Source organism: Corynebacterium sp. p3-SID1761 (assembly GCF_055862885.1).
This window is the reverse complement of record NZ_JBSQBJ010000003.1, coordinates 113,836-167,447: the sequence shown is the minus strand read 5'-3', so window position 1 is coordinate 167,447 and position 53,612 is coordinate 113,836. Positions and strand designations below refer to the sequence as shown.

General features: G+C 60.2%; 48 protein-coding genes (1 of these 48 running past the window's edge). 28 read left to right on the top strand and 20 right to left on the bottom strand.

Features of this window, described 5'->3' with window-relative positions; translation table 11 throughout:
- The coding region (locus tag ACWXWJ_RS03455) for a Rib/alpha-like domain-containing protein (RefSeq protein WP_473963558.1) at window positions 1-427 on the top strand (427 nt) is incomplete at its 5' end.
- 37 nt (window positions 428-464) lie between these two features.
- Here ACWXWJ_RS03455 and ACWXWJ_RS03450 read toward each other — a convergent pair.
- The gene (locus ACWXWJ_RS03450) at window positions 465-1,331 is read right to left on the bottom strand and encodes a hypothetical protein (RefSeq protein ID WP_473963557.1); all 867 of its coding nucleotides are present in this window, start codon (window positions 1,329-1,331) and stop codon (window positions 465-467) included.
- 141 nt (window positions 1,332-1,472) lie between these two features.
- Here ACWXWJ_RS03450 and ACWXWJ_RS03445 point away from each other — a divergent pair, with 141 nt between their 5' ends.
- Window positions 1,473-2,762 (top strand): adenylosuccinate synthase, encoded by a 1,290-nt coding sequence (locus ACWXWJ_RS03445; protein WP_293790671.1) that lies wholly within the window; start codon window positions 1,473-1,475, stop codon window positions 2,760-2,762.
- A gap of 51 nt (window positions 2,763-2,813) precedes the next feature.
- Here the strand turns inward: ACWXWJ_RS03445 and ACWXWJ_RS03440 are convergent, their stop codons facing one another.
- Window positions 2,814-3,245, bottom strand: a complete 432-nt coding sequence (locus tag ACWXWJ_RS03440) for a pyridoxamine 5'-phosphate oxidase family protein (protein WP_473963556.1) — start codon at window positions 3,243-3,245, stop codon at window positions 2,814-2,816.
- Between the two features lie 176 nt (window positions 3,246-3,421).
- Here ACWXWJ_RS03440 and nrdI point away from each other — a divergent pair, with 176 nt between their 5' ends.
- Together nrdI and nrdF are read left to right on the top strand one after the other, a co-directional pair.
- Window positions 3,422-3,913: a class Ib ribonucleoside-diphosphate reductase assembly flavoprotein NrdI gene (gene nrdI / locus ACWXWJ_RS03435; protein ID WP_473963555.1), complete on the top strand. Its 492-nt coding sequence runs from the start codon at window positions 3,422-3,424 to the stop codon at window positions 3,911-3,913.
- Complete coding sequence (gene nrdF, locus ACWXWJ_RS03430; protein ID WP_293790674.1) at window positions 3,910-4,926, top strand: class 1b ribonucleoside-diphosphate reductase subunit beta; 1,017 nt, start codon at window positions 3,910-3,912, stop codon at window positions 4,924-4,926. Before nrdI ends, nrdF begins: the two co-directional genes overlap by 4 nt.
- Window positions 4,927-5,025: 99 nt before the next feature.
- Here nrdF and ACWXWJ_RS03425 read toward each other — a convergent pair whose 3' ends face one another.
- Window positions 5,026-5,700, bottom strand: a complete 675-nt coding sequence (locus ACWXWJ_RS03425; RefSeq protein WP_473963554.1) for a TetR/AcrR family transcriptional regulator — start codon at window positions 5,698-5,700, stop codon at window positions 5,026-5,028.
- A gap of 65 nt (window positions 5,701-5,765) precedes the next feature.
- Between ACWXWJ_RS03425 and ACWXWJ_RS03420 the strand changes: the two genes are divergently transcribed.
- Window positions 5,766-6,890: a nucleoside hydrolase gene (locus tag ACWXWJ_RS03420; RefSeq protein ID WP_473963553.1), complete on the top strand. Its 1,125-nt coding sequence runs from the start codon at window positions 5,766-5,768 to the stop codon at window positions 6,888-6,890.
- A 193-nt stretch (window positions 6,891-7,083) separates the two neighbouring features.
- Here ACWXWJ_RS03420 and metE read toward each other — a convergent pair whose 3' ends face one another.
- The gene (metE, locus tag ACWXWJ_RS03415; RefSeq protein WP_473963552.1) at window positions 7,084-9,402 is read right to left on the bottom strand and encodes a 5-methyltetrahydropteroyltriglutamate--homocysteine S-methyltransferase; all 2,319 of its coding nucleotides are present in this window, start codon (window positions 9,400-9,402) and stop codon (window positions 7,084-7,086) included.
- A 409-nt stretch (window positions 9,403-9,811) separates the two neighbouring features.
- Here metE and ACWXWJ_RS03410 point away from each other — a divergent pair, with 409 nt between their 5' ends.
- Genes ACWXWJ_RS03410 through ACWXWJ_RS03400 form a run of 3 tightly spaced genes read left to right on the top strand, consistent with a single transcriptional unit; the run spans window position 9,812 to window position 12,467 of the window.
- A complete protein-coding gene (locus ACWXWJ_RS03410; RefSeq protein WP_448306944.1) occupies window positions 9,812-10,579 on the top strand; it encodes an ECF transporter S component in 768 nt (255 codons plus the stop codon).
- Complete coding sequence (locus ACWXWJ_RS03405; protein WP_293792224.1) at window positions 10,576-11,256, top strand: energy-coupling factor transporter transmembrane component T; 681 nt, start codon at window positions 10,576-10,578, stop codon at window positions 11,254-11,256. The genes ACWXWJ_RS03410 and ACWXWJ_RS03405 overlap by 4 nt, the downstream gene beginning before the upstream one ends.
- Before the next feature lie 47 nt (window positions 11,257-11,303).
- A complete protein-coding gene (locus tag ACWXWJ_RS03400) occupies window positions 11,304-12,467 on the top strand; it encodes an ATP-binding cassette domain-containing protein (RefSeq protein WP_473963551.1) in 1,164 nt (387 codons plus the stop codon).
- 16 nt (window positions 12,468-12,483) lie between these two features.
- On the opposite strand, the gene ACWXWJ_RS03395 is transcribed toward ACWXWJ_RS03400, so the two are convergent.
- Window positions 12,484-12,918, bottom strand: coding sequence for a Rieske (2Fe-2S) protein (locus ACWXWJ_RS03395; RefSeq protein WP_473963550.1), 435 nt, complete (start codon window positions 12,916-12,918; stop codon window positions 12,484-12,486).
- Between the two features lie 119 nt (window positions 12,919-13,037).
- On the opposite strand from ACWXWJ_RS03395, the gene purT reads away from it, so the two are divergent.
- Both purT and trhO read left to right on the top strand, forming a co-directional pair.
- Complete coding sequence (gene purT, locus ACWXWJ_RS03390) at window positions 13,038-14,273, top strand: formate-dependent phosphoribosylglycinamide formyltransferase (protein ID WP_473963549.1); 1,236 nt, start codon at window positions 13,038-13,040, stop codon at window positions 14,271-14,273.
- A gap of 16 nt (window positions 14,274-14,289) precedes the next feature.
- Window positions 14,290-15,219, top strand: a complete 930-nt coding sequence (gene trhO, locus ACWXWJ_RS03385; RefSeq protein WP_448306952.1) for an oxygen-dependent tRNA uridine(34) hydroxylase TrhO — start codon at window positions 14,290-14,292, stop codon at window positions 15,217-15,219.
- On the opposite strand, the gene ACWXWJ_RS03380 is transcribed toward trhO, so the two are convergent.
- A complete protein-coding gene (locus ACWXWJ_RS03380) occupies window positions 15,216-15,776 on the bottom strand; it encodes a GNAT family N-acetyltransferase (RefSeq protein WP_473963548.1) in 561 nt (186 codons plus the stop codon). The two genes, trhO and ACWXWJ_RS03380, sit on opposite strands and share 4 nt — an antisense overlap.
- A 49-nt stretch (window positions 15,777-15,825) precedes the next feature.
- Window positions 15,826-17,247 (bottom strand): FAD-dependent oxidoreductase, encoded by a 1,422-nt coding sequence (locus ACWXWJ_RS03375; RefSeq protein WP_473963547.1) that lies wholly within the window; start codon window positions 17,245-17,247, stop codon window positions 15,826-15,828.
- Window positions 17,248-17,576: 329 nt separating this feature from the next.
- On the opposite strand from ACWXWJ_RS03375, the gene ACWXWJ_RS03370 reads away from it, so the two are divergent.
- The 9 genes from ACWXWJ_RS03370 to ACWXWJ_RS03330 all read left to right on the top strand — a co-directional run bounded on the left by ACWXWJ_RS03370 (window position 17,577) and on the right by ACWXWJ_RS03330 (window position 27,329).
- A complete protein-coding gene (locus ACWXWJ_RS03370; protein ID WP_473963546.1) occupies window positions 17,577-19,283 on the top strand; it encodes a nitrite/sulfite reductase in 1,707 nt (568 codons plus the stop codon).
- A gap of 3 nt (window positions 19,284-19,286) precedes the next feature.
- On the top strand, window positions 19,287-19,496 hold the full coding sequence (locus ACWXWJ_RS03365) for a hypothetical protein (RefSeq protein ID WP_473963545.1): 210 nt from the start codon (window positions 19,287-19,289) through the stop codon (window positions 19,494-19,496).
- Window positions 19,497-19,738: 242 nt separating this feature from the next.
- Window positions 19,739-20,539, top strand: coding sequence for a phosphoadenylyl-sulfate reductase (locus ACWXWJ_RS03360; protein ID WP_473963544.1), 801 nt, complete (start codon window positions 19,739-19,741; stop codon window positions 20,537-20,539).
- Window positions 20,536-21,450: a sulfate adenylyltransferase subunit CysD gene (gene cysD / locus ACWXWJ_RS03355; RefSeq protein WP_473963543.1), complete on the top strand. Its 915-nt coding sequence runs from the start codon at window positions 20,536-20,538 to the stop codon at window positions 21,448-21,450. Before ACWXWJ_RS03360 ends, cysD begins: the two co-directional genes overlap by 4 nt.
- Complete coding sequence (locus ACWXWJ_RS03350) at window positions 21,450-22,709, top strand: sulfate adenylyltransferase subunit 1 (RefSeq protein WP_473963542.1); 1,260 nt, start codon at window positions 21,450-21,452, stop codon at window positions 22,707-22,709. Before cysD ends, ACWXWJ_RS03350 begins: the two co-directional genes overlap by 1 nt.
- A gap of 1 nt (window position 22,710) precedes the next feature.
- A complete protein-coding gene (locus ACWXWJ_RS03345) occupies window positions 22,711-23,469 on the top strand; it encodes a sirohydrochlorin chelatase (RefSeq protein WP_473963541.1) in 759 nt (252 codons plus the stop codon).
- A 9-nt stretch (window positions 23,470-23,478) separates the two neighbouring features.
- Window positions 23,479-24,501, top strand: a complete 1,023-nt coding sequence (locus ACWXWJ_RS03340; RefSeq protein WP_473963540.1) for a sulfite exporter TauE/SafE family protein — start codon at window positions 23,479-23,481, stop codon at window positions 24,499-24,501.
- A gap of 96 nt (window positions 24,502-24,597) precedes the next feature.
- Window positions 24,598-26,049: a phosphate acetyltransferase gene (pta, locus tag ACWXWJ_RS03335; RefSeq protein WP_473963539.1), complete on the top strand. Its 1,452-nt coding sequence runs from the start codon at window positions 24,598-24,600 to the stop codon at window positions 26,047-26,049.
- A 68-nt stretch (window positions 26,050-26,117) separates the two neighbouring features.
- Window positions 26,118-27,329, top strand: a complete 1,212-nt coding sequence (locus ACWXWJ_RS03330; RefSeq protein WP_473963538.1) for an acetate kinase — start codon at window positions 26,118-26,120, stop codon at window positions 27,327-27,329.
- 4 nt (window positions 27,330-27,333) lie between these two features.
- Here ACWXWJ_RS03330 and ACWXWJ_RS03325 read toward each other — a convergent pair whose 3' ends face one another.
- From ACWXWJ_RS03325 to ACWXWJ_RS03315, 3 genes are read right to left on the bottom strand one after another with little or no spacing between them, the layout of a single operon-like run.
- Window positions 27,334-29,862 carry a serine/threonine protein kinase gene (locus ACWXWJ_RS03325; RefSeq protein WP_473963537.1) on the bottom strand — a complete coding sequence of 843 codons (2,529 nt, stop codon included), beginning with the start codon at window positions 29,860-29,862 and terminating at the stop codon, window positions 27,334-27,336.
- A complete protein-coding gene (locus tag ACWXWJ_RS03320) occupies window positions 29,849-30,949 on the bottom strand; it encodes a transporter substrate-binding domain-containing protein (RefSeq protein WP_448306971.1) in 1,101 nt (366 codons plus the stop codon). Before ACWXWJ_RS03320 ends, ACWXWJ_RS03325 begins: the two co-directional genes overlap by 14 nt.
- Entirely contained in the window at window positions 30,949-32,349 is a 1,401-nt protein-coding gene (locus ACWXWJ_RS03315; protein WP_293792256.1) for a hypothetical protein, read from the bottom strand. The genes ACWXWJ_RS03320 and ACWXWJ_RS03315 overlap by 1 nt, the downstream gene beginning before the upstream one ends.
- Before the next feature lie 76 nt (window positions 32,350-32,425).
- Here ACWXWJ_RS03315 and ACWXWJ_RS03310 point away from each other — a divergent pair, with 76 nt between their 5' ends.
- The gene (locus tag ACWXWJ_RS03310; RefSeq protein ID WP_448306975.1) at window positions 32,426-33,496 is read left to right on the top strand and encodes an ABC transporter ATP-binding protein; all 1,071 of its coding nucleotides are present in this window, start codon (window positions 32,426-32,428) and stop codon (window positions 33,494-33,496) included.
- On the top strand, window positions 33,493-34,305 hold the full coding sequence (locus ACWXWJ_RS03305; protein ID WP_448306977.1) for an ABC transporter permease: 813 nt from the start codon (window positions 33,493-33,495) through the stop codon (window positions 34,303-34,305). The genes ACWXWJ_RS03310 and ACWXWJ_RS03305 overlap by 4 nt, the downstream gene beginning before the upstream one ends.
- Here ACWXWJ_RS03305 and ACWXWJ_RS03300 read toward each other — a convergent pair.
- From ACWXWJ_RS03300 to ACWXWJ_RS03280, 5 genes are all read right to left on the bottom strand, one after another.
- Window positions 34,302-34,844 (bottom strand): MarR family winged helix-turn-helix transcriptional regulator, encoded by a 543-nt coding sequence (locus ACWXWJ_RS03300; protein WP_293792260.1) that lies wholly within the window; start codon window positions 34,842-34,844, stop codon window positions 34,302-34,304. The genes ACWXWJ_RS03305 and ACWXWJ_RS03300 overlap by 4 nt on opposite strands.
- 104 nt (window positions 34,845-34,948) lie before the next feature.
- Window positions 34,949-36,460, bottom strand: a complete 1,512-nt coding sequence (gene cls, locus ACWXWJ_RS03295) for a cardiolipin synthase (RefSeq protein ID WP_473963536.1) — start codon at window positions 36,458-36,460, stop codon at window positions 34,949-34,951.
- A gap of 3 nt (window positions 36,461-36,463) precedes the next feature.
- Window positions 36,464-37,264, bottom strand: a complete 801-nt coding sequence (locus tag ACWXWJ_RS03290) for an exodeoxyribonuclease III (protein WP_473963535.1) — start codon at window positions 37,262-37,264, stop codon at window positions 36,464-36,466.
- A gap of 11 nt (window positions 37,265-37,275) precedes the next feature.
- On the bottom strand, window positions 37,276-38,310 hold the full coding sequence (locus tag ACWXWJ_RS03285) for an N-acetylglutamate synthase, CG3035 family (protein ID WP_473963534.1): 1,035 nt from the start codon (window positions 38,308-38,310) through the stop codon (window positions 37,276-37,278).
- Window positions 38,303-38,884: a peptide deformylase gene (locus ACWXWJ_RS03280; RefSeq protein WP_473963533.1), complete on the bottom strand. Its 582-nt coding sequence runs from the start codon at window positions 38,882-38,884 to the stop codon at window positions 38,303-38,305. Before ACWXWJ_RS03280 ends, ACWXWJ_RS03285 begins: the two co-directional genes overlap by 8 nt.
- Window positions 38,885-38,909: 25 nt before the next feature.
- On the opposite strand from ACWXWJ_RS03280, the gene ACWXWJ_RS03275 reads away from it, so the two are divergent.
- The 3 genes from ACWXWJ_RS03275 to ACWXWJ_RS03265 all read left to right on the top strand — a co-directional run bounded on the left by ACWXWJ_RS03275 (window position 38,910) and on the right by ACWXWJ_RS03265 (window position 41,148).
- Window positions 38,910-39,119, top strand: coding sequence for a DUF3263 domain-containing protein (locus ACWXWJ_RS03275; protein ID WP_448306987.1), 210 nt, complete (start codon window positions 38,910-38,912; stop codon window positions 39,117-39,119).
- Between the two features lie 87 nt (window positions 39,120-39,206).
- Entirely contained in the window at window positions 39,207-39,920 is a 714-nt protein-coding gene (locus ACWXWJ_RS03270; protein ID WP_473963532.1) for a LytR C-terminal domain-containing protein, read from the top strand.
- A 49-nt stretch (window positions 39,921-39,969) separates the two neighbouring features.
- Window positions 39,970-41,148 carry a glutamate--cysteine ligase gene (locus tag ACWXWJ_RS03265; RefSeq protein WP_473963531.1) on the top strand — a complete coding sequence of 393 codons (1,179 nt, stop codon included), beginning with the start codon at window positions 39,970-39,972 and terminating at the stop codon, window positions 41,146-41,148.
- 11 nt (window positions 41,149-41,159) lie between these two features.
- On the opposite strand, the gene ACWXWJ_RS03260 is transcribed toward ACWXWJ_RS03265, so the two are convergent.
- On the bottom strand, window positions 41,160-41,780 hold the full coding sequence (locus tag ACWXWJ_RS03260; RefSeq protein ID WP_448306990.1) for a hypothetical protein: 621 nt from the start codon (window positions 41,778-41,780) through the stop codon (window positions 41,160-41,162).
- A 130-nt stretch (window positions 41,781-41,910) separates the two neighbouring features.
- Entirely contained in the window at window positions 41,911-43,314 is a 1,404-nt protein-coding gene (locus tag ACWXWJ_RS03255) for a M20/M25/M40 family metallo-hydrolase (protein WP_473963530.1), read from the bottom strand.
- Between the two features lie 230 nt (window positions 43,315-43,544).
- Here ACWXWJ_RS03255 and groL point away from each other — a divergent pair, with 230 nt between their 5' ends.
- From groL to ppk2, 3 genes are all read left to right on the top strand, one after another.
- Window positions 43,545-45,188 carry a chaperonin GroEL gene (gene groL, locus ACWXWJ_RS03250; protein WP_293792275.1) on the top strand — a complete coding sequence of 548 codons (1,644 nt, stop codon included), beginning with the start codon at window positions 43,545-43,547 and terminating at the stop codon, window positions 45,186-45,188.
- Window positions 45,189-45,484: 296 nt separating this feature from the next.
- Window positions 45,485-45,610, top strand: coding sequence for a PorACj family cell wall channel-forming small protein (locus ACWXWJ_RS03245; protein WP_168163075.1), 126 nt, complete (start codon window positions 45,485-45,487; stop codon window positions 45,608-45,610).
- Window positions 45,611-45,782: 172 nt separating this feature from the next.
- On the top strand, window positions 45,783-46,673 hold the full coding sequence (ppk2, locus tag ACWXWJ_RS03240) for a polyphosphate kinase 2 (protein ID WP_005296894.1): 891 nt from the start codon (window positions 45,783-45,785) through the stop codon (window positions 46,671-46,673).
- On the opposite strand, the gene ACWXWJ_RS03235 is transcribed toward ppk2, so the two are convergent.
- The 3 genes from ACWXWJ_RS03235 to ACWXWJ_RS03225 are packed head-to-tail and all read right to left on the bottom strand — an operon-like array spanning window position 46,670 to window position 51,373.
- A complete protein-coding gene (locus ACWXWJ_RS03235) occupies window positions 46,670-50,575 on the bottom strand; it encodes a Pls/PosA family non-ribosomal peptide synthetase (protein WP_473963529.1) in 3,906 nt (1,301 codons plus the stop codon). The genes ppk2 and ACWXWJ_RS03235 overlap by 4 nt on opposite strands.
- Window positions 50,576-50,582: 7 nt before the next feature.
- The gene (locus ACWXWJ_RS03230) at window positions 50,583-51,029 is read right to left on the bottom strand and encodes a MarR family winged helix-turn-helix transcriptional regulator (protein ID WP_293791045.1); all 447 of its coding nucleotides are present in this window, start codon (window positions 51,027-51,029) and stop codon (window positions 50,583-50,585) included.
- 32 nt (window positions 51,030-51,061) lie between these two features.
- Window positions 51,062-51,373 carry a rhodanese-like domain-containing protein gene (locus ACWXWJ_RS03225; protein WP_293791046.1) on the bottom strand — a complete coding sequence of 104 codons (312 nt, stop codon included), beginning with the start codon at window positions 51,371-51,373 and terminating at the stop codon, window positions 51,062-51,064.
- Between the two features lie 102 nt (window positions 51,374-51,475).
- Between ACWXWJ_RS03225 and ACWXWJ_RS03220 the strand changes: the two genes are divergently transcribed.
- A protein-coding gene (locus ACWXWJ_RS03220) for an HAD-IC family P-type ATPase (RefSeq protein ID WP_473963528.1) crosses the window boundary here: on the top strand, window positions 51,476-53,612 show its 5' portion. Its footprint extends 275 nt past the window's final position; 2,137 of the gene's 2,412 nt are visible here — the first part of the coding sequence; its start codon is at window positions 51,476-51,478; its stop codon lies beyond the right edge, outside the window.

The window sequence follows — 53,612 nt, the reverse complement described above, 5'->3', positions numbered from 1 at the left end:
CGCCAACGAGATCCACAACCCGGAGTACACGGATACGACCGTCAAGCCGGGCGAAGAGGCAACCGTCCCGGCTCCGACCGATGTGGCCGACGGCACCAAGTTCACCGCCGGTGAAGGTGCTCCGGCATGGGCGACCGTCAACGAGGACGGCACCGTTAGCCTCAAGCCGGGTAAGGACGTTAAGCCGGGCGATTACACCATTCCGGTTCTTATCACCTACCCAGATGGAACCAAGGCCACCAAGCAGCTGAAGGTGACCATCAATGAAGACAAGCCCACTGGCAGCTCTGGCTCCAGCAGCTCTGACGGAGTTACTGGTTCCAGTGCCTTCGGCTACTTCATCGCCGCGCTGTTTGGCGTCCTTGCCATCGGTGCTGGGCTGACTGGCCTATACAACTGGGCCCGCGACCACGGCTACATTCGCTAGCCACAGTTCCTGAGGAATGGGGCGGGCTCCGGCCCGCCTATTGCCGCACGAACTGCCCGTCCCGCAGGTGGCGGTAAAACGTCACTGACTTAAGCGGACGAGGATGGCGCACGCCATCGCGCGTCACGTTCAAGTCCACACCACCAGCCTGCAAGGCTCGGCCCCGCAGTACCGTCGGAGAAACGGCACTGCGGGGCTTCTTCACTCGCCCAAACAAGCCCTTGCGCGGCAACGGCGGACGCTGCACCGCAGCCAACCCTGGAGCATCCGGAGTGGGCACCATCCGCACGCCGTTATTGAAGTCGCTTGTTCCAGCCTTGTCCTGCTCATACAGAACCTCGGAATCGACGATCACCTCGCCGATCATCTCGGCTTCCTTTTCAGCCTTGCCAGTCGAGTCAACGGGACCGGTCACCTCCGCGACCCCCAACGTCACCACGCCATGGTCGTCGCGGATCACCGGAGTCGGCACAGCCGGGGAAGCGAGCGCGAAGGTGAGATGTTGGGCGGGGGAGAAGGTGGCGTCCAACCCCCAAGAAAGAGCGACCGCAGAAGAACCGGTAGGGATAAAGCCAACCTCGACCCACAGGGCATCGATCCGCATCAACTTAGAAACCACAGCGGCGATGGCGGCATCGCTGCCCTGCACAATTACCCGCACCCGCTCGCTGACCTGGTGCGGGTCGGGCTGCGGGGTGCCCAAATGGGGTGCGTCTGGGCGTTGCATCAGCTCATCCAGCGACGGGGTGGAGCCCACTACAAAACGCTCCAGATCATCCAGAAAGCGCAACTCCTTGCGCGTGGGAATGGCGGATACATCGAGGCATTCCACGGCCTCGCCCGGCAGCACGGGATCGCGCAAGTGATCGCTGGCGGGAACATCGCAACGCAAGAAGAACAACATAGAAACCCACCATAGCGAGTGCCACAACCACCGGCGAAGTACTAGAATGGTGAAACGTCTAGGTGCCCCGTCCAACCGCCGGAGCGGGGCTACAACCGTGAGTACATCTGTACCAACCCAAGAGGACGTGTTTAAGTTTCCATGGCAGCGATCATCGTCGTAGGCGCCCAGTGGGGCGACGAAGGTAAGGGCAAAGCTACCGACATTCTGGGCGGAAAGGTCGATTATGTCGTCAAGCCCAACGGTGGCAACAACGCCGGACACACCGTCGTCGTTGGAGGCGAGAAATACGAGCTCAAGCTGCTGCCCGCAGGTGTGCTGTCCGAGAACGCAACCCCCATCATCGGCAATGGCTGCGTGGTGAACCTGGAGGCTCTGTTCGAGGAAATTGACGGCCTGGAGGCCCGCGGTGCGAACGCTTCCCGCCTGCGCGTGTCCGCTAATGCGCAGCTGGTGGCGCCGTACCACATTGCTATCGACCGCGTGGCCGAGCGCTTCTTGGGTAAGCGCGCCATCGGCACCACCGGTCGCGGTATCGGCCCGACCTATGCGGACAAGGTCTCCCGCGTGGGCATCCGCGCCCAGGACCTGCTGGACGAATCCATCCTGCGGCAAAAGATCGAATCCGCGCTGGATCAGAAGAACCAGATCCTCGTGAAGATCTACAACCGTCGCGCCGTGGATGTGGACGAAGTAGTGGAGTACTTCCTCTCCTACGCCGACCGCCTTAAGCCGATGCTGATCGATGCGACGACGGAGCTGAATAAGGCTCTTGACGCCGGTAAGTCCGTGCTGATGGAAGGCGGCCAGGCCACGATGCTAGACGTGGACCATGGCACGTATCCCTTTGTGACCTCCTCGAACCCCACGACCGGTGGCGCCTGCGTAGGCAGCGGCATTGGACCGACGCGCATCACGGCATCCCTGGGCATCATCAAGGCCTACACCACGCGCGTGGGTGCTGGTCCGTTCCCCACCGAGCTGTTCGACAAGTGGGGCGAGTTCCTACAGACCACCGGCGGCGAGGTTGGCGTGAACACCGGCCGTAAGCGCCGTTGTGGCTGGTACGACTCCGTGATCGCCCGCTACGCCTCCCGCGTCAATGGCTTTACCGACTACTTCCTGACGAAGCTGGACGTTCTGACCGGCATCGGCGAAATCCCGATCTGTGTGGCCTATGACGTAGACGGTGTGCGCCACGACGAGATGCCGATGACGCAGACCGAGTTCCACCACGCCACTCCGATCTACGAAACCATGCCTGCATGGGACGAGGACATTACGGAGTGCAAGACCTTCGAGGAACTACCGCAGAAGGCGCAGGATTACGTCAAACGCCTGGAGGAGCTCTCTGGTTGCCGCATTTCCTACATCGGCGTGGGGCCGGGCCGCGACCAGACCATCGTCATCAACGACGTAGCGGAAGGCTAAAGCCGGCGCGATCACTACCAGCTATCGGTAGTGGCGCAAAGGGCGCTGCGGTCAGTCTACGAATAGGGATTCATCATCGCTGGCGAGTAGCTGTCCGGCATTTTTGCCGAGCATGAGCGTGTAGATCTGCTCAATATGAATTAGCACCGCCATTTTCGGCGGATTGTGGCCCATTTCATCAGCGAACTTCACTGCTGCTTCCCAAACGGGCCCCTCGTGGAATAGCTCTGCAGAGCCGACAAATCGATACCCGTCTAGTTGGCCCCAATCTACTACCGCTACCGCGGCTTTCGACCCCGCACGAAGATTCTCGAGGTGCTGGCGCCCAGTGTTTTCGTTGTAGATCAGCGTCTCGTCATCCCAGACGCGCAGGCTGCGCTTCGGGCCGATATTCGGCAAGAGCATTTCGCCGTCGGTCACCGTTGCCAGATACGGCAATTGCGCACTGAGCATGTCTTTCATCTCTTGGGTGAGCTTCGCCATGGAAGTTTTCCTTTCTTAGTAGTCGAGCGTTGTACGCTGCATACTCTACACAAGAGTTCAATCGAGTGTTACTCTAAAGTTCAATAGATTGAACTTTATGTCTGAACCTTATGTCTCGTGCTCAAGGTGCCGTTTTCCAAGAGCAGCAGATTAAACAACTAGGAAGGAATACCCCTATGTCAACAACCGCGGCTACACAGCCGCGCATCGTCTACTTCTCCTCTGCCTCCGAAAACACTCGACGCTTCGTAGCCAAACTCGGTATCCCCGCCCAGCGCATTCCTTTGCGAAGAAAAGATCCCGAGCTGATCGTCAACGAACCCTATGTGTTAATCACCCCGACGTATGGCGGAGGTGATCAGCGGAAAGCCGTTCCCAAGCAAGTCATCAAATTCCTCAACAATCCGCACAATCGCGCGCTAATTCGGGGAGTAATTACCAGCGGAAATACGAACTTTGGCACTGCATACTGCTGCGCCGGATCAACGATTGCCGCCAAGTGCCACGTGCCGGAGCTTTACCGCTTCGAGCTTCTAGGCACGGCTCGCGACGTTGCCCGGGTACAACTAGGGCTCCGCAATTTCTGGAATCACATGCGCGGGGAGAACGGGCGTCAAGAACAAGACCCAAGTGAAAACCGATACAAAAACGCAGGAAGTGAAAATTGAGTTACCGTAAACGCTCCCAAACCCCACCACAATGGCTGCAGAACCCAAGCGTTCCTCTGCGGCCGGTGAATTGGAACCAGCTGGAAGATCCAAAGGACCTAGAGATCTGGCAGCGCCTGACCAGCAACTTCTGGTTGCCTGAAAAGGTGCCGCTATCCAATGACCTGTCCAAATGGAATGGCCTGACGGATGCCGAACGCGAGTTGACCACAAAGGTATTCACGGGACTGACGCTGCTAGATACAGTCCAAGCCACCGTCGGTGAGATCAGCCAGATCCCAGATTCCCGCACGGAGCACGAACAGGCCGTCTACGCGAACATTGCATTCATGCAAGCCGTGCACGCTCGCAGCTATAGCAGCGTTTTCAGCACTATGTGCAGCAGCGAGGAGATCGACCGTGCATACGCCTGGGCAGTGGACAATCCTGTACTCCAACGGCGGGCGACCGCAGTGATGCAGTACTACAACGGGCAGGATCCGCTAAAGCGCAAGGTCGCGGCCACGCTACTTTCTTCTCTATTGCTATACGCAGGGTTTTACCTGCCGTTGTGGTTTAGCTGTCGCGGCATTCTGATGAATACGGCGGATATGATCCGTCTGATCCTGCGCGACAAGGCGGTGCACGGCTACTACTCGGGTTATAAGTTTCAGCGCGGGTTGGAGGCTCACCCAGAACGCGCGCAGGAGCTCGAGGACTTCACGTTCTCCCTAGTGGAGGAGCTGCTTGCCTTAGAGAAAGAATACTCGGGGGATTTGTATGGCACAGCCTTGCCCAACCAAGCCTCGCTGATCGAAGGCGTGATGGCGTTCGTGCACTACAACGCAGACAAGGCACTGATGAACCTAGGCTACCCGCCACAGTATGAGGAAGAATCGGCAAAGACTGAGCCGGAGATTATCGCCGCGTTAGCGCCCGATTCTAACGAGACTCACGATTTCTTTAGCGGCTCGGGATCTTCCTACGTTATCGGTCGGGCGGAGTCCACAGTGGAAGACGACTGGGACTTCTAGAGGGCTATACGTTTGCAGGCGACCTATCTGGCTGCTTGAAGGTGCTCGATCGGGAGCCAACTGCTGTGCGCGGCATCTCGATCGATCAGGGCAGAGAGTTTAGTCTTCGGCGGAGTTAGCCTGATTCAGACCGACCATGCGGAGAGTCATCAGGTTGAGTGTTTTTGTGGCCCGCTCGATGATTTCCTCGCGGTTGTCATCCGTGACCTCGTAGAAGCCCTCCACGAAAGTGGCGTGGCAGAAGCGGGTGAACATGGCGGCAATGGCAGCAGCGGTGTACTCCACATCGTCCAGCGGCGGGATCATGTTCTTAGCGAGCAAGGCCTCCAAGAACCGGCGGTTACGGCCAACCATCTGCTTGGCAATCTGCATCTGTCGAACCGCGAGCTCTTTGCTGAACTGCGAAGACTGCGCCACCAGGTTCATGGCACCCGCGTTGTGTGCGTAAAAGCGCACGAACTCCTTGTTGGAGCCCTCGATCGTAGCGCGGGCGTCATCAGTGCTCAGCAAGCTATCGTCCAGGGTGGGAGTCATGTCCTTCTCGACGCTGGCCAGCACGTTCATCAGCAGATCTTGGCGATCTTCGAAGTAGGTATACAGGGTACCGACCGAACAGCCGGCCACCTCTGCGATCTTCGTGAGCTTAGTGTGGTGATATCCGTCGCTGGTGAACACCTTGCGGGCGGCGTCCAGGATAGCGGCGCGGCGGGCCGCAGCCTTCGGGGAGCGGGCATCATCAGAGTGAGTAGTTTCGGTTACATTGTCGTGCACCATGGCATTCATTATATAAGACTGAACACCTATCAACTAAACAAATAAACAGCTTTTGGGAAATAAAAATGATTAAAAAATCAATGGCGGCGGAGGTGGAGAAACCACGTGTTGTTGCCGATGTGGATACCGGGATTGACGACAGTCTTGCACTGATTTACCTGGCCTATCTTCACTCCGCTGGTGAGATTGATTTAGTGGTGACGACCAGCGCAGGGAATACGACGGTCGGGCAGGCGGCGGTGAATTCTAAAGAGGTTTTACGTCTGGCGGGAGCGCCGGAAGTTTCTGTAGTGGCCGGTGCTGGGAAGCCTTTGGTATTGCCATTGACTACGACTCCGGAAACGCACGGAAAAAGAGGATTAGGTTATTATTCGCCCGAATTGGAGGCTGGGTGTGGGGATGCGCACGAGGATGTGAGAGGGGATGTGCGAGCGGCCGTGCATGGAGATGCGCGAGCGGCCGTGGAGACGTGGCGCGGGGCGACCCACATTCTGGTAGCTGGTCCGGCGACAAACCTGGCTTGGGCTTTGGCGCACGAGCCCGAGGTGGTGGGGCCGGCTGAAATTACGCAAATGACGGGGGCATTTAACTACCCAGGCAACACCACCCCTACTGCCGAATGGAATGCGTGGGTTGATCCGCATGCTTTGAAGGCCGTATTCGGTGGGGAGGCATCCGGCGAGTCTGTTGCACAGAGTGCGCAGTGTGCGCAGCGCCCGTTGCCGGTCATCTGCCCACTCAATGTCACGGAACAGGTTCTACTGCATCCTCCGCGTTTAAGCAGGTGGCAGGACGCCGTGCGCCCTTCACGCCCACAACTTGCCGCCTTGCTCGGCGACACTCTCCGCTTCTATTTCGAATTTCACCAATCTGTCGGCGTGGGCTATTGCGCGCAGATCCATGACCTCGCCGCGGCGATGGTGATGTTGGGGCGTGTTCCTTGTTCTCTTTATGACGCCACCGTGGATGTCGAAGCGGATTCTCCCCTCATGCGTGGCACTACCGTGGCTGATCGAGTTGTTGACGGTGGTGGCGGATCTGTCGCAGCTGTCCGTGGAGATGTGGATCCCGCGGGGGCGCGCGGTGCTTATTGGAACCGCCCGGCTAATGCGCGGATTTTGGAAGCTTTGGATCCGGCCGACGTGTTCGCGGAATTTGAACAGGTTGTGTGCGGGTTCGGCGCTGGTTAGCGCCGCCCCAAAAGTGCAAAATGTCGCTAGATCGGGAATGTGTTGACGAGATTCTCAAAACCTTCAAAATCAAAAACCCCTGACCTGCGGTTTTAGATTGATTGAAATGCTTGTCAGTAACACATTCCCGATCTAGCGACATTGGAGGCTAAAAAGCCTCCGAGAAAGCCCCTAGTAAGCCCCCCCCGAGTAACTAGACTCGCTCGCGGGCCTTCTTGGCGGCAGCCACCAGAACCTCCAGGGAGGCGGTGGTTTCTTCCCAACCGCGGGTCTTCAGGCCACAGTCCGGGTTAACCCACAGCAGGGCGGGATCCACGGAGCCCAGGGCAGCGGTCAGCAGGTCATCAACTTCCTGCTGCTTCGGCACACGCGGGGAGTGGATATCCCACACGCCCGGGCCGACACCCAGCTCGTAGCCCTCATCCTTCAGAGCGGCCAGAACCTGCATGCCATTGCGTGCTGCCTCGATGGAGGTCACGTCGGCGTCCAGGTTAGAGACTGTGTCGATCAGTTCGTTGAACTCGGAGTAGCACATGTGCGTGTGGATCTGCACCTTGTTCTCCGCGCCAGAGGTAGCCAGGCGGAAGGAGCCCACGGCCCACTCCAGATACTCCGGCTGCTGTTCCTTGCGCAATGGCAGCAGCTCGCGAATAGCGGGCTCGTCCACCTGCACCACGCGGGCGCCAGCGGCAATCAGGTCAGCAATCTCATCGCGCAGCGCCAGTGCAACCTGGTCGGCGGTCACGCCCAGCGGCTGGTCATCGCGTACGAAGGACCAGGCCAGCATGGTCACCGGACCGGTCAGCATGCCCTTGACTGGCTTGTCGGTCAGGTCAGCTGCCACCTTGTACCAGTCGACAGTCATGGCGTGCGGGCGGGAGACGTCGCCGAAGATGATCGGCGGTCGCACGCAGCGGGAGCCGTAGGACTGCACCCATGCGTGCTCGGTGGACAGGTAACCCTCCAGCTGCTCGGAGAAGTACTGCACCATGTCGTTACGCTCCGGCTCGCCGTGCACCAGCACGTCCAAGCCCAGTTCCTCCTGGCGCTTGATGACGTCCGCGACCTCGTCCTTCATGGCCTGGGTGTAGGCCGCATCATCAATCTCGCCCTTGCGGTGCTTGGCGCGCGCCTGGCGAATCTCGGTGGTCTGCGGGAAGGAACCGATCGTGGTGGTCGGCAGCGGCGGCAGGTTCAGCTCAGCCTTCTGCGCCTCGCGACGAGCCTTAATGGAATCGCGGCGGCGGTCGGCGTCGGTCACAGCATCCTGGCGCTCACGCACGGCGGCATTGTGCGTCAGGGTGGAGTTTTTGCGGTCTTCGATGGCTTCGCGGGTCTCGGCAAATAGCTGCTCGTCGGCCTCGGTCTGCTCGCCGCGCAGGGTACGGGACAGGGCGGCGACCTCGCGGATCTTCTCGGATCCGAAGGCCAGCCACTTCTTCACCTCTGCATTCAGGTTCTCCTCGCGCTGCAGCGAGTACGGCACGTGCAGCAGGGAACAGCTCGTGGAGACAGCCACCGGGCCGCGCTCTTGCAGGCCCTGCAGAGTCTTTAGCGCTGCGTCCAGGTCGGTGCGCCACACGTTGTGTCCATCCACCACGCCAGCGGCCAGCAGTTCCTTGCCGGTCCATGCAGGCAGCTCGGCAGCAGCAGCGCCACCTGTCACCAGGTCCACGCCGAAGGCTGCCACACCGGAGCCGCTCAGCAGTTCAATGGCTGCGTTGCCGTCACCGAAGTAGGTCTGGATAAGCAGGTTGACGCCCTCATCCCCAGCTCCGGCCACCTCAGCCAGCTTTTCGTAGCCAGCGCGGGTGCGCTTCAGCAGGTCTTCGTTGGCAGCCGCATCCGCGTAGGCGAAGTCGGTAACCAGGATCGGCTCGTCGAACTGTACCCACTTCACGCCACGGTCTGCGATGCGCTTGAGCAGGCGGGAGTAGGCGTCAAAAATTTCCTCGAGGTGAGCGAAGGCATCGGAACCGTCGATGGTGCGCGACAGAGCCAGGTACGTCAGCGGGCCCACCAGGACGGGGCGGACGGCCTCGCCGGCGCGGGTGACCTGGTCGCGGATATCCTCTAGGAATGCGGAATCGTCCAGCTCCACGCGGGAATCCTTGGCCAGCTCCGGCACGATGTAGTGGTAGTTCGTGTCGAACCACTTCGTCATTGCGGAGGCCGGCAGGTCCTTGGTTCCGCGGGCGGCGGCGAAGTAGCGGTCGATGAAGCGCGGCAGGCCATCGTTATCGTGATCCGCGATGTCAGCGACGCGCTCGGGTAGCAGCCCCAGCAAAGCGGTGGTGTCGAGTATCGCGTCGTAGAAGGAGCGGCCAGAGAAGGCTGCGGAATCCAAGCCGGCGGCGAGCAGCTCGTCGGTGTAGTCGTTAACCAGGCGTGTTGCGGTGTTGGCCAGGTTGCGTCCGGTGGAGTTATCGCGCCAGTAGCCCTCCAGAGCCTTCTTGAGCTCGCGGTCAGGTCCGATGCGCGGAACCCCGGCGACGGTTGTGTTGAAAGTCATGATGTTTCCTGTCTTTCTTTGTTTAATTGATCTGCGTCAAGGCTCGTTTGGGAGCCTTTGCCGTTCTGCGGTTCCCGCGCGCTATGCCTTTCCCGGGGCTCCAGAAGGCACGCTTCGCGGCGGGGCGGAACTGCCTCCGCCATGCGCGGGTCGCTTGCTAAACCATTTAAGAATAGACAGCTTGGTCTGTCAACTAAGTCACTTAATTTGGCTGCTTGTGACCCCGGTTTCACACCCGTTTTCCCTGCCCCTGATGCCGCCAAAATGGCTGCGATTTGTGCAATCCGCACCGATTCTGTAAGCATTAAACAAACATTAAAACCACTGGCCACGCGGTCGAAACGTCGAGGTGACATAGACGTTGCGCTTAGTCGCGCGCTGGCCCCTGCGAAAAATGAGGACCCACCCCATGCGACCCCTGTCACAAAAAGCCACCTATGGACTGCTCGGTCTATCCGCAATCATCATCGTCGCCACCTGGCTGACCCTCGTCATCTGGCAGCCTTCCGACTCGACATATGAGTCCCTCGCCGACTCCAAAAGCTCCACCATCGCCCTCGTCGGTTTCGTTGTCCCCGCCATCCTGGCGCTCATCGCCGTAATCCCGCGCCTGCCCGTGCGCACCCTTGCGCTCCTGCCGGTCGCATTGGCAATCAATGTCGTGCTCGGCCACATTATCGGCAACATGGGTCTGCCTTTGCCGCTGTACCTGGATTCCATCGGCACAGTGCTGGTCGGCGCCCTGGCTGGCCCTTGGGCGGGGTTGGTCACCGGCGTGCTCTCCGCGCTGGTGTGGGGAACCTTCAACCCGACCGTCGTTGGCTTCGCAGCGGCCTACGCCTTCGTCGGCGTATGCGCGGGACTGCTCGGCAAGTGGTGGGTAGGTGCATATTGGAAGATCGCCCTATCCGCCTTGCTCATCGGTTTCCTAACAGCCCTGCTTTCCGCCCCGATCGCCTCCTTCATCTTCGGTGGCACCGCCGGTACGGGCACGGGTCTGCTTGTGACTGCCTACCGTTCCCTGGGCTTCGATCCGATGACCGCCGTATTCTTGCAGTCATGGACTTCCGATCCAATCGATAAGTTCATTGTGTTTAGCGTGATCTACCTGGTCATTCGCGCATTGCCACAGCGCACGCGCCGAACCTTTGCACCGACGTCCGACAAGGCTGCATGAATCCACTGACATACCTCACCCTCGCTATAAGCGGGGTGATTTTCGTCCTCGTCGCCGATAGCCTCACCGTGTCCGCTATCGCGTGGGTCTTGTGCGCCGTTATGGCCCTTTTCTTCTCGACGCCCCGTCGTCCCTTTCTCGCAGCCAACCTCTTAGGCCTACCGGCTTTCCTGGGCTTCGGATTGATGTACGCACCCTTCGGACAGGAAACCGGATGGTGGATCCTCACCCGTGATGGTGTGCAGATCGCCCTGTCCCTGGGTAGTCGCTTCCTTGCCGCTACCACGATCGGCCTGACTATCGGAAGCTTCGTTAACCTAGACCGACTCATGCGCACTGTGCAGCCGCGCCTGCCTGCCAAATTGGTCTATGTCATCGGCGCCACAGCCCGACTACTGCCGCTGGCCAGAGCCCGCTGGCAGACCATCCAGCAGGTTCGCGCCTCCCGCGGAGTGGATGTGTCCACCCTGGGTGCGAAGTGCCGCATGATCCTCCCACTGATCGTCGGCATGGTCGACGATGCCGCCACCCGCGCCCGCCCGCTACAGCGCACCGGAATTGGTGAACCGGGGCCGCGTACCGTGCTTCGCCCCGTTGCAGATACGGCTTTGGATTGGACCGTCCGCCTGCTGGCCATCGCAGCCCTAGTGGTGGGATGCTGGTGGGTAGTGCACTAAAGAAGCACGAGCACTAGCAAACGACCAGAAAGACCTTTGCGCGAACCATGCCTTTGACTACGTACATCTGGGGGGATAGTGGCGTCGGACTATCCGAACATGCCTGGTCGTACGCAGAAAAGACGGGCGCGGCGTGGGTCGGCAACGAGGCCAGCGCGCACATTTCCCTGCTGCGCAATACGGTCGCTGAAGAGCTCGCTTTTCCCATGGAGCAGCGCGGTGTAGAGCAGGCGGAGATGCAAGCTCGGGTAGATGCAGCCCTGCGGCTGTGGGGCTTGGAAGCGCAGGCAGAGCAGAACCCCGCCACCCTGTCGACAGGTCAAACCCGGCGCGTGGCGATTGCCGCGGCACTGCTCGCACGCCCCGATGCGTTGGTGCTCGATTGTCCTTTGGATGGGCTGGATGTCTCCGCCGTCGAGACCCTGCGCCGCACCCTTGTGGACTTCACAGGGCCCGTGACCGTTTATGATCGCGCAGGTTCACCCTTAAGCGATGACGCCCCTACGCACCAACGCCTGAACGCCGATGGCACCCTGACACGCGCCACCGCTCCGCAGCCTGCAGCCGGTGTGGTGGCTATGCAGACTGCTGCGCAGGAAGACACAGGGACGGCCTTGCTGGCGCGGGATGTGGTTTTCCGCCGAGGTGGCGTTGGCCCCATAAACCTGGATGTTCCCGCAGGACGTGTGGTGCACCTGGCTGGGCGGAACGGATGTGGAAAAACGACCCTGTTCCTCGGTGCCCTGGGACTATTGAAGTACCGCGGAACCCTACGTGCCGAGGGGCTTAAGGGCTGGGCGCCCACGCAGATGGATCAGGCCGTGACATGCCGCACCGTGGTTGACGAATTGGCCGTGGGTGCGGGGGAAGAGCTTGCTGCCGCAGTCATTGACTTCGCGGGGCTGGGGCCGTGGGCAGGCACGCACCCGCTCGATGTGCCGGCAGCGAAAAGGCGGATCGTGCTTGTCGCAGCGGCGATGGTGCGCGGAGCTGATCTGGTGATGCTGGACGAACCCACCGTGGGGCTGGACGCGCCGGGCTATCGCGAACTAGCGGAGCTGATGCACCGCTATACAGCGGGGGAATATGCGCAACTCATTGGGGTAGATACGCCGGTGGCACCGACGGTGCTGTGGACATGCCATGACGCACGCTTCGCAGAGCACGTCAGCGATGTGCGCATAGATATGCGCACAGATATGGTCGGCTAGTTAAAAACACGTCCAGCTAGTTGGTGATCTCGATGGAATCGCCGTTGCGCTCGACCTTCTTAGCCGGGCTCATCGGATCGCGCGAAGGACCCTCCACGACATTTCCGGTGGCGACATCGAACTTGGACATGTGCTTGGGGCACACTGCCACAGTGATGTCCCCGGACTTCTCAATGGAGTCGATGGTGCCGCCAGCATGCGGGCAGGTAGTGGAGAACGCCTTGTACTCGTTCTCGCCGGGGCGGGAGAGTACCCAACCATCCAGAATCGTGGAGCCTCCGACCTCCAGATCCGCGGCATCGGCCTTCGCTACGACCTCTTCACTGGCGCAAGCCGCCAACAGTGCGCCGGAGGCTGTAGCGGCGGTGGCAACGGCCACGCCGCGCAGGAAAGAACGGCGGGAACAGGGCAGGGGGTTGTGAGCTTGAGAGTCACGCTGCGTTTCGCTCATAGCTTTGATCCTTCCATCAGGTTGAGCGTCCGACAAGCCTGCGCGACGAGGCGGGGTAGGGCAGGCCGGACGGGGCGGGTGGCAGCGTAAATATACGGGCATAAGTAAGGTGAGTGAATATGTACACACCCGAGGCAATTGGTACCCCACTGACTCCCTCCTCTCTGAAAGTCCTGCTGCTTGGCGCCAGCGAGCTGGGGAGGGAACTCGCCGTCGCCCTGCAACGCTTGGGCGTAGAGGTACACGCTGCGGACCGATACGCCGGTGCTCCCGCGCACCACGTGGCCAACAAGGCACACGTTATGGACATCTACGACGGGGAATCGATCAGGCAGCTAGTACGCGAAGTCGCCCCGCAGTTCATCGTCCCGGACGTGGAGTTCATCCCCGCAGACGTACTGCAGGAAATCGAAGCCGAGGGTGTGGCCTCCGTCGTACCGACCGCCCTCGCCAACAGGCTGACCATGAACCGGGAGGGCATCCGCACCTTCGCCCACGACAAACTGGGTCTGCCGAATAGCGCCTTCCGTTTTGCCTCCACCGCCGATGAACTAGCTCGCGCCGCCGAGGAGATCGGCTACCCATGTGTGGTCAAGCCCGTCATGGGGCATTCCGGCGCAGGTCAGAGCTATGTCGGCGGAGTCGATGAGCTCGAAGCCGCCTGGAACGAGGCCATCAAAAATTCCCGCACAAACGTGCAGCGCGTCATGGTGGAGCAGTACATTCCTTTCGACTACGAGGTCACCATCCTCGCCGTGCGCTCCATCGATCCCGCCACAGGCCGGGAGGCCACCTGGTTCTGCGAACCCATCGGCCACCGCCAGGATCGCGGCGACTATGTGGAATCCTGGCAGCCCGCGTACATGTCCGAAGATGCCTTGGACACCGCACGCAGTATCGCCGCCCGTATCGCCACCGCCTTGGGCGGGCGTGGCGTGTTCGGCGTAGAGCTATTCGTCAAGGGCAATGACGTCTACTTCTCCGAAGTAAGCCCCCGCCCGCACGATACGGGCATGGTTACGCTTGGCACCCAGCGGTTCTCAGAGTTCGACCTGCACGCACGCGCCATACTTGGGTTGCCGATTGATACCACGCTGATTTCCCCGGGGGCTTCCGCGGTAATCCGCTGTGCCGAACGGTACGACGGCGATATCGAATATATGGGCGTCGAGAAGGCAATGGCAGTGGAGGAAACTAACGTTTACCTCTTCGGCAAACCCCGGGCGCTGACGCGGCGGCGAATGGGAGTGGCATTGACCACTGCAGAAAGCATTGACGAGGCGCGCCAGCGGGCGGAGGAAGCTGCGGGGTACGTCACGGTGCGGCCGACGGTTTTCGCAGAACAGGGGCAGTAGTCCTAAACTTCGGGGTATGGGACATAGCGCAACCGACCTCAATGAAACCCGCATTCTGCTGTACTACTGCTTCACCCCGATCGACGACCCGACCGCGGTGATGCTGTGGCAACGTGCGCTGTGCGAGCAGTTGGAACTGAAGGGGCGCATCCTCATCAGCAAGCACGGCATCAATGGCACCGTCGGCGGATCGCTGGCTAGCTGCAAGCAGTATGTGCGGCGCACCCGCGAATTCCCAGGCTTCAAGAAGATGGAGTTCAAGTGGTCCTCTGGTTCAGCCGACGACTTCCCGCGCCTGTCCGTGAAGGTGCGCGAGGAGATTGTGGCCTTCGGCGCCCCGGATGAGTTGAAGGTGGATGAAAACGGCGTGATCGGTGGTGGCGTGCACCTGAAGCCGGAGGAAGTCAACGACCTGGTGGAAAAGCGTGGCGACGAGGTGGTTTTCTTCGACGGGCGCAATGCCATGGAGGCGGAGATCGGCAAGTTTAAGAATGCGGTGGTGCCCGATGTACGTACTACCCACGACTTCATCGGCGAGATTGAATCTGGCAAATACGACCATCTGAAGGACAAGCCTGTCGTCACGTACTGCACCGGCGGCATCCGCTGCGAAATCCTCAGCTCGCTGATGAAGAACCGCGGGTTCGAGGAGGTTTATCAGATCGACGGTGGCATCGTCCGCTATGGGGAAAAGTACGGTGACCAGGGTCTATGGGAGGGTTCCCTGTATGTCTTCGACGGGCGTATGCACATGGAATTTAGTGATGACGCCGCTACGCTGGGCCGCTGCCGAGCGTGTGGTCACGCGACCAACGATTTCCATAACTGTGTGAATGAGCAGTGCCGCGAGCAGATTCTGCTGTGTGATAGCTGCGCTGCGGACCCGGAGAGTGCTACCTGCGGGCGTAAGGAATGTGCCGAGGTAGCGGCGGAGATGGCGGGCTAGAGCTCCAACTCCATCGTGACGTGCGGGATGCCTTCCTCCTCAAAAGGCTCCCCAACAGGCTTGAAGCCGAATTTTGCGTAGAAGTCCTGCACCTGCTCCTGGGCGTTGAGGGAGACGCGGGCAACCTGGGTAGTCGGGTCTAATGCGGCGGCACGGCCCTTGCAGACCTCCAGCGCCTGCTCCATGATTTGCGTGGCGATGCCGCGTCCGCGGACATCCTTGGCCACGCACATGCGACCAATGTGCTGGTTATCTGGCTTGCCATACACGCGGGCGGTGCCCACCAGGCGCAGGGGAGATCCTGGATCCGGCTGGCCGAAGGGGTACTCCGGGCCAATGCCGGGGTGGATATAGGCCAGCACATGGTGGGTATTCGGGTGCGGATCGATATCGTCGATCTCCGCGAAAGGTGTCTGCTGTTCATGGACGAACACGTCCACGCGCAACTTGTACAGCGGATGCAGCTGCTGGGCGGGCATTGCCAGGAGGGCGCGCCCGGTGAAATGAACATCCGGGAACTCGGCGGCGCTGGCAGCAGGGGAGGGAGTGTTAGCCACGGTGTTGCGTTTTCCTAGGTGTTGCGTATTCCTCTTTCAGTATCCCTGCTTAGACGTTCTTACCCTTGGCGTGGTGCAGCATCTCAGCCCACTCGCGCACCTTCTTGCGCTCGCGGCCTTCGGCCTCGCCGAGCTCGCGCTCGTGCTTATCCAGGCTGTACCAGCCATCCCAGGTGGTGTGGTCAATGCCCTTTTCTTCCAGGAAGGCCTCTACGGCCTCAAGCTCTGGCTTCTCGGGGTTAAAGCCGATGCCGTTGGCGGCATCCTCCAGCAGGTTGGCCACAGCCTCGTTCGCATCGCCCTTGGTGTTGCCGATCAGGCCAACCGGGCCGCGGCGGACCCAGCCAGTGGTGTAGACGCCGGGCAGGCGCTCGCGCTTTTCTGCCTCCGGGTCAGCGGAACCGGGCACGCCCGCGATGCCGTCGGCGGTCGGTCCTTCGGTCAGTACACGGCCACCGACGTTAGGCAGCACGTTCTGACGCTCATCCCAGGGCAGGCCAGGCTGCTCATCGGACTTGTAACCCACGGCGCGGTAGACCGCGCCCACCGGCCACTCGGTGAGCTTGCCGGTACCAGAAACAGAGCCATCGCCATTGAGCTCGGTACGCTCGGTGACAAAGGCAGTCACGCGGCCTTCGGCGTCGGTCTTAACCTCGACGGGAGACTCGAAGAAGTGGATGAAGAGCTTGTGAGGAGCGCCCTTCGGGTCGGCGATGGCGTATTGCTCCAGACGGGTACAGACCATGTCCTGGATCTTGGATGCGCGGCGTGCCTCTTCGGAGCCCTCGTCGTACTGGATGTCCTCTGGATCAATAACGATCTCGATGGTGTCGGAATCGTTCAGTTCTTTCAGCTCCAGCGGGGTGAACTTCGCTTGTGCCGGACCGCGACGGCCAAAGACATGCACCTCCTTAGCCTGGTTGTCCTTTAGGGAGTCGTATACGTTGTCCGGAATCTCGGTGACCTTTAGCTCGTCGCCGGTCTTAGCCAGCACGCGGGCGACGTCGAGGGCGACGTTACCGACGCCGACCACGGCGACAGAGTCAGCGGACAGGTCCCACTTTTCCTCGAAGTACGGGTTAGCGTCGTAGAAACCGACGAATTCTCCCGCACCGATGGTGTGCTCGCCGCCGGGGATGTTTAGCGGGCGGTCATCGGTGGCACCCGTGGCGTAGATGACGGCATCGTAGAACTGCTTTAGTTCGTCGATGGTGACGTCCTGGCCGACATTGATGTTGCCGAACAGGCGGATCTCGGGCTTATCCATCACCTTGTGCAGGGATTTGATGATGCCCTTGATGCGCGGGTGGTCGGGAGCAACTCCGTAGCGGATGAGGCCGAAGGGTGCCGGCATGCGCTCGTAAATGTCGACGCTAACGTCAGCCTCAGACTTCGTTAGTGCGTCGGAGGCGTAGATACCTGCCGGGCCGGAGCCGATGACTGCAATGCGAAGGGGGCGATTCTCGGGCATGTCTGGTGCAAATCCTTCTTATTCGGGTCGTACTTCGGTCGTGGGTAAACCGCGGTGCTGAACTCGCATATTGAGCTCGCGCGGAGCGATTGTTGTATCGCGCCGGGTGAACCGCATGAAGCGTTCGAACTGCTTATGAAATAACACAGTCCAATGTAGCGAAATTCCATACGGGGTCACTACATCGGGGTCACCGCGGGTAACTCCACGAACTATAGACAACTCTGTCTACAAAAATCAAGAAATCGCTTGAATTTGTGCGAGATCCCATCTAACCTGAACCGGACAATGCAGACAGACTGATCAGTCTAGACAGAGATTGAGAGACGATGACGACCGAATCGACCACCGGAGCGGACGCCGCACAGAAGCCGGCACGTCCGCGCCGCAAGAAGCAGCGCAAGCCCCAAGGGCAGTGGGCTGTCGATGGCCGAGAGCCGCTCAATGACGACGAGCGAATCAAGCAGGAGGATCCTGGATTTAGCGTGATGCAGCGCATCCGTGACATCTATTCCAAGGAAGGGTTTGACTCCATCCCGGCGGAAGATCTCGCCCCACGCTTCAAGTGGGTTGGTATGTATACGCAGCGCAAGCAGGGGCTCGATGGTGAAAAGACCTCGACCCTCACCAATGCTGAGCTGCAGGATAACTACTTCATGATGCGTATCCGCCTCGATGGCGGTGTGGTGAGCTCGGCCGGCCTGCGCACCATCGGTGAGATTTCCGAAAAGTATGCGCGTAACACTGCCGACTTCACTGACCGGCAGAACGTGCAGCTGCACTGGATTCGTATCGAGGACGTTCCGACGATCTGGGATGAGTTGGCAAAGGTTGGCCTGGATTCCTTCTTTGGCTGCGGCGACGTACCGCGCGTCATCCTTGGCTCTCCAGTCGCCGGTATTGCCAAGGATGAGATTATCGATGGCCGTCCGGCCATCGAGAAGATTAAAAAAGAGCTGCTGCCCGACCCTGAATTTGGCAACCTGCCCCGCAAGTTTAAATCCGCAATCTCCGGGCACTCCCGCCAGGACGTCACCCACGAAATCCAAGACCTGGCCTTTATTGGCTCCGAGCATCCGGAACATGGCCCCGGCTTTGATGTCTGGGTCGGCGGTGGCCTGTCCACTAACCCGATGCTCGCGCAGCGTCTAGGTGTGTGGGTGCCGCTCGAAGAGGTGCCCGAGGTATGGGCTGGTGTGGTGCGAATCTTCCGCGACTATGGCTACCGCCGCATGCGTAACCGCGCCCGCCTGAAGTTCCTGGTCGCCGACTGGGGTGTGGAAAAGTTCCGTGAAGTGCTGGAAAACGAGTATCTCAAGCGCCCGCTGCTGGACGGCCCGGCGCCGGGGGAGTACCCCGGTTACCGCGATCATGTCGGCCTGTACGAGCAAAAGGACGGCAAGTTCTATCTGGGCGTAAAACCCACGGTTGGCCACACCGATGGTAAGCAACTGCAGCAGCTTGCCGACCTGGCGGAAAAGTACGGCACCACCAACATCCGCACCACTCCCGATAAGGAGCTATTGTTCCTGGATCTGGAGCGCGAAGCTGCCACGGCTTTGGCTGCAGACCTGGAAGAACTCGGCCTGTCTGCCAAGCCCTCGGCTTTCCGTCGCGACATCATCTCCTGTACTGGCCTGGAGTTCTGCAAGCTGGCTCACGTTGTCACCAAGCAGCGCGCCATCGCACTGGTTGATGAGTTGGAAGATCGCCTCGGCGACCTCGATGTGCCGCTGAAGATCAGCCTTAATGGCTGCCCGAACTCCTGCGCCCGTACTCAGGTGGCGGATATCGGGCTGTCGGGCAAGATTCTCACGACCGACGAAGGGGAACGAGTGGAGGGCTTCCAGGTGCACCTCGGCGGCACTATCGGTATGGAGCCACACTTTGGCAAGAAGGTCCGCGGCAACCAGGTCTACTCCAAGGACCTGGGGGACTATGTGGTGCGCATCGTGGAGAACTTCAAGTCTCATCGTAACGAGGGTGAGGAATTCCGCGATTGGGTTATCCGCGCCGACGACGAGTTGTTGGTGTAGCCCATGAGTGTTCCTGATTCCGACTCCCTCCCGAGCGTGAACGAGCAGGTCGGCGGCCGTGTGGGGCACCCCAATGCCCGCCGTGCGACGGTGAACAATTGCCCCTACTGCATGTCCCAGAATCTGTTTCCGGACGCAGAGACCGACAACGCTTGGCAGTGCCGCGAGTGTATGCGCGTTTTCTCAGTCAAGTTCCATGGACAGCTGGTGTAACTGACTTCTTGGTGACGCCCCTACGGTTCATTCCTTCCAGTCCTGCCAGGCATTTACGCAGGTAGCGGCTACGGGGCGTCGAGAAGAATTGCAAACCCGGTTGTAGGAATGGACAGATTGGTCTATTGTTGGGAGAGCTTAAGCAGACTGATCGGTCTGTCTAGGGAATAACCAAGAGTTCCCCCGAGTTCTGAAAAACATCAACTTCAAAACGACAAACATCAACCCGAGAAGAGGAGCTCATGAGCCTGGTAGATGCGACCGGCCTGCTCAGCGGGAATTCGGATGACTTCCGAGACCCCGCCGAGAGTCCGAAGGGCGCGCCGACCAAGACCACGCCACTGAGTGACAAGGAGCGAGCCGCCAACGAGCAGCTCGTTGCCGAGTGGAACGACAAGCTAGAGGGCGCCAACGCCGAAGAAATCATGGAATGGGTGGCGGAACACGTACCCGGCAAGGTCGCCGTGACCATGTCCATGCAGGACACCGTCCTGGCTGAGCTGGCAGAAGGCCGCCTGGCGGAAGACCGCGCGGAACTGGTCTTCCTGGACACCGGCTACCACTTTGCCGAGACACTCGAAACCCGCGACAAGGTACAGCAGCGCTACAACCTGCCACTGGAAAACATCACCCCGGTACTCAGCCGCGAGGAGCAGGACAAGGTCTACGGTCCGCGCCTGTACTCCCGCGACAACACCGCTTGCTGCCGCATGCGCAAGGTCGAGCCCCTGGCGCGAATGCTCAACCCCTTCAACGCCTGGATCACCGGCGTGCGCCGCGTGGACAACGCCCTGCGCGCCAACACCCCGGTGCTGGACGTGGACCGCACCGGCCGACTGAAGATCAACCCCATCGTCGCCTGGAGTGACGAGGACGTGGAGGCCTATATCACCGACCACGAGCTGATCATCAACCCCCTGACTAAGCAGGGCTACCCGTCGATCGGCTGCGAAACTTGCACCCTGCCGGTTGCCCCTGGACAGGACCCCCGATCCGGCCGCTGGGCCGGCTCCAACAAGACAGAATGCGGACTTCACACATGAGCACTGATAACAACACCGCCCTTTCGCCCCACCTGGCGAGCTTGGAGGCGGAAGCAATCGAGATCCTGCGCGAGGTAGCAGGCCAGTTCGACCGCCCTGCGCTGCTGTTTTCCGGCGGCAAGGATTCCGTCGTGGTTTTGGAACTAGCCAAGCGCGCATTCCACCCCGCCCCCGTGCCCTTTGAACTGGTGCACGTGGATACCGGCCACAACTTCCCGGAGGTCATCGAGTTCCGCGACAAGATCGCCGCGGATCCAAGGGTGACACTGCACGTTGCCGCCGTACAGGACTGGATTGACAGCGGCGCGATCCAGGAGCGCCCCGATGGCACCCGCAACCCACTGCAGACCGTGCCACTGGTGGAGACGATCCAGAACCGTGGCTATGACGCTGTGCTGGGTGGTGCCCGCCGCGATGAGGAGAAAGCCCGCGCTAAGGAACGTGTGTTCTCTGTACGCGATAGCTTCGGCGGCTGGAACCCACGCCGCCAGCGCCCGGAGCTTTGGGGCTTGTACAACGGCCGCCACCAAGTGGGCGAAAACATCCGCGTGTTCCCAATCTCCAATTGGACTGAAGCTGACGTGTGGGACTACATCCGCGACCGCAATGTTGAGGTTCCGGCCATCTACTACTCCCACCAGCGCGAAGTCTTCAACCGTAATGGCATGTGGCTGACCCCGGGCGAATGGGGCGGGCCGAAGGACGGCGAGGAGCTTGTGGAAAAGACCGTGCGCTATCGCACTGTCGGCGACATGAGCTGCACCGGCGCAGTTCTTTCCACCGCCACGACTATTGAGGACGTGATCGAAGAGATCCGCCAGTCCACCACCACCGAGCGCGGCGCCACCCGTGCCGACGACAAGCTCAGTGAGTCCTCCATGGAGGATCGCAAGAAGGAAGGTTACTTCTGATGTCCACCAACCTGCCGACCCTCCGCCTATGCACCGCCGGCTCCGTCGACGACGGGAAATCGACCTTCGTGGGCCGCCTGCTGCACGATACGAAGTCCATCCTGGCCGACCAGTACGAGTCCGTCGAGCGCGTTTCCAACGCCAAGGGGCTGGAAAACCCCGACCTTTCGTTGCTGGTCGATGGCCTGCGTGCCGAACGCGAACAGGGCATCACCATCGATGTGGCCTACCGTTACTTCGCCACCGATAAGCGCAGCTTCATCCTGGCCGATACTCCCGGCCACGTGCAGTACACGCGCAACACCGTCACGGGCCTGTCCACCTCCGAGCTGGTTATTGTTCTTGTTGACGCCCGCAACGGCGTGATCGAGCAGACCCGTCGCCACCTGACTGTGGCGGCGATGATGAAGATCTCCCACGTGATCGTCGCTGTGAACAAGATCGATGCGGTGGACTTTGACGAGAATGTCTTCAACGAGGTCAAGTCCGATGTCGACGCTTTGGTCTCCGAGCTGGGCCTGGCACACGTCGATGTAATCCCGACCTCCGCTCTGCTGGGCGACAACGTCGTCGAACGCAGCCAGAACACCCCGTGGTACACCGGTCCATCGGTGCTAGAAATCCTGGAGACCACCGAGCCAGCGAAGAACACCGTGGACGTGGAGCGTGGCTTGCGATTCCCAATCCAGATCGTCATCCGCGATCACGCTACCGACTACCGCGGCTATGCGGGACGGGTCACCGCTGGCACGGTGTCCGTCGGCGATACGGTTCTGGCTGATGGTCGCGAGGCAGTCATCGAGGGAATCGACGGCCCCGCAGGGGAGCAGCAGTCCGCCACCCGCGGCGAATCCGTATCCCTCCGTCTGGATCGCGACATCGACCTGTCCCGTGGGGACATCATCGCGGCGCAGGATCTGCCGGAGCCGCAACAGTCCTTTACCGCCACGGTGTTCCACCTTGCCGAAACCCCGGTACGTCTGCGCAGCAACGTGCTGGTTCGCTACGGCACTGCACTGGTACGTGGACGAGTGGATGAGGTTATTCGCCGCGTGGACATCTCCGGCCGTAACCGCAGCGATGAGGAAATCGCCCACGGTAGTGCCGACGAGCTGGCGCTGAACGACATCGCGGAGGTGCGGGTGACGGTGGCCGAGCCGCTACCGGTCGAACCTTATCGTCGCGGTGGCCGAGTCGGTTCATTGCTGCTGGTGAACCCCAGCAGCGGCGATACTCTCACCGCAGGTCTGGTGAACTAACATGACCGGCCCGGTACCCATCATTTGCTTAGCTCATGGATCCCGCCACCCACAGGCGGATCAGGCGGTATTCGACATCGCCGCGCGCATTTCCGCTAGCACTGGGGTGCCGGCCTTCGCCACTTTCTTGGACTTCCACCCAGCCACCCTCGCTACCGTTGCCCATCGCATTGTGGCAGCGGGGTACACCGAGGCTGTGGTGGTTCCACTGCTCTTCACTAGGGCTTTCCACGCTCGCCACGATGTCCCCGCTGCTATTGCCGAAGCTGCAGAATCTATCGACGCCACCTCTTCCACAGGGCTTACGCTCCACCTAGCTGATGGCTTGGGAACCGGTGCTGACATGGAAGCGCTGGTGGCCGACTTTACGGCTCAGTATCTTGCCGACACTGCCGGAAGCGCTTCGAACATCGACAAACTCGCTCTGTACTCCGTGGGATCCAGCCAACCCGGCGCCAACGAGGGAATCGCCGAGTTCGCCAGCCGCGTCGGCTCCCGGCTGAAGATGCGTCACACCCGCGCCTTCGTCGCCACTGGAAACCACCCCGGTAGTGATACGGACGCTCTGTTGAACTTCGCAGACGATCACACCGTCACCGTCCCCTTGTTCGTTAGTCCTGGCCTGCTCTGGGATAGAGCCAAAAACCGAATGCCGCACGGCCGGAAGTGTACGCGCCATCTAGGTGACGCGATCGCCCCGGTCGTGGTTGATCGCGCCTTTAGCGCACTGCAAAGACATTCTTCCCCCACAACTTTCTAGGACTAACCCATGAAGATCTTGATTTTCGCTCTGGTCGGCGTGATAGCGCAATTAGTCGACGGTGCGCTGGGCATGGCATTCGGCGTCACGGCAACGACACTTCTGATTTTCTCCGGCCTGGGACCTGCCCACGCCTCCGCCGCCGTGCATCTGGCCGAGGTCGGCACCACGCTTTTCTCCGGCCTTTCCCACTGGAGGCTAAAGAACGTCCACTGGCCAACCGTGCTAGCTCTTGGGGTGCCTGGAGCCATCGGCGCCTTCATGGGTGCTTATGTGCTCAGTAACCTTTCCACCAAAGCCGCAGAACCCGTCGTCTCCACCCTATTGGTGCTGCTGGGTGCGTATGTTCTCGTGCGCAGTGTTGCCGTGCCGTGGAAGAAGGGGGAGGACACTCAACCGGTATCCACCACCCGCCGTTCCCGCTTTGGTTTAGCGGGGCTGGGCCTGGCCGGTGGGTTCCTCGACGCCTCCGGCGGTGGAGGCTGGGGACCCGTCACTACTTCTACCCTGATGAGCGTGGGCAAGGCAGAACCGCGACGCATCATCGGCACCGTCAATACCGCCGAATTCCTGGTCGCCCTCTCCGCCACTGCTGGATTCTTCGCGGGCATGGGGTCTGAATTGGCGGAAAACTGGCAGCCGGTCGTCGGCCTCCTCGTCGGCGGCGCCATTGCGGCTCCCATCGCCGCCTGGATCGTGACCATTATGAAGCCAGAAGTACTCGGTGGTGTCGTTGGCGCTCTGCTGATGCTGCTGAACTCCACGCGCCTGGTGAATTACTTCGGTTTTCTTGGGGTGGTTGGCGTGATCCTCATCGGCTTGGCCGTAATCATTGCCCTCGTTGTTGTGCGCAAGCGCTCCCTGCTGGAACGCTCGTTGACCGGGGATGACCCAGAACCGGATAACTCTCAGCAGCGCAACGCATATAGCGAAACTGACACCCCGGAGCGACAGACGAGTGGGCGTCGAGACACAGTAGAGCGAGACGAAGCTACACAGCGACAGCGCGAAAAGACGCGCGCCAGGGGGTAGGGAAGGACAAACCTTCCACGCAAGTATCGCCAGTGAGGTGCTGTCCAAGGCACAATGGAAGTTAAATAGAACTCCATTAAGGAAGGTTTGTGAGCTGTGTCTAACGGAACTGCTGGCACCAATACCGTCATCTCGCCGATAGCTAGCGCCGCTGCGCGACGCTCCGACATTGTGGACGCCCTGGGGGAGGCAGGCGCCATCGACATCTTCGACAACATTCGCCCCTCCGCCCCGGACTTCGCCGCCGCCCTCGACGCGGCCTATGGTGCGGACACTAGCGGTGCGGTGTTGTTGGGCACCGGCGAGATCAACTTCGATTCGCGGCTGGCTGCGGCTGCCGGCGCCTCCCACTACCTGCTAGCGGGAAGCACCGCGGATGCCACGGCCCTACAGCTTGCCTCGGGACAGCTTGTGCGCTCAGGTCGCACACCTGCCGGTATCTCTTTTGTGGACGCCACCGCCGCAGCTGGGTCGGCAGGCTCCAATGCCGTTGAAGCCGAGGGCAAAGCGATTCGCCACGTTGCGCTGGAAGACATTGCCACCATTGAAGGGCAGAAGGAGCCGGTGATCGGCCCAGAGCTCTTCGAGCGGAACCTGCTGATCAAGGCGCGCGAGAAGAATGCACACATCGTGCTGCCAGAGGGCGAAGACGACCGCATCCTCACCGCAGCAGACCAGCTGCTGCGCGCCAAGGTGTGCAAGCTGACGATCCTCGGTAACCCGGATGATATCGCCAGCCGTGCGAAGGAGCTGGGGTTGGATCTGTCCGGTGCCACGCTGACCGACCCCACCGCTGGTGACCAGCTGGAGGAATTCGCCACCGAATTCGCCGAGCTGCGCAAGCACAAGGGAGTGACTTTGGATCAGGCGCGCGAGACGATGCGCGACATTAGCTACTACGCAACGATGATGGTGCACAAGGGAATTGCCGATGGCATGGTCTCCGGTGCCGCACACACCACTGCACACACCATCAAGCCCTCCTTCCAGATCATCAAGACCGCGCCGGGTTCCTCGGTGGTTAGCTCCATCTTCCTTATGGTCATGGACGGCGTGCTGTGGGCTTTCGGCGACTGCGCCGTGAACCCGAACCCCACCCCCGACCAGTTGGCGGAGATCGCAGCAGTATCCGCGCAGACCGCCGCCCAGTTCGGCATCGAGCCGAAGGTGGCGATGCTGAGCTACTCCACAGGCACCTCCGGCGCAGGCGCGGATGTTGAAGCCGTCGCCGCTGCTGTAAAGAAGGCTCAGGAGAACAACCCGGAACTGCAATTGGATGGCCCGCTGCAGTTCGACGCTGCGGTAGTGGAATCCGTCGGCCAGAAAAAGCTACCCGGCTCCGCTGTTGCCGGCCAGGCTACCGTGTTTATTTTCCCGGATCTGAACTGCGGAAACATCACCTACAAGGCCGTACAGCGCACCGCCGACGCACTGGCCGTGGGGCCGATCCTGCAGGGTCTGAACAAGCCGGTGAACGACCTGTCGCGTGGCGCGACCGTGCCGGACATCGTAAACACCGTGGCCATTACCGCCATCCAGGCCAAATAGAGCTTCAGGCCACGCGAACGCGCCGCAGGCAGCGAACGCAGCAGAAGAAGAGAGAAGATTAAGAACCAATGACCAAGTACGTACTCGTTCTCAACTCGGGATCTAGTTCCATCAAATTCCAAGTGCTCGACCCAGAAGCCGATGTGACGGCGGATCCTTTTGTCTCCGGCATCGTCGAGAAGATCGGAGAGAAGAAGGGACACATCCAGATTCAGACGGAGACGTCGAAGATGGAAGATAACCGTCCCATCCTGAGCCACTCTGTTGGCCTAGAACGCGCTTTCGGCATGATGACGCTTCTGGGCGTCGGTCCCCAAGACCTCGACCTGGTCGCAGCCGGACACCGTGTAGTTCACGGTGGGGCAACATTCACCGAGCCCGTGCTGATCGACGACGACGTGATCGAGCAACTGCGGGAACTGATCCCACTCGCGCCGCTACACAATCCGGCCAATATCGACGGCATCGAAAACGCCCGAGCGCTGCTGGAACACGTCCCGCACGTCGCCGTGTTCGATACCGCGTTCTTCTCTACGCTGCCCGAACACGCTGCGAACTACGCGATCAAGAAGGACGTCGCCGAGGAATACGACATTCGCCGCTATGGCTTCCATGGCACAAGCCACGAGTACGTCTCCGCCAAGGTGCCGGCACTGCTGGATAAGCCCGCCGAGGAAATCAAGCAGATTACTTTGCACTTGGGTAACGGTGCTTCCGCCGCCGCGATTCGTGGCGGTGAGGCTATCGATACGACGATGGGATTGACGCCCCTAGCCGGCGTGGTTATGGGCACCCGTTCCGGTGACATTGACCCCGGCATTATTTTCCACCTGGCGCGCTCCGGTGGGATGACGGTGGATCAGATCGATAAGTTGCTGAACCGCGAGTCCGGTCTGAAGGGCATGGCCGGGGTGAACGACTTCCGCGAGCTGAAAGATCTGATCGAGGACGGCGATGAGAATGCGCAGCTGGCCTACGACGTGTACATCCACGCGCTGCGGCGATTCATTGGTTCCTACATGTTGATCCTGGGCGGTGTGGATGCGATTGTGTTCACCGCTGGAGTGGGTGAGAACGCGACGCAGGTGCGCCGCGATGCTATGGCAGACCTGCAGAACTTCGGTATTGAGATTGACGAGGCACGTAATGAAAACTCCGAGGGGATCGTGGGTGCCCGTGAGATCTCGACTGATGATTCTGCGGTGAAGGTTTTCGTAGTACCGACGAACGAGGAACTGGCGATTGCGCGCCAGGCCACGGCACTGGCCGAGCAGCAGTAACTGTTTAGAGCCAGGTTCGTGGGCGGATCCGGTTCGCCATGTCCACCAGGTGATACCGGTGGCGGGGGAACGGAGCCTGGCGAGCTAGCAGGCGCAGGCTTGATTCCAAACCGGTGCGCAGGCCCCGCTCGGTAAAGCGCACGTCAAACAGAGGCGCGGCTGCAGCATGCCTCTTTTCCTTAGTGTTGTGCGTCCCCGTGGGGTCGCTGCTGCCTTGCAACCATGTCAGCCCCGCGCTGAGCACCGCGATCCGAACCTGAGCCAGGCGCGGCTCGTTAGTCGGCAGCGTTTCCAAACGTCGTGCCGCACGGCGGATACGGGACTCCGTGAGACTATTGGCGTCAGAAATAAGCAGCAAAATAGACGTCAACCGCGCCAAACGATTGTGCCGCGAAGCCTGGGGCAGGCGGTCGAGCGCACCCACGGCTGAATCGACCATTCCCTCCGCATGTAGCTGCCGAGCCAGGCCAAACGCACTTGACACTGTGGAGGGGTTCGTTGCCCATACCAGGCCGTATAGACGCATTGCATGGAAGCGGAGCGAGACCGGATCGAGCGTGACATGTTCCCAACCGGGCACGCCTGTGTAGTCCTTCACTGGTAGCCGTTGGGCATAAGCCAGGGCAGAGGCTGCGCGCGCAACATGCTCGCTCAGCAGCTTCGTCGAGTTCACGCCCTGCTGCTGCAGCAGGAGTTCATCGGTGGCGGCCAGCGCCAGCTTCGGTGCAGGCTCACCAGGCAGGATGTACAGCACCCTGTTGAAGAACTTCTGTGCCGCGGCGAACTGTCCGGTCAAAAGAGCAGCGATTCCCGAGTGCCATTGGAAGCGCCAATCATTTTCCAACCGTGGTTTCAGTTCCGCCAGGAGGTCTTGGGCCTCGCGCGTCTTGCCGACGTCCAACTGCGCGCGCACCATGGCCAGGGGAATCTCCACGGAATGCTTCAACTCTGGTTGGGTGTACGCAGCGTGAAGGGTATCCAAAAGGTCGCCGGCCTCGGTAAAGCTAGTGGCAGATAGCAGCCTATAACCGGGATCGCTGGAATCGGCCAGCGGGGTTGGTAACGCGCTAATGACCTCCGGCACGGAGATCTCCGCAGACCGCACCACACCATCAACCAGCTGGTCGGTGCGGAACAGGATGTGCTTGGTGCCGAACGTGCTGCGCTGCGCGGTAAAGCGAGTATTGAGGTGTGGGTAGTGGCGCCCGTCGCGGATGGCCAGAATCTCGCGCAGCACGCCGATCAGCTGGTTCGCCATAGCCGTCGCGGAGCTAAAACGCACGTCCGGATCTTCGTCCGTAGCCCGCAGTAGCAGGCGATATAGCGAAAGGTACTCGCGGAACAGTGGTTCCTCGTCCGGGGTTGGCAGCTTCGGTGCGTACACTCCATCGACTACCGGCAGCTTTACAATCAGCGCGGCGAGGGTGCGACCAACCGAGTAAATATCACTGGCGATGGTAGGGCCGGTCTTTGCAATCTCGGGAGCCTGAAAGCCCCTCGTTCCGAAAATATGGCCGAAAGCACCGATGCCTGTCACTGCTCCCAGATCAATGAGCTTCACCTGATCTTCGGTGATCAGAATGTTGTCCGGCTTCAGGTCGTTGTACACCACTCCGCGGGAGTGCAGATAGTCAAGCGCTGGCAGGATTTCCAGAATGTAGCCGATGGCCACGTCTAGATCCAGCACGCCTGCCGCCAACTTGCGCCGCTGCCCGCGCAGCGACGGCCCGCCGACGTACTCCATCACGATGAAACCGCCCGGGGAGCGGGGGTCGTCGATGAAGTTGAAAATCTTCACGATTCCGGGGTGTGTAATGTCCGCCAGGAATGCCCGTTCGGATTCGGCGACAGCTCGTTCCTGCTCGTTCTTTGTGGCCATCATGCCTTTGAGAACCACATAGCGGTCGGCGACGTTGTGGTCGATGGCGATGTACACCCATCCCAAGCCACCGTGTGCGATGGGGCCTAGGATTTCGTACTGGCCAGCGATGATGTCACCCGGCTTCAGGGTAGGGGCCTCCACGCCCTTCTCGACCGCAGAACTGGGGTCGATGACTGCGTCTTCAGGGTCGGTAGGCAGGATGAACGGCAGCTGCACCATGCCGTCAGCCACCGACGCTCCGTGGCGGTACGTTCCGCGCCGTTTGCGGAACGTCGACAGCGCCTCGATACGGGAACGTTCACCCGAATCCATCGCACTGGCCGGCGTGCCGGCCGGTACCGTGTGTTGGATTGTTGCGTCCGTGTCTTCGTCATCGGCGAAAGGATCGAAGGCGACGGCTTCTGTGTGCTCTTCTGTGTCTTCGTCTGCGTCCCCGTCTTTGTCTTCGCTGTCCTCCTCGTCGTCAGCGAAGGGGTCAAAGGTGACGGCTTCGGTGCGCTCCTCAGCTTCGGTAGCGTCGGTTGCGTCAGTGGCGTCGGTAGCCTCGGTAACCACAGTAGGCTCGCTATCCTCGTCGTCAGCGAAGGGGTCATACAGCACCGCTTCGGTGCGGTCCTCAGGTTCGCTTGGATGCTCGTTATCCTGCTGCATCGCCATTCGCCTTTCGCCGGATCTTGTTAAGTTCCTTCGACTCTTCTTCGCTGCGGTATTTGATCGGTAGGGATGACGCCGGCCCTAAGTAGTCCGCCAGCCATTTGTCATAAAGGTCCCTCCACGTCCCATCTCGGCGGATTCTTTCCATGGTGGAGTTCACCTGCATCATCAGTCCCGTCGTATTCTTCGGGAAGCCCGGGGGCGATACGGCTACCGCATAGTAGTTGGACACGGGGTTGTCAGCCACGAGAGTGGTGTAGGGATCCTGAGCCTGCAGGCCGGTGAGGATGGCGTCATCGGTATAGATAGCGTCCGTTTGGAAGCGTTGCATGGCCATCAAACAATCAGTCCATGCGCGGGTGAGTAGGAGTCGGCCTACATCGTATTGCTTGATGCGCACCGCGGAGGTCGAATCGCGCGTGACACACACCGTCTTGTCATGCAGATCGGCAAAACTCTCGATCTTGGAATCGCTCAAGACCAAAAGGCGCGAATGAACCTGCAGGTAGGGGATAGAAAACTCGAGTTTCGACTGGCGTGAGCGGGTCGGCGACATCGTACGTACAACAACGTCCACGTCGCCGCTCTTTAGTGCCTCAGCGCGCTCGCGGCTTTCCACGTAGCGGAACTCGATTTTGTTGGGATCGCCGAAGATATCGCGGGCGATCTCCCGTGCCAAGTCGACCTCGAATCCAGCCACGTCCCCGGAAACGGGATCGCGGAAGCCCAGGCGGTTGAGCGATTGGGCCACGCCGACGATAAGGCGACCCCGGCGCATGATCTCCGGAATACGCTCCTTCGGCTCACGGTTATCCGGCTTGATCGAGCCAAACGGTTCCTCCGTGCCTGTGTTGTCGATGCTCGCATTCGCATCCGCTGCGGCGTCACCATCGCTCGGCACCTCGCTCGGCTTCGCGTACGTTGCCCCGTAGGGAAGATTCTCGCTGGCGTCGTGCCGAACGGTAGGCCATTCAGGCAAACGCGGGCTCTCTTCTGTGCACGCGGAGGTGACGGCGAGTGCGGTGACGGCGAGCGCTGCAGCCACTGGCCGAAACGTTGTTTTTCGCGAGGTGTGCTGTCTCATTAGAGGAACTCCTGCAGTCGGGGCCTGGTTCCGCCGATGACGCACAGTGCGGACACGACCGTTAGAGCCAGCACCAGGTTAGTCACGCGACCAGCGGCAGTGCGACCTTCGACTAGCGTATCGCGCAGCTCCGTGCGGGTGCTGCTGATGAGCTCCTGCATTTCCTTGTCGACGATGGTGTAGTCAGAGGTGTCCTCGCCCGAGTTGTGAACTTTCTTTTTGCCGTCCGGCACATTCGTGTCCAGCGCTGCAGCAAGAGCCTCGGTGTACCGTCCATTTTGCAGTTCGGAGACCATCTTTGCGTGTGAGGCATCCCAGGAGCGGAGAGCTTCGCGGGCGGTATCGATGTGCTCGGGGTGGCTAACTTGGCTGCGGAGCGACTCCAACTTTCCGTCGATATCCGACATTGCTTCCGAGAACTCCTGTTGGCGATCCTCGCCGTAGTCGCGCTGAATCAATCCCAGCGCTTCCTGGGTACGCGACTGCTGCACGGAAATGCGCACAGCAGTGAGCTGCTCGAGTGGTCGCACGGTGCCCTCCACGTTTTGGTTACCGGCGTGCCACGTCAGGGCGGCGCTTATTGACGCCCATACGAGGGCGAACAGCATAAGCCCCGTAGCCGCAACGTATCCGATGTTGAGGCGCCTATTGGTTAATGCTGCGAGCCAGAACTGGGCAATCATCAACATGATGAGTGCCGCCACGATGCCGGAGAGGGGGAACCAGAGGGGAGCGGAGAGCTTCCCCTGCTGGGTGGAGACTTCCTCGGAAGTGCGGGAATAAAGCTCCTGGGCGGCGGGCAGCATCGTTTCCTGCATCAGGGTGGAGGCCTGGGAGAGATACGAGGCGCCAACGGGGTTTCGCAGACGATCGTGTGTCTGCGCATTGGACATCAGCCTGGTGTAGTCCGGCAGCGAGTTCTGGATCTGCAGCACCAATTCCATTTCCCGCGACTCAATATCGTCGATGCCACTGGTAGCGCGGATGATGGAGGACGAGGCGTTCGACATTGCGGAATCATAGGCCTGCGTAGCTGTGTCGCTAGTGGACTTTCGAAGGAAGCTGGTGGTGGCCACCGAATCGGCTACGGACAGCGAATTAAAGAGCTCCTGTGCTGCGTCCGACAATGGCTCGGTTCGGCTGACCAGAGTGTTTAGCTGCGATTGACGGCTTTGCGAGCTGTAGACCATGGCTCCGCCCGCCGCGAGAATAGCCATCACCAAAATGGTGGAGACGATAGTGAGGAGCCCGGGGGATGTGGAGGCGAATCTTAAGAACCGTCGCGGCGCTTCCAACGCCGGGTTCACGAACCCCTTAAACGACCTGCCACGACCGGTGGGGTGCTCATCGCTGTCCATCCACCGGTCTGCCTCGAACGCAGTCACTGGGGGCATAGCCATAAAGTATATACGGACTAAGTAATTCCGCGTCCATAAAGTCTGCTTAAAGGTGACTTAGTATGGCACACTAGAACCCATGATTACGGTCAGTTCTCTTACCAAAGCCTATAAGGGCACCACGGTAGTCGATGATTTGAACTTTGAGGTCTCTCCCGGAATCGTTACTGGTTTCTTGGGGCCTAATGGTGCTGGCAAGTCCACCACGATGCGCATGATCGTTGGCTTGGATAAGCCGACGAAGGGGACTGCCCGTATTGATGGCAAGGCGTACTCCGAGTTCGCCCGCCCTTTAGAGAAGGTAGGCACGCTGCTGGATGCCAAGTGGGTTCACCCCAACCGCAGCGCCGCTGCGCACCTGCAATGGGTCGCTGCAGCCAATGGCTTTTCCAAGAAGCGTGTGGATGAGGTGCTGGGCGTCGTGGGGCTCAGCGATGTGGCAGGGCGTAAGGCCGGCAAGTTTTCGCTGGGTATGGGCCAGCGCCTAGGTCTGGCCTGTGCGTTGCTGGGCGACCCGGAGGTTTTGATCCTGGACGAGCCCGTTAACGGCTTGGATCCGGAGGGTATCCGCTGGGTGCGTGACTTCGTCCGCGCGCTGGCACGTGAGGGTCGCACAGTCCTCATCAGTTCGCACTTGCTTAGTGAGATGGCACAGACTGCCGACCACCTCATCGTGATCGGCAAGGGACGTCTGGTTGCTAACCAACGCACTCACGAGTTTATTAAGTCCACCTCTGAGGTCTCCACTGTTGTGCGCACCGACCACGTCGAGGAGATGAAGGCAGCGCTGACGGAAGAAAAGATGCGTTACGAGTTGGGCACGGATCTTGACGGCCGTCCGACCATTACCATCCCGCAGCAGGAGAGCGACTGGGTGGGTGCCTTGGCGTACAGCTATGGACTGCGTCTGCGAGAACTGTCCGAGAAGCGTCCGAGCCTGGAGGATGCATACCTGCGCATGACTCAGGAGCATGTGGAGTACCACGCAAATGTCGAGTCAGCGAAGGGCGGAGCCCCGAAGGCGCAAGACGGTGCCGACGGCAAAAAAGACAAAGATGTCAGGGATGCCAAGAAATCTGAGCCGTCGGAAGAGCGTCAAAAAGAAACCGGTAACGCTGTACGCCTGAAGAAGGAAGGGGACAAGAAATGATGAGGGTCATTAATTCGGAGTGGATCAAGCTCCGCAGTACAAAGGCGCTGTGGTGGACCACAGGGCTGATCCTGTTCTTCTCCCTGGGCTTCGCGCTGCTCAACGGTATGATGACCGGATCGTTGTTGACCAGTGAAGATGCCAAGAAGGATCCGGAGCTGTACCTTAGCGTCGCTGGGTCGATTGATTCCAGCATGGGACTGAGCGGCTTCCTCTCCTTCGGCATGATGATCGTCATGATCCAGGCAGTCATGCTGGTGACCACCGAATACGGTGCGAACACAAGCAAGACCACCCTGCTGGCTACGCCGACTCGTTGGCAGGTGCCGTTCGCGAAGTTTGTGGTTTATGGCGTGGTGGCATCCGTGGTGGCCTTCATTTCCAATGTCCTGGGTACCATCATCGCCCGCTGGTCGCTGGGCTGGAAGCTCGAAGATCAGGAATTACTGAGCAAAGCCGGCCTAGGTGCTGACGGCCTGTGGGAACGCGTCGGTCGTATTGAAATCTTCGTGCTGCTGACCATTGCAGCGGCCATCGGTGTGGGCTACCTTGTTCGCAATACCGCTGGTGGCATTGCCATTATGCTGCTGTGGAACCTGGTAATTGAGGGCACTCTGGTGCAGCTCGTACCCAAGGTGCGCGATTGGCTGCCGCCGTACATGCCCTTTACCAACGCCGATGCGTTTACCGGCATGCGTGATCTTGAAGATGCGCCTTGGGGGCAGACGGGTTCGATTCTGTACTTCGCTGCGTGGTGCGTGGTGCTGTTCTTGGTCGGGCTTGTAATGCTGAAGAAGCGCGACGCTTAGTCTGGATTGCGCTGAAGGTCATCCACCAGCGACTCGGCTGCCAAAGAAAGGTTTCGTAGGGCGGGCACACCACGGCGTAGCTTGGCGATATCGCGGGCATCCATCCGGTCGGTGGCCTTGGTGATAATAAGCGCCCACTCGTCAGTAATGGAGTTCATCATATCCACGCCATCGTCCGTGAGATAGAGATCCTGGGCGCGTTTGTCCTCCGGGTTAGCCTGCCGGCGGATAAGCCCCGCATTGATGAGGCGGCGCACCGTTGCCGAGACATTGGAAGCGCGGAGGAAACGCAGACGTGCCACGTCCGATACTCCGCATCCGGGGTGTTGAGAGATGAACTGCAGCACCTCGATCTCCGACTGGGAGATCTCCAGCGACTGGTTGGGACGCTCCATCAAACGTCGCGTGGCGGAAAGAAAGTCGTACACTGCGGTGGCGATCTCTGCGACGTCGATCTCCGGCAGAATTTCGGGTGCCTTACGTCCGCGTACCGGAGGGTGGGAAGGCGTCTGTGGCGGCTTCTGGGGTGACGGGGTCATCAGGCGATACTCTCTTTTAGCGTTCGGACGTTCTTAGTAGCTTGTGAATCACCCTATATGACGGCAAAAGTGCTATTGCGTTAATTGGCAATAATGAAAGTTACTTATTGCAAAGCACTGGTGAGACGGGCAACGTTATCCACGTACTGCTTGTGGAGCGGGCGCGTACTCCATTGCTCCTCGGTCAACAGCGCCGAGCGTTCTTTGTATTCGTTAGTGAGCTCTCGCAGTGCATTGAGTAACTCGCCCTTGCCGACCATCAAAGAGATCTCGTAGTTCAGGCCAAAGCTGCGCATGTCCATGTTGGAGCTGCCCATCACAGCCACCTCGCCATCGGCAATGGCGAACTTGGAGTGCAGCACTTTCGGGTAGGGGTATAGGTACATGTGCACACCGGCCTTTAAAAGCTCGGAGTAGTACGAAGCCTGGGCATGCCCCACCAGCGGTTGGTCCGACTTCTCGGAAACATATAGCTCCACCCGCACCCCGCGGTAGCAAGCCGTGGTCACGGCTTCCATGAGGGACTCATCAGGGATGAAATACGGGCTGATCAGCCGCAGCGTGTGCTTTGCATGATGGGCGATGGAAGTGAAAAGGCGCAGGTTTGGCTCGGTGGTAAACCCTGGACCGGAGGGCACGACCTGCATGATGTCAGCGCCGGTGTCCTCATTGTTCGTGTCCAATCGCTGTTTGGCATCCGTGGGGTTGATGAGGTTCAGTTCTTCATTGGTCTCGGTGTACCAGTCCACGGCGAACACAGAGTTGATGGTGCTGACGATCGGGCCGGTGAGCTCCGCCATGACGTCTACCCATTCACGGCCGATCTTGTGGTTCTTTGAGCTTTGATAGGGTGCCTCGATCATGTTCTGTGAACCCATGAATGCGACCCGGCCATCCACGACCACCAGTTTGCGGTGGTTGCGCAGATCGGGACGGCGGAAGCGCCACTTCAGTGGTTGCAGCGGCAGCATAACTTGCCAGTCCACACCCATAGCGCGCAGCTTCTTGCCCAGCTTCTTGTTGCCCTTGTACTTGTGGGCGCCGATGTGATCCCACAGCACGCGCACCGTCACCCCACGTTGCGCGGCTCGGCCCAGTGCCTCGAAGAAAGGTGCAGTCGTATCATCCCAGGCCATGATGTAAAACTCGACGTTGACGTAATCTTTGGCCGAGTCGACAGCGCGGGTCATTGCAGCAATCGATTCCTGATACTCCGAGTGCAGTGCAGTCATCGTCCCGTCGACGGCAGGCAGAGCTGTCAACTCGCGATTGAGGCGCACCAGCGAGCGCAGCTCGTCACTGAGTTCGCTTTCTTCGGGTACGTCGGGTTCGTTGGAGCTCATCGTGCGGATCAGTTCGTTCGCCTGGTTCTGGATGCGGTGACGACGTCGGTTGATCGCTGGTGATCCCATTAGTAGGAATAGGAAAATGCCAAGGAAGGGGATCAGGAATATGGCGAGAAGCCAGGCCATGGCAGACGTTGGGCGTCGTTCTTTAGGAACCCAGCCGAGGGCAAAGACCTTGAGCATGTAGTCCAGAACAACCAGCGTGACCTGCCACCATTCCAAGTCGTCGGTGAACTGGCTAAACAGGCCGAGGAGGTCGGGGAGGGGCATGGCTTATGCCTCACCGTCTGAGTCGTAGTCCACGATCACGGGTGCGTGGTCGGAGGCACCTTTGCCCTTGCGCTCATCGCGATCGACCTGAGCGCCTGTAGGGGTGATACCGCGGGAGTACTGCAGGTCGATGCACATCCCCTCGCCCTTTTGGAAGCGCATGGCCTGGTAATCCCAGTAGGTGTATTCGTCGGCCACCAGGTCCGTCGCGGCCTGCATTCCCGCATCCTCTAAAGCACGCAGGCGGGCGCGCTCATTGGGGGTTACGTGCGTCCTTCCGTTGAAGTAGCTGCGATCCCATACGTCCACGTCGCGCGGGGCGATGTTGTAGTCGCCGACCAGGCATAACTTGTGGCTGCTCTTTCTTTGTGACGCCCCCACGCCCGCGCCACTGGCGTATTTCGCGAGGGCATCGAGCCACCGCAACTTGTAGGAGTAGTGCGGATCCGCGATCTCTCGGCCATTCGGAACGTATAGGCTCCAGATCTCCACGCCACCGCAGATAGCGCCAATGGCGCGCGCTTCCAGGGACTGTGTGGCGTCCAGATCCTTGTCGAAGCCGGGTTGGCCGAAGTCGGTCTGGACATCTTCGAGCCCCACCCGCGACAAGATGGCGACACCGTTGAAGCTATGGAGGCCGAAGTGAGCTTGCTCGTAGCCCGTGTCGGAAAAGTCCGGGAACTGTTTGTCGGTGCACTTGGTTTCCTGCAGACATAGCACGTCAACGTCGCTGCGCTGCAGAAATGCACGCACCCTTTCCTCGCGGGTGCGGACAGAATTGATGTTCCACGTGGCGATACGCATGGTTAAGCATTCTAGCGTGTACGCAAACTACGACTGCGGTGGTGTTCGCTGAATCCGAGCTTGTGGTACAGGGCTTTTCCGGCGGTGTTGGAGTCTATGACATCCAAATAGGCTTGGGTGGCACCGTTGGCGGCGCCCCAATCCAGAAGATGTTGGCACAGTAGGGTTCCCAGACCGCGACGGCGGTAGGTGGGTGTAACTGCGACGGCGGAATAGCCTAGCCATCCATTGGTGATGGTGGCGCGGGCGATGGCTGCGAGATTGTCGTCGACGGTGAGGCGTGCGAAGCCCAGCTGTCCGTCGATACGGTGGCTCAGCAGGTCCAGTGCTTTCCGTGGGAGGGGTTGTCCGCGGAACTTGTACATGGAAAACCACTCAGCATCGGGTTCTGCATCCACAGTCAGTTCCACGCCCGCGTCGGTTAGAGAGGGGATCTGGAGGTGACCGTTTGGGTCCGAGGTATGACGTTGCCCCAGTTCTTTGCTCATAACGAGGATCTCTGGTCCCCGCTGACCTGGGAGATGCTCGGCGGCGCGTCCGATTCGATCGGGGATCATTAGTTGGCAGGGAAGTCCGTGGGAGCTATAGAACTCCTCCAGCTGGGTCAAAGGAACTTCTTGCAGGCCGGCATTGGGGCCGATCGGCACCGCAGAGTTGCTGCGTTCGGTGATGCCATCGCCTGCGCGCGCCAGCCACCCGCCAATCAGTTGGTTATCGATGCCGGGGAACGCGGCCGCTTTTGCCGTTTCCAGAGCGCGGATATCGCTGTTGCGCACCGGCTTGGCGCTGAGAGTCTTGAGCACCACTACGTCCTCATCGGCGATGATTAGATCGTCGACCTGCAAGGGGCTTACGCTGCGCAGCACACCGATCGCATCGGTAACGGTGTTGGTGTTCTGGCCGGTGTTGTGTACCAGGTGGCGCACCACTACGCGTGTGCCAGGCCGGATACTCACCGGGTCGGTGCGACGGGAAATCGGGAACCCGAAGCCCTCCACGCGCCGCGCGCCAGCGTGGGCGGCGGAGAAGGTCGTGTCTTTATTCATGCCCGAAAGGGTCCTCGTCCACGCCGGGAGTCCAGGTGTTGCCCGCGTGATCCCAGCCCTCGGCCTTGATGGCCTTCTTTGACTTGCGCTTCCAACGGCCAATCAGAGTATCGGTGTATAGGAAACCGTCGAGGTGCCCGACTTCATGCTGAAGGCAGCGGGCGAAGAAACCGGTGCCTTCCACGATAACTTCTTCACCGTTTTCATCGAGGCCAGTTACTCGTGCCCAGTCGGCGCGCCCGGTGGGGAAGGAATAACCAGGGACGGACAGGCAGCCTTCCTCATCCTCCTCGTCGTCTGGCATGGTCTCTGGGATCTCGCTGGTTTCTAGTACCGGGTTGATTACGCAGCCGCGGCGCATTGCGCCCAGTTCTGTGTCGGGGCAGTCGTAGACAAAGAATCTTTTGTTGACGCCAACCTGGTTGGCAGCGAGCCCTACGCCATTGGCGGCGGAGAGGGTCTCGAACATATCTTCGATCAAGGTGGCGAGGTCGCCGATCTCGGCAGGATCTACCTCGGTGGTGGGGTTATGTAGGACGGGGTCGCCACAGATGACGATAGGCATGATGGTCATAACAGACAGTCTAGAATCTAGTTCCATGTTGTCAGACCGAGAGATCGCCATTTTGGAGTTTGAGCGCCGCTGGTGGCTGGATAACAGTGCGAAAAATGAGCATATCCGCGGTGAGTTCGGGGTGGATCCAGTGCGCTATTTCCAGCAGCTCAATCGCTTGATAGAGCGGCCGGAGGCATTGGATTTTGATCCAGTGTTAGTGCGGATGCTGTTGCGCCGCCGCGACGAAGGGTAGCGCGCTGGCTAGAGCGCTCGAGTGAAGCGCGGAGAAAATGCGCGTGTCAGGCTTGTTACTAATGTTACAGAAGTTAAAATCTGAGGCGTGACTGAATCGAATCGACCACGCCATGCACTCGACGACTCCGCGGATGATGAGAACCTCGGCCTGCCGCTGCGCGGCCTGGCCATGATCCTGCTCGCCGTAGCCGTTCTGCTGATCGGCTGGGGCGTATTCTCCATGACTAGCAAGGACTCCGAAGAATCCCCTCAAGCTAGCCAGAGTCAGCAGAGCCAGCCGAGCCAGCAGGGTCAGCCGGATCAGAAGGGGCAGCAGGGCCAGCAGGTTCCGGCAAAACAGGACGCTTCTGCGACATCGCCTTCGGAATCTGACAAGCCGAAGCCAGAAGACGAACAGGGAAGCCGCGAAAACGCTTCCGCTGCAGACCGAGGCGAAGGTGAAGCGGCAGGGGCGGAAGGTAGCGTCAATAAAGAAAACACCTACGTTGCCGTCCTTAATAACAGCCCCATCGCAGGGCTCGCCGGCGACGTAGCTAACAAGATGCGCGACCAGCAGTGGAACAAGACTGGCGTGGGTAACCTACCGGACGAGTCGGGTACGTTCCCGAAGTCTGTGGTGCTCTACCCGAAGGGCAATGACGCTGAACGTCAGCTGGCTGAACAGCTTGCTTCGGATCTTGGCATCGAGGCGCGTGAGCGCGATGAGGTGACGGATCGCAGCCTTGAGGGAGTAAAGATGCTGGAGGGGGAGCGTCCCGCGGGTGTGGTTGTTGTGACAACAAATGACATGCCCCGCTAAAGTAAATATATTCTTTTAACTTCTGCCTAGATCCGTTTAAGGGGCCAAGATGGACTTCCCGGGTTCCGCACCTACTGTCGGCATTGAGTGGGAAGTCGCCCTGGTCGACCCCGAAACTCGCGACCTGGTACCGCGTGCCGCAGAACTGCTGGAGCGGATGGATGAAATCCATCCAGGCCATAAGGTTATCCGGGAATTTCTGGCGAACACCGTAGAGATGGTGTCGAGCGTGCATTCCACGATTCCTGAGGCTGTTGAGGATCTGCACTGCCAGGTGAAACAGCTATTAGAGTGTGCGGATGACATAGGCGTAAACCTGTTCTCGGCAGGTACCCACCCATTTGCGCATTGGGGAGATCAAAAGCTCAGCGAAAAGGGGAGCTACCAGGAGATCATCGAGCGCACTCAGTACTGGGGTCGGCAAATGCTGATCTGGGGAGTCCACATACACGTAGGCGTGGGGTCCAAAGAAAAGGTCTGGCCTATCATCAACGCGCTGATGACGCACTATCCGCACATTTTGGCGATGTCGGCTAGTTCACCCGCGTGGGAAGGGCTGGATACTGGCTACTCCTCCAACCGCACACTGCTGTACCGGCAGCTACCGACTGCAGGGATGCCCTATCAATTCGAGTCGTGGGAGCAGTGGGAGGAATTTAACCGGGATCAAGACCGTTCCGGAGTGATTAATCACACCGGTTCGATGCATTTCGATGTGCGCCCCACCAAGTACGGCACGGTCGAGACGCGCTTTGCCGACGCGACGATGGAGCTGTGGGAGCTTGCTGCCATCGCGGCCTACACCCATTGCTTAGTGGTGTACTTCGAGCGCAGGCTGGATGAGGGTCATGAGCTGCCAAAGCTGCAGCCTTGGCACGTTGCGGAAAACAAGTGGCGGGCCGCGCGCTATGGTCTGGATGCGCTGATTATTACCGACCGAGATACCAATGAGGCACTGGTCACCGACGAGTTGGACGCATGGGTGGACAGGCTCACGCCATTGTCCGAGGAGCTGGGCTGTGCGGCAGAGCTGCAGGGTGTACGTAGGCTTATCGCCCGCGGTGGCGACTATGCCCTGCAGCGGGCAGCAGCTCGCGCACACGGTGCAGCGCCGGAACCCGGCACCCGCACCCGTGGCGACGATGGGGTAGAAGGTGGCTTTACGCAGCCAGGGGCCTGGACCGCGGCAGTAGATCTGACGGTGGACTCGCTGCGTAAGTCTGTATAGCTCGTGAGCTATTAAAAGTGCAGGCGGGAAGCCGCGTTGCACAGAGCGTTCGCGATAGAAGTATCGCGATCCGCGCCGAAGCCGACGGCCCATACACGCTTGGACTTGTGCACCGCGTAGATGAAGGTCACGGTGGCCTCGAAGATGTCGTACTGGTGGAACTCGGCGATCTCTACCTGGAATCCGTGGTCGGCCAGAGTCTCGCTCATGGCAGAGGAAGCTCCCATGGCGGTGATCTGTACGCGAGTTGACTGACCATCAGCGCGCAGGCCGCTGATTTGCATGTCAAAGTCGTGCCGCCCCAGCGAGCGACGTGCGGACTTCAGGTAGTCCACGCGGATCGTAGCGGGAGCGTAGGTGCGGATAAACTTCTTCCACTCCATGCCGCGTGCTTCCTGACGCATGCCTACCGGCAGACGCTGGCCGAAACGAGCGCGGAAAGGATCCTCCGCGAAAGTACGGGTGCGCTTGCGACGCTTTTCGATACGGGTGTGAACCGGCTCGCTGTACGTCTTCGCGGTGGAGCGACGGCCGCTGGGGAGCGGGGTGTATACAGGCGCATCTAGATCCAGGTCCTGGTCCGGGCTCGCAAAACGGATCAAGGTCGTGGTGTTCGTAGAGGAAACGTTCATGATGACTCGAATTTCTGGAACAAGATCTAGTGGCTTAAAAGGGGCGCCGTGGGGGCGCCTCTATAAAATATTGCTACTTAAATAATGTAATCCGTCTCACTATAAGAATCAAATTGTTGTTTAGTTCTCATTAGGTGAGATTTTCGGCGGTGCGTAGCAGGAATAGCAGTTCTGCCGTCGCGATGGCTTCGATCTCCGCCGGATCCACCGATTCGTCCGCCGAGTGGATGCGGCACGTCGGTTCTTCGATGCCGAACAAAGCAAGCTCTGCCTCTGGGTGGGCAGCCAGCAATTTATTTGTTAGCGGGATGGATCCGCCGGACGCGACCTCCATAGTCTTCTTGCTGTACACCTCGCTCAGTGCCTCCCCGAGCAGCTGCAGTGCCGGGCCGGAAGTATCCGCCTGGAAGGCTTCCGCCAAAGAGCCACGCTCGATCTCCATCTCCGCATTGACCTTCTGGCTTTCCAGGTGCTTGACCAGCAGATCCTGGCATTCCTGCGGGTCGCGTCCCGGGGGGACGCGCAGGCTAACTACAGCCGCAGCCGTTGCAGGAACAGAGTTCACCGAGTTCGCCACGGATAGCGCATCCAAACCTGTGATCGTGATGGAGGGGTTCATTACCGTCAAATCGTTCGGCTGCCACTCGCCGGCGCCGTAGAGCTCTACGCCCTCGGTCACCGTGGCATTGTCGCGGAATGCCTGTTCGGTTGGTCCGACGCCACCCCAACGCTCCTTTGGTTCCAATCCCGGGACGGCCACCAGGCCGTCGCTGTCGTGCAGGGTGGATAGTAGTTGCACTAGCTCTACGAGGGCATCGGGAGCCGCGCCGCCGAATTGGCCGGAGTGCATGGGTTGCTCCAGGGTGCGGAGTCGCACTGTCACCGGTGCGGAACCGCGCAACGCGGTGCAGAGGCTTGGCTCGCCCAAAACGTCATTGCCGGAATCGGCAATCAGGAAAGTGTCGGCAGCGAAAAGCTCCGGCTTCTCGGCCAAAAGGTCCTCCAAGCCATAGCCTCCGCGCTCTTCCGAGCCTTCGACAACGATCCGGATGCCGAGTTTCTTAGCGGCGGGGAAGTGGGCGTCCGAAAGAATGGAAAGGGCGCGCAGTACCGCAACGTGCATGGCAACGTGGCCTTTGCAGTCAGCGGTTCCGCGGCCATACCAGCGACCATCGCGCTCGGTAAGGGTCCACGGGTCATCGGTCCACTCGGTTACATCACCCGCAGGCTGAACGTCGAAGTGCGAATAGAGAAGGATGGTGGGGTAGCCCTCGGCAGGTTCACGCAGGCCAATGACGGAGGTGGAGCCATCGGTGGTGACATGGCCGCTGACGGGAATGCCTACGCTGGTGAAAGCATCAACGACCCACTGGGCGGCCGCGGCGTTATCTTCCTCCAGTCCTGAGGTGGAGTGGACAGACTTGAAAGATACGAGTTTGGTGAGGTCTTCCTTGAGCTGCGGCATCTGCTCTGCGATGGCGGTGCGTGCGAGGTCTAACTGAGAGGCATTGGAATCAATGTTGGTATCGCTCATAAATAACTACTGTAGCGACCGTCTCGGACAGCTGACTCTCCTGGACAGTATCTTGCAGACGGCAAGGGAGGGTGCTAAAAACGGGGTTAGCACTTGAACTAAGGGAGTGCCAGAAAATAACCGTCAGATGAAGTGAGGGTGGACGTCGCGACATTCGTCCCCCGTGCCGTCGCGGGCGCTTGATCTGAACCGTATGTGTCGCCAACTCTAACGGAGGATCGAAAAGCCTCATGGCTAAAATGATTGCATTCGACGAAGAAGCACGCCGCGGGCTGGAAAAGGGTCTGAACACCCTGGCAGACGCGGTTAAGGTAACCCTCGGCCCGAAGGGACGCAACGTCGTCCTGGAGCGCAAGTGGGGCGCCCCGACGATCACCAACGACGGTGTGACGATCGCTCGCGAAATCGAGCTGGAAGACCCCTACGAAAAGATCGGCGCAGAGCTGGTCAAGGAAGTTGCCAAGAAGACCGATGACGTCGCTGGCGACGGCACCACCACCGCTACCGTTCTGGCCCAGGCTCTGGTCCGCGAAGGACTGCGCAACGTGGCAGCCGGTTCCAACCCAATGGGTATTAAGCGCGGTATCCAGGCTGGCGTGGAGAAGGTAACGGCTGAGCTGCTGGGGCACGCCAAGGAGATCGAGACTCAGGAGCAGATCGCCGCTACCGCCGGCATCTCTGCTGCCGATGAGAAGATCGGCCAGCTGATCGCCGAGGCTATGTACAAGGTCGGCGATGGCCAGCTGAACAAGGACGGTGTGATCACCGTTGAGGAGTCCAACGCTTTCGGTGTGAACCTTGAGGTTACCGAGGGTATGCGCTTCGACAAGGGCTACATCTCCGGTTACTTCGCCACCGACGTAGAGCGTGGCGAGGCTGTTCTGGAGGATCCGTACATCCTGCTGGTTAGCTCCAAGATCTCCAACGTAAAGGATCTGCTGCCGCTGCTGGAGAAGGTTATGCAGTCCGGCAAGCCGCTGCTGATCGTTGCTGAGGATATCGAGGGTGAGGCTCTGTCCACCCTGGTTGTGAACAAGATTCGTGGCACCTTCAAGTCCGTCGCCGTGAAGGCACCGGGCTTCGGCGACCGCCGCAAGGCACAGCTGCAGGACATTGCGATCCTGACCGGTGGCCAGGTTATCGCGGAGGAGGTTGGCCTGTCCCTGGAGACCGCCGACCTACCAATGCTGGGCACCGCCCGCAAGGTTGTGGTGACCAAGGACGACACGACCATCGTCGATGGTGCAGGTTCCCCGGAGCAGCTGGCTGGCCGTATCAAGCAGATTCGCCAGGAGATCGAGAACGCAGACTCCGACTACGACGCAGAGAAGCTGCAGGAGCGCCTGGCTAAGCTGTCCGGCGGTGTTGCAGTGCTGCAGGTCGGCGCTGCTACCGAGGTGGAGCTGAAGGAGCGTAAGCACCGTATCGAGGATGCTGTACGTAATGCTAAGGCAGCCGCAGAGGAGGGCATTGTCGCCGGCGGCGGCGCAGCTCTGCTGCAGACCGCTAGCGTGCTGGACGACAACCTGGGTCTGGAAGGCGACGAGGCAACCGGTGTACAGATTGTGCGCGCCGCTCTGGCTTCCCCGCTGAAGCAGATCGCCCACAACGCTGGCCTGGAGCCCGGTGTGGTTGTCGATAAGGTTGCCAACCTGCCTGTCGGTCAGGGTCTGAACGCTGCCACCGGCGAGTATGTGGACCTCCTGGAGGCCGGCATTTCCGACCCAGTGAAGGTGACCCGTTCTGCACTGCAGAACGCCGCTTCCATCGCCGCGCTGTTCCTGACGACTGAGGCTGTTGTCGCGGATAAGCCGGAGCCTGAAGCACCGGCTATGCCGGGCGCCGATGAGATGGGTGGCATGGGCGGCTTCTAAAGGCTTTAGCCCGAGTTTCTCGGGGCTTGGAAGAGTCCCGGAAAACTGTTAAAAATAGCTAGTTTCCCTAAAATTCACCTAGGTATACTAACTGTAAAATAGCCTCTGAGCTGGGACGTTACCAAACCGTTACCCCCTGCTGGGGGAATGGTGTGGGGAAGAGTCCTCTCAGGGGTTGTGTTGTTTCGCAGATACGCTACTGTATTCCCCAGACGGCCTACAGGGGGCGTCACTACCACTAGAAAGTTCTGGGCACAGAAAAACTGGCGCCCCTTATCTCTTAAGAGGAGAACATCATGATCGATCAGATTACCACCATCTTCGGCCAGCTGGGCGACTTCCTGGGCGGCTTCGGCAACATCTTCAAGGGCCTGAAGGACGTTATCAAGACCATCGTTGCATGGACCGGTGCTTCCAAGTAAGTTCCGCTTCTAGCGATTGTTAAAACCCCGGCTTCGGCCGGGGTTTTTTCATGCCTAATTGAGCCGTGCTGTATCGCAACATCATTCAGCGCTGTATGGCAACACCGAACGCACTAGACTAGATAGTGTTAATTAGAGTCTAAAAGCTTCAGGCGAAGGAGAACCTAGGCACATGGCCGAAGAAGAATTCCACATGGTTGATCTGGCCGCTACCGAGGGCTACTTGGTGGACGATTCGGATGAAGACGATCCGGTACTGATCACCCCCGACGGCCACCGCGTCGATACTTGGCGCGACCAGTACCCCTACGACGAGCGCATGAGCCGCGAGGAGTACGAAACCACCAAGCGCGCCCTGCAGATCGAGCTGCTGAAGTTCCAGAACTGGACCAAGGATACGGGCCAGAAGCACATCATCATTTTCGAGGGACGCGACGCTGCCGGCAAGGGCGGCACCATCAAGCGCTTCAACGAGCACCTCAACCCCCGTGGTGCCCGCACTGTGGCTTTGGAGAAGCCTTCTGAGCGCGAGTCCACCTCCTGGTACTTCCAGCGCTACGTCCAACACTTCCCATGCGGCGGCGAGATCGTCTTCTTCGACCGCTCCTGGTACAACCGCTCTGGCGTGGAGCGCGTGATGGGCTTCTGCACCAACGATCAGCACGCAGAGTTCCTGCGCGAGGTTCCTATGCTGGAGAACATGATCATGGGCTCGGGCATCTCCCTGACGAAGCTGTGGTTCTCCGTTACCCAGAAGGAGCAGCGCACCCGCTTCGCCATTCGCCAGGTGGATCCGGTTCGTCAGTGGAAGCTTTCCCCCATGGATCTGGCCTCCCTGGACAAATGGGACGACTACACCCGTGCCAAGGAAGAGCAGTTCCGCTACACGGACACCAACGAGTCCCCGTGGATCACCATTAAGTCCAACGACAAGAAGCGCGCTCGCATCAACGCTATGCGCTACGTCCTGTCGAAGTTCGAATACGCCGACAAGGACCACGAGGTCGTCGGCGAACCGGATCCGAAGATCGTCAAGCGCGGCCGCGACCAGATCGGCGACTAGTCGACGATCTCGATCGGGTTGCCCTGCCACCTAGTGGCTGCAGGCACGTGGTCGCCGCGCATAACTAGTGACGCCGGGCCGACCGTCGCTGCCTGCTCGATCGCTGCGGCAGGCAGAGCCACGCTGTGTGGCCCCATCGTTGCACCGTCACCGAGCGTGACGGTATCCAAACTCATCACTCGGTCCTGGAAAAGGTGCGTCTGCACCACACAACCCGGGCCTACGCTGGCGCCCCGGCCGATCTTCACCAGATCCGCCTCCGGCAGCCAATAGGTATCCAGCCAAGCACCCCGGCCGATCTTTGCGCCGAGGGTGCGTAGGAACATATTCAGGCTGCCGGTGCCCATTGTGTGGGCCAAGAACCATGGGCCAGCCACGGTCTCCACAAACTGATCCTGCAGCTCGTTAAGCCAGACGAAAGCCGACCAAAGTTGGTGGTCGCCAGCCTTGATGCGCTGCACACACAGCCACTTCATCAACACCGTCACCGCCGCGGCTACAAAGCCCGCGCCGACGAGAACTACGCCAGAGACAGCGAACGTCTGCCAGATGCCCTGGTTTACCAGCACCCACTGAAGTGCCAGCACCACACCCGCGGCAATCATTGCGGAGGTCATCGGCGCCAGCAGGCGCAGAGTCTCCACAATGCCACGAGCGACCTTCAGGCCGAAGCCCGGGTTATAAGTACGGGACTCGCCGCCGGCTTCCACGGTCACGCGACGTAGACGCTCCGGTGGGGAACCCAGCCAGTTGCTGCCGGACTTCGTCTTCTCCGGGGTAGAGGAGAGCACAGCCACCAAAGAGTTCTTCTTCAGCGTGCGTTCCGGGCCGGCAATACCGGAGTTGCCCAGGAAGGAGCGCTTACCGACCTTGGTGTTGCCGGTAAGCATCCAGCCGCCACCGCCGAGCTCATAACCGCCGACCATCGTGTCATCCGCCAGGAATGCGCCTTCACGCACCTCTGTGAAGCGCGGCACCATGACGGCGGTGGAGATCTCCGCGTCCTTGCCCACCTTGGCACCGAGGCTGCGGAACCACAGCGGGGTCAGCTGGGCGGCGTACATCGGGAACAGCTGAGTACGCGCACTATCCATCAGGCGCTCAATGGCCCATACCCGCCAGCCACTGAGGCTGCGGACGGCCACCACGCCCGGCTTGAGGCCTATAGATAGCACGCGAACGAATAGCCAAGTCAGTGCGGTGTAGGTGGCAAATGCCACCAGGCCACCGGCTGCTGCAAGGGGAAGTGCCAGCAAGGGGGCGTCGGAAGGAACAAGCCACAGTACGAACGCAGCGGCGGCGAACAGGGCCACGAGGGGCAGCAGGGACATGACGATTGCGCTCAGCGCATAGAGCCAGAACCACATGGTGCGCCGCGGGGCAGCCTGCTCTGGGAAGCGGTTGCGGGCCTTGCCGACCTTCACCGCGGGCGAACCAGCCCACTGCGACCCTGCCTTGACCTTCTTGGCTCCCGTCACAGCCGAGCCGGGCTCGATGTGAGCACGTGCGCCGATGCGCGCGCCCGGGAACAGGGTAGAGCGGGCGCCGATGGAGGCATCCTTGCCGATCTCAATCCTGCCGACGTGCAGTACGTCGCCCTCCAGCCAGTAGCCAGAAAGATCCACTTCCTGCTCGATAGAGCAGTGCTTACCCAGAGTGAGCAGGCCGGTGACTGGTGGAAGGGTGTGCATCTGCGCCCCCTTGCCGACCTTTGCGCCCAGCCAACGAGCGTACGTGGTAATCCAGGCCGCACCCGAGACATCGCGTGCGCCAGAGGAATCCGCCACGCGTTCGGCAGCCCAGATACGCAGGTGAACCGAGCCGCCACGTTTGTAATCGCCCTCGCCGATGCCGGCGGTTATCAGGCGAATGAGCAGCGCGGACAGCGGCAGGCGGCCCAAGGGGGTAGCGAAGATGATCACTGCAGCAATGACCACGGCCAAGGGAACGTCGACGACCCACGGGAGGTCGCCCGCCCAGGAGGAGCCGTGGAAAAGGATTGCATTAAACACCAGGATCCAAGTGACCCATTGCGCGCCCGCTAGGGTTAGCGCCGGAATCTGGATTAGCGCCTGCGCCAGGCGGGTGCCGATGCCCACCGGTTTGGCGGGTTTCACGTCCTTGGCCTGTGCGCCGGAGCTGGTTCCCTTGGTACCGGCCTTCTCGCGCTTAGAGTCGATGTGCTCGGCCAGGGCGGCCAGACGAGAGTGATCATAAAGATCGCGCACGCTGACAGTCGGGACTTCCTTACGGACGCGACTGATCAACGTTGCGGCACCCAAAGAGGTGCCACCGAGATTAAAGAAATCCGCATCCGGGCTGTTCACTGCAGTGCCCAGGGCATCGGCGAACAGTTCGGCCAGCCATTGCTGGGTCGGGTTGTCGAACTCAGCGGTGCCAGTGGAGGGCAGTGGCCACGGCAGAGCTTTCTTGTCCACCTTGCCGGAGGTCGTTACCGGCAGCTCGTCCAGCGCGCAGAGGCGCGGAACCATGGCTGCGGGCAGTGCATCGCGCAGTTGCTGCAGAGCCTGCTGCTGGTCGAAACTCTCTACGCTTTCCTCTGTAGAGACGTATCCCACCAGTACCTTGTCTCCGCCACCGGTGGTCTGCACGACGACGGTGGAACTGCGCACGCCGGGGAGGGCGGATAGCGCCGCGTCTACCTCGCCGAGTTCGATTCGACGCCCACCGATCTTCACCTGGTCGTCGATGCGACCGACGAAGTACAGGCCATCTTCCTCGAGGCGTACGTGGTCACCGGAACGATAAGCACGCTCCCAGCCGAGCTCCGGCATGGGCGCGAACTTCTCTGCATCCTTTTCTGGATCCAAGTAACGAGCCAAGCCAACGCCACCAATGATGAGTTCGCCGGTTTCGCCCCAGCTGACCGGCTGGTTGTTGGCATCCACGACGGCGAGATCCCAGCCGCGGAGGGGAATGCCGATTGATACCGGGCGCACCCCATCCATGGTGGTTCCGCAGGCAACGACGGTGGCCTCGGTCGGGCCATATGTGTTCCACAGTTCGCGGGAGTCGGTGGCCAGGCGGGCGGCCAGTTCTGGCGGGCAGGCTTCACCGCCGAAGATCAACAGGCGTACTGCGTCCAGAGCTTCGTCAGGCCAGAGTCCAGCCAGGGTAGGCACGGTGGACACAGCGGTCACGTTGCGGGAAACCAGCCAGGGCCCCAGGTCCACGCCGGAACGCACGAGGGCACGCGGGGCAGGCACTAGGCAGGCGCCGTGGCGCCAGGCCAGCCACATTTCCTCACACGAAGCGTCGAAGGCGACGGATAGGCCAGCCAGGACACGGTCGCCAGGAGCCAATGGCTCATCCTGTAGGAACATTTCGGCCTCAGCATCCACGAAAGCTGCGGCGTTGCGGTGCGTTACCGCGACACCCTTTGGCTTACCCGTGGAGCCGGAGGTGAAGATGATCCATGCATCGGTCTCCAGGTCAGGGCCGAAGGTCTTAGCGGAATTATCGGAACCGGTGCTCGAACCGGTGTGCAAGGTCTCGTCAACTACCCGCAGCCCGTCGGCGCCGTAGATTGCGGCCACATTGGCTTCGCCAAAGACAAGGGAGGCTCGTTCCTCGGGGTCGTCGGCGTCCACAGGTACATAAGCAGCACCGACTGCGAGGGTCGACAGAATAGCTATGTAGAGCGCGCGATCACCGCTGGGCATGCGAATACCGATGCGGTCGCCGCGACCAAGGCCGCGCTCGTGCAGCCATTTAGCGGTCGTTTCGATCTCGTCGAGGAGCTCGGAATAGGTAATGACCCCCTTGCCGTCGTCGATGGCGGGGGCTTCAGGGCATGCCGAAGCCGTCGCACGAACAATGTCGATGAGCGTGCGAGGCTCCGGTGCCTCGTTAGAACGGAGGTACCGGGAAGGGATGTGCACTGTGGGTCTAGGCCTCCTCGCTCGCGATGATGGCCTTGGCTAGCTTGCTCAAGTGCTTCAGCTGCTTGGAGGTCGAGTCATCAAGTGCCCTATCCTCTGCGGCGTGAACCAGTGGGGCCAGGCTGCTGTAGGCCTTATTGCCCTTCTTGGTTACTGAGATGATCTGGCGGCGACGATCCTTCGGATCTTTGACCCTCTTCGCGAGGCTGCGCTTTTCCAGGGAATCGACGAGGCGAACCATATCGGAACGATCCACTCCAAGGATTTCACCCAGCGTTGCCTGGCTAGCTGCATCGCCATCGACGAGGCAGGCAAGAACCCAGAATTCACGCAGGTTGAAGCCCTCTGCAGCGAGCGCCGTCTCCACAAAATCGCGAGTGCGACGGCGGAGGCGCTCAAGCTGGAATGAGGGCGAAGACAACAAGTCAGCGGGTAGTGGCATAGATTCGGACATGCCACAAATATAACGCTGACAATGGGTGTTGTCTAATTGTGGGGTTGCCCCACGATGGGGAGGCCGGCGTCGCGCCAACCAGCCGTGCCATTGGCCACGTTGATAGCTTCGATGCCGTTTTGCTCAAGCCACTGGCAGGCACGGGCGGAACGGCCACCAGACAGGCAAATGAGGTAAATATCCTCGTTCAGATCCAGCTCGCCGTATCGGGCCTGCAGCTCGGAAAGAGGAAGGTTAATCGCGCCCTCCGCATGCCACTGGTTGTATTCATCTACCTCGCGGATGTCGACCAGCTGCGCGCCGGAGGGAACGTCGGTGGGCTGTACAGTCTCGAATTCACTCATGTCGCCCCATTGTAGGCAAGGGTTGGGTGGGGAGTTAAGTGGAGTTAAATGGAAGGAGCACTGAGAGCAGTTTTCTAGTGGCCATCAACGAAGGAGGTTGAAGTGGAGAGCACGAGCGGGCGGGTTGATACCGACCCCACGCGGGGGCTCACTACTGAAGAGGTAGCAGCACGCACGCAGCGCGGCGAGATTAATGCGCCGGGCAGCGGAACCGGCAGGAGTGTGGCACAGATCCTGCGCGCCAATATCTTCGCGCGCGTCAATGCCATCCTCGGGGTGCTGTGTGCAATCGTGCTGTCCACTGGCTCAGTGATCAATGCTGCCTTTGGTCTACTTATCATCGCCAACTCCGCGGTGGGCGTGATCCAGGAACTGCGGGCGAAAAAGACCCTCGACAAGCTGCGCATTGTCGGCGAATCAGAACCAACTGTCATCCGCGATGGTGCAGAAAAGTCCATTCCACAGCACGAGGTGGTGTTGGGGGACATCATCAAACTTCGCCCCGGTGACGAGGTCGTCGTGGACGGCACTGTGGTTTCCGGTTCTGTGCGCGTCGACGAATCCCAACTCACAGGGGAAGCCGATGCTGTGTCCAAGGCGGAAGGAGCGGAAATCCTTTCGGGCTCCATCGTCAATGAGGGCTCCGCATTGTTTCGCACCGACAAGGTCGGAGACGAGGCCTATGCCGCACGCTTGGCGTCGCAAGCAAGCGAGTTTTCGCTTACCGATTCCGTGCTTATGAACGGGATCAATAGCATCCTCAAGGTCATTACCTGGCTGTTGATCCCCACCGGTATTCTTACAATCTGGACACAGCTTGTGCGTTCTGGCACGAGCCTGCGCGAATCCATCCTCTCAATGGCTGCCGCTATCGTTCCGATGGTGCCGGAGGGGCTGGTTCTCATGACTTCCATAGCTTTTGCCGCGGGCGTAATCCGCCTCGGCAAGTTCAAAGCCCTGGTCAACGAACTCGTAGCTATTGAGGGACTCGCCCGCGTCAATACTGTATGCACGGATAAGACCGGAACGCTCACCACGAATGAGATGGAGCTGGACTCCATCGTCACCGCCGAAGGAAAGGACGCGGAGGAATCCTGGGGCCGCAACCTCGCCGCCATGCTGAGCGCCCAGGACGAGCTCAACGACACCGCCCGCTCTATCGTGGCCGGGTTGCGTGAGTGGGGCGTAGAGCCTGAACAGTGGCAGGGCCAAGAGATTCCCTTTAACTCGCGGTACAAGTTCTCGGGGTTCGCTGTATCCAATGCCACTGCGTGGATCATGGGCGCGCCCGATGTACTTCTGCACGAAGGAAGCCCCGCCGCCAAAACAGCCAAGAAACTAGGGGATCAGGGGCTTCGCCTTCTCGTTTTCGGCCAGGTCAAAGGCGGCGGTCACGATTGGATGAACACCGACAGCCTCACCATGGATGCCGCCCCGCAACTCGACGAACCTGTGCTGGTTGTGCTGCGCCAACAACTGCGCTCCGATGCCCGCGAGACGCTCGAGTTCTTCGATAAACAAAACGTGGACATCAAAGTCATCTCCGGCGACAACCCGGACTCGGTGGCAGCTGTGGCACGCAAGGCTACGGACCGGGAGCTTGTGGCGGTCGACGCCCGTACTCTCAGCGACCTGGATGAGGCAGCCTTTGACGAAGAGATTGCCCGTGCAAACGTCTTCGGGCGTGTGAGCCCCGAGCAAAAACAGCAAATGGTGGGATCTCTGCACCGACAGAATCGCACGGTCGCGATGACCGGCGATGGAGTCAATGACGTGTTGGCGCTGAAGAAAGCCGACATTGGCGTAGCCATGGGGTCGGGTGCACCGGCGACACGCAGCGTGGCGCAGCTGGTGCTGCTGACGAATAAGTTTTCCGCGCTGCCGCGCGTGGTGGCCGAAGGGCGCCGGGTGATCGGCAATATCGAGCGCGTAGCCCACCTTTTCCTGACGAAAACCGTCTATTCAGTGGTGCTTGCACTAGTGGTAGCAGTGCTGGGTATCGCGTTCCCATTCCAGCCGATTCACGTGACGATCACTGGATGGTTCACTATCGGTATTCCAGCGTTTGTACTGTCTCTGGCTCCCAACACGGAGCGCCCGCGCGAAGGGTTCGTTCAACGCGTGCTGTCCTTGGCCATCCCCTCCGGAGTGCTTATCGGCAGCATCTGTGTGGCGATGTGGATCATCATCTACCCCGGCGCCGATGTGCCGGAGATCCAACGGCAGCAGGCCGGGACTG

Excerpts from the sequence above, each read along its gene's own strand:
- ACWXWJ_RS03420 (WP_473963553.1), top strand. The coding sequence starts at position 5,766 with ATGATTAAAAAATCAATGGCGGCGGAGGTGGAGAAACCACGTGTTGTT.
- ACWXWJ_RS03405 (WP_293792224.1), top strand. The coding sequence starts at position 10,576 with ATGAATCCACTGACATACCTCACCCTCGCTATAAGCGGGGTGATTTTC.
- ACWXWJ_RS03370 (WP_473963546.1), top strand. The coding sequence starts at position 17,577 with ATGACGACCGAATCGACCACCGGAGCGGACGCCGCACAGAAGCCGGCA.
- ACWXWJ_RS03315 (WP_293792256.1), bottom strand. The coding sequence starts at position 32,349 with ATGGCTATGCCCCCAGTGACTGCGTTCGAGGCAGACCGGTGGATGGAC.
- ACWXWJ_RS03245 (WP_168163075.1), top strand. The coding sequence starts at position 45,485 with ATGATCGATCAGATTACCACCATCTTCGGCCAGCTGGGCGACTTCCTG.
- ACWXWJ_RS03440 (WP_473963556.1), bottom strand. The coding sequence starts at position 3,245 with ATGGCGAAGCTCACCCAAGAGATGAAAGACATGCTCAGTGCGCAATTG.
- ACWXWJ_RS03310 (WP_448306975.1), top strand. The coding sequence starts at position 32,426 with ATGATTACGGTCAGTTCTCTTACCAAAGCCTATAAGGGCACCACGGTA.
- ACWXWJ_RS03285 (WP_473963534.1), bottom strand. The coding sequence starts at position 38,310 with ATGAATAAAGACACGACCTTCTCCGCCGCCCACGCTGGCGCGCGGCGC.
- ACWXWJ_RS03365 (WP_473963545.1), top strand. The coding sequence starts at position 19,287 with ATGAGTGTTCCTGATTCCGACTCCCTCCCGAGCGTGAACGAGCAGGTC.
- ACWXWJ_RS03265 (WP_473963531.1), top strand. The coding sequence starts at position 39,970 with ATGGACTTCCCGGGTTCCGCACCTACTGTCGGCATTGAGTGGGAAGTC.
- ACWXWJ_RS03290 (WP_473963535.1), bottom strand. The coding sequence starts at position 37,264 with ATGCGTATCGCCACGTGGAACATCAATTCTGTCCGCACCCGCGAGGAA.
- ACWXWJ_RS03375 (WP_473963547.1), bottom strand. The coding sequence starts at position 17,247 with ATGCCCGAGAATCGCCCCCTTCGCATTGCAGTCATCGGCTCCGGCCCG.
- cysD (WP_473963543.1), top strand. The coding sequence starts at position 20,536 with ATGAGCACTGATAACAACACCGCCCTTTCGCCCCACCTGGCGAGCTTG.
- ACWXWJ_RS03360 (WP_473963544.1), top strand. The coding sequence starts at position 19,739 with ATGAGCCTGGTAGATGCGACCGGCCTGCTCAGCGGGAATTCGGATGAC.
- ACWXWJ_RS03275 (WP_448306987.1), top strand. The coding sequence starts at position 38,910 with ATGTTGTCAGACCGAGAGATCGCCATTTTGGAGTTTGAGCGCCGCTGG.
- ACWXWJ_RS03450 (WP_473963557.1), bottom strand. The coding sequence starts at position 1,331 with ATGTTGTTCTTCTTGCGTTGCGATGTTCCCGCCAGCGATCACTTGCGC.
- ACWXWJ_RS03300 (WP_293792260.1), bottom strand. The coding sequence starts at position 34,844 with ATGACCCCGTCACCCCAGAAGCCGCCACAGACGCCTTCCCACCCTCCG.
- ACWXWJ_RS03330 (WP_473963538.1), top strand. The coding sequence starts at position 26,118 with ATGACCAAGTACGTACTCGTTCTCAACTCGGGATCTAGTTCCATCAAA.
- nrdI (WP_473963555.1), top strand. The coding sequence starts at position 3,422 with ATGTCAACAACCGCGGCTACACAGCCGCGCATCGTCTACTTCTCCTCT.
- ppk2 (WP_005296894.1), top strand. The coding sequence starts at position 45,783 with ATGGCCGAAGAAGAATTCCACATGGTTGATCTGGCCGCTACCGAGGGC.
- ACWXWJ_RS03400 (WP_473963551.1), top strand. The coding sequence starts at position 11,304 with ATGCCTTTGACTACGTACATCTGGGGGGATAGTGGCGTCGGACTATCC.
- ACWXWJ_RS03280 (WP_473963533.1), bottom strand. The coding sequence starts at position 38,884 with ATGACCATCATGCCTATCGTCATCTGTGGCGACCCCGTCCTACATAAC.
- ACWXWJ_RS03255 (WP_473963530.1), bottom strand. The coding sequence starts at position 43,314 with ATGAGCGATACCAACATTGATTCCAATGCCTCTCAGTTAGACCTCGCA.
- ACWXWJ_RS03445 (WP_293790671.1), top strand. The coding sequence starts at position 1,473 with ATGGCAGCGATCATCGTCGTAGGCGCCCAGTGGGGCGACGAAGGTAAG.
- metE (WP_473963552.1), bottom strand. The coding sequence starts at position 9,402 with ATGACTTTCAACACAACCGTCGCCGGGGTTCCGCGCATCGGACCTGAC.
- ACWXWJ_RS03425 (WP_473963554.1), bottom strand. The coding sequence starts at position 5,700 with ATGGTGCACGACAATGTAACCGAAACTACTCACTCTGATGATGCCCGC.
- ACWXWJ_RS03230 (WP_293791045.1), bottom strand. The coding sequence starts at position 51,029 with ATGTCCGAATCTATGCCACTACCCGCTGACTTGTTGTCTTCGCCCTCA.
- ACWXWJ_RS03410 (WP_448306944.1), top strand. The coding sequence starts at position 9,812 with ATGCGACCCCTGTCACAAAAAGCCACCTATGGACTGCTCGGTCTATCC.
- ACWXWJ_RS03340 (WP_473963540.1), top strand. The coding sequence starts at position 23,479 with ATGAAGATCTTGATTTTCGCTCTGGTCGGCGTGATAGCGCAATTAGTC.
- groL (WP_293792275.1), top strand. The coding sequence starts at position 43,545 with ATGGCTAAAATGATTGCATTCGACGAAGAAGCACGCCGCGGGCTGGAA.
- ACWXWJ_RS03225 (WP_293791046.1), bottom strand. The coding sequence starts at position 51,373 with ATGAGTGAATTCGAGACTGTACAGCCCACCGACGTTCCCTCCGGCGCG.
- ACWXWJ_RS03395 (WP_473963550.1), bottom strand. The coding sequence starts at position 12,918 with ATGAGCGAAACGCAGCGTGACTCTCAAGCTCACAACCCCCTGCCCTGT.
- trhO (WP_448306952.1), top strand. The coding sequence starts at position 14,290 with ATGGGACATAGCGCAACCGACCTCAATGAAACCCGCATTCTGCTGTAC.
- purT (WP_473963549.1), top strand. The coding sequence starts at position 13,038 with ATGTACACACCCGAGGCAATTGGTACCCCACTGACTCCCTCCTCTCTG.
- ACWXWJ_RS03260 (WP_448306990.1), bottom strand. The coding sequence starts at position 41,780 with ATGAACGTTTCCTCTACGAACACCACGACCTTGATCCGTTTTGCGAGC.
- ACWXWJ_RS03345 (WP_473963541.1), top strand. The coding sequence starts at position 22,711 with ATGACCGGCCCGGTACCCATCATTTGCTTAGCTCATGGATCCCGCCAC.
- ACWXWJ_RS03320 (WP_448306971.1), bottom strand. The coding sequence starts at position 30,949 with ATGAGACAGCACACCTCGCGAAAAACAACGTTTCGGCCAGTGGCTGCA.
- ACWXWJ_RS03305 (WP_448306977.1), top strand. The coding sequence starts at position 33,493 with ATGATGAGGGTCATTAATTCGGAGTGGATCAAGCTCCGCAGTACAAAG.
- ACWXWJ_RS03350 (WP_473963542.1), top strand. The coding sequence starts at position 21,450 with ATGTCCACCAACCTGCCGACCCTCCGCCTATGCACCGCCGGCTCCGTC.
- cls (WP_473963536.1), bottom strand. The coding sequence starts at position 36,460 with ATGCCCCTCCCCGACCTCCTCGGCCTGTTTAGCCAGTTCACCGACGAC.
- ACWXWJ_RS03325 (WP_473963537.1), bottom strand. The coding sequence starts at position 29,862 with ATGCAGCAGGATAACGAGCATCCAAGCGAACCTGAGGACCGCACCGAA.